Origin of the sequence: Janthinobacterium sp. (assembly GCF_031995485.1) — a bacterium.
Taxonomy (GTDB): domain Bacteria; phylum Pseudomonadota; class Gammaproteobacteria; order Burkholderiales; family Burkholderiaceae_D; genus Janthinobacterium.
On sequence record NZ_DAMAGB010000012.1, the window covers coordinates 17,859 to 75,529 of the forward strand.

Annotated in this window: 50 protein-coding genes (1 of these 50 only partly in view); 39 read left to right on the plus strand and 11 right to left on the minus strand. The window is 62.7% G+C overall.

All coding sequences use genetic code 11. The features are described from left to right. From RTQ46_RS09940 to RTQ46_RS09950, 3 genes are all read right to left on the minus strand, one after another. Positions 1–1,712 (minus strand): methyl-accepting chemotaxis protein (locus tag RTQ46_RS09940; protein ID WP_312436264.1); only part of this gene is annotated, 1,712 nt, incomplete at its 3' end. A 197-nt stretch (positions 1,713–1,909) separates the two neighbouring features. Next, entirely contained in the window at positions 1,910–2,344 is a 435-nt protein-coding gene (locus RTQ46_RS09945) for a hypothetical protein (protein ID WP_312436266.1), read from the minus strand. A 278-nt stretch (positions 2,345–2,622) separates the two neighbouring features. After that, a complete protein-coding gene (locus RTQ46_RS09950) occupies positions 2,623–2,856 on the minus strand; it encodes a DUF3563 family protein (RefSeq protein ID WP_409518314.1) in 234 nt (77 codons plus the stop codon). 305 nt (positions 2,857–3,161) lie between these two features. Between RTQ46_RS09950 and fucP the strand changes: the two genes are divergently transcribed. Continuing rightward, positions 3,162–4,469 (plus strand): L-fucose:H+ symporter permease, encoded by a 1,308-nt coding sequence (gene fucP, locus RTQ46_RS09955; RefSeq protein WP_312436267.1) that lies wholly within the window; start codon positions 3,162–3,164, stop codon positions 4,467–4,469. A gap of 86 nt (positions 4,470–4,555) precedes the next feature. Here fucP and RTQ46_RS09960 read toward each other — a convergent pair whose 3' ends face one another. Beyond that, the gene (locus RTQ46_RS09960; protein ID WP_312436269.1) at positions 4,556–5,449 is read right to left on the minus strand and encodes a LysR substrate-binding domain-containing protein; all 894 of its coding nucleotides are present in this window, start codon (positions 5,447–5,449) and stop codon (positions 4,556–4,558) included. Between the two features lie 150 nt (positions 5,450–5,599). On the opposite strand from RTQ46_RS09960, the gene RTQ46_RS09965 reads away from it, so the two are divergent. After that, on the plus strand, positions 5,600–7,093 hold the full coding sequence (locus tag RTQ46_RS09965; protein ID WP_312436270.1) for a succinate CoA transferase: 1,494 nt from the start codon (positions 5,600–5,602) through the stop codon (positions 7,091–7,093). A gap of 11 nt (positions 7,094–7,104) precedes the next feature. Here RTQ46_RS09965 and RTQ46_RS09970 read toward each other — a convergent pair whose 3' ends face one another. After that, the gene (locus RTQ46_RS09970; RefSeq protein ID WP_312436271.1) at positions 7,105–7,761 is read right to left on the minus strand and encodes a WHG domain-containing protein; all 657 of its coding nucleotides are present in this window, start codon (positions 7,759–7,761) and stop codon (positions 7,105–7,107) included. A 323-nt stretch (positions 7,762–8,084) separates the two neighbouring features. Between RTQ46_RS09970 and RTQ46_RS09975 the strand changes: the two genes are divergently transcribed. Together RTQ46_RS09975 and RTQ46_RS09980 are read left to right on the plus strand one after the other, a co-directional pair. Further along, positions 8,085–9,206: a M14-type cytosolic carboxypeptidase gene (locus RTQ46_RS09975; RefSeq protein ID WP_312436272.1), complete on the plus strand. Its 1,122-nt coding sequence runs from the start codon at positions 8,085–8,087 to the stop codon at positions 9,204–9,206. A gap of 12 nt (positions 9,207–9,218) precedes the next feature. Further along, a complete protein-coding gene (locus RTQ46_RS09980; RefSeq protein WP_312436274.1) occupies positions 9,219–9,683 on the plus strand; it encodes a CYTH domain-containing protein in 465 nt (154 codons plus the stop codon). A 313-nt stretch (positions 9,684–9,996) separates the two neighbouring features. On the opposite strand, the gene RTQ46_RS09985 is transcribed toward RTQ46_RS09980, so the two are convergent. The 5 genes from RTQ46_RS09985 to RTQ46_RS10005 form a co-directional block, all read right to left on the minus strand. Then, positions 9,997–11,250 (minus strand): DUF2863 family protein, encoded by a 1,254-nt coding sequence (locus RTQ46_RS09985; RefSeq protein ID WP_312436275.1) that lies wholly within the window; start codon positions 11,248–11,250, stop codon positions 9,997–9,999. 218 nt (positions 11,251–11,468) lie between these two features. Next, on the minus strand, positions 11,469–14,189 hold the full coding sequence (acnA, locus tag RTQ46_RS09990; protein ID WP_312436276.1) for an aconitate hydratase AcnA: 2,721 nt from the start codon (positions 14,187–14,189) through the stop codon (positions 11,469–11,471). An 89-nt stretch (positions 14,190–14,278) separates the two neighbouring features. After that, positions 14,279–14,824, minus strand: a complete 546-nt coding sequence (locus RTQ46_RS09995; protein ID WP_312436277.1) for a hypothetical protein — start codon at positions 14,822–14,824, stop codon at positions 14,279–14,281. A 13-nt stretch (positions 14,825–14,837) separates the two neighbouring features. After that, complete coding sequence (locus RTQ46_RS10000; RefSeq protein ID WP_312436278.1) at positions 14,838–15,836, minus strand: HpcH/HpaI aldolase/citrate lyase family protein; 999 nt, start codon at positions 15,834–15,836, stop codon at positions 14,838–14,840. Positions 15,837–15,950: 114 nt separating this feature from the next. Beyond that, positions 15,951–16,940, minus strand: coding sequence for a malate dehydrogenase (locus tag RTQ46_RS10005; protein ID WP_312436279.1), 990 nt, complete (start codon positions 16,938–16,940; stop codon positions 15,951–15,953). Between the two features lie 305 nt (positions 16,941–17,245). Between RTQ46_RS10005 and RTQ46_RS10010 the strand changes: the two genes are divergently transcribed. The 26 genes from RTQ46_RS10010 (at position 17,246) to RTQ46_RS10135 (ending at position 47,294) form a co-directional block, all read left to right on the plus strand. After that, entirely contained in the window at positions 17,246–18,139 is an 894-nt protein-coding gene (locus tag RTQ46_RS10010) for a GntR family transcriptional regulator (protein ID WP_312436280.1), read from the plus strand. Between the two features lie 296 nt (positions 18,140–18,435). Beyond that, entirely contained in the window at positions 18,436–18,858 is a 423-nt protein-coding gene (gene sdhC / locus RTQ46_RS10015) for a succinate dehydrogenase, cytochrome b556 subunit (protein WP_312436281.1), read from the plus strand. A gap of 2 nt (positions 18,859–18,860) precedes the next feature. Next, on the plus strand, positions 18,861–19,226 hold the full coding sequence (gene sdhD / locus RTQ46_RS10020) for a succinate dehydrogenase, hydrophobic membrane anchor protein (RefSeq protein ID WP_312436282.1): 366 nt from the start codon (positions 18,861–18,863) through the stop codon (positions 19,224–19,226). A gap of 2 nt (positions 19,227–19,228) precedes the next feature. After that, positions 19,229–21,010 carry a succinate dehydrogenase flavoprotein subunit gene (gene sdhA / locus RTQ46_RS10025; protein ID WP_312436283.1) on the plus strand — a complete coding sequence of 594 codons (1,782 nt, stop codon included), beginning with the start codon at positions 19,229–19,231 and terminating at the stop codon, positions 21,008–21,010. A 9-nt stretch (positions 21,011–21,019) separates the two neighbouring features. After that, positions 21,020–21,730, plus strand: coding sequence for a succinate dehydrogenase iron-sulfur subunit (locus tag RTQ46_RS10030; RefSeq protein WP_312436284.1), 711 nt, complete (start codon positions 21,020–21,022; stop codon positions 21,728–21,730). Positions 21,731–21,857: 127 nt separating this feature from the next. Next, complete coding sequence (locus tag RTQ46_RS10035) at positions 21,858–22,139, plus strand: succinate dehydrogenase assembly factor 2 (protein WP_034752073.1); 282 nt, start codon at positions 21,858–21,860, stop codon at positions 22,137–22,139. A gap of 121 nt (positions 22,140–22,260) precedes the next feature. Next, entirely contained in the window at positions 22,261–23,565 is a 1,305-nt protein-coding gene (gene gltA, locus RTQ46_RS10040; protein WP_312436285.1) for a citrate synthase, read from the plus strand. Between the two features lie 143 nt (positions 23,566–23,708). Continuing rightward, on the plus strand, positions 23,709–24,050 hold the full coding sequence (locus tag RTQ46_RS10045; RefSeq protein WP_312436286.1) for a helix-turn-helix domain-containing protein: 342 nt from the start codon (positions 23,709–23,711) through the stop codon (positions 24,048–24,050). A 226-nt stretch (positions 24,051–24,276) separates the two neighbouring features. Next, positions 24,277–24,816 carry an NAD(P)H-dependent oxidoreductase gene (locus RTQ46_RS10050; RefSeq protein ID WP_312436287.1) on the plus strand — a complete coding sequence of 180 codons (540 nt, stop codon included), beginning with the start codon at positions 24,277–24,279 and terminating at the stop codon, positions 24,814–24,816. Between the two features lie 283 nt (positions 24,817–25,099). After that, positions 25,100–27,952 (plus strand): 2-oxoglutarate dehydrogenase E1 component, encoded by a 2,853-nt coding sequence (locus tag RTQ46_RS10055; RefSeq protein WP_312436288.1) that lies wholly within the window; start codon positions 25,100–25,102, stop codon positions 27,950–27,952. 68 nt (positions 27,953–28,020) lie between these two features. Then, positions 28,021–29,286, plus strand: a complete 1,266-nt coding sequence (odhB, locus tag RTQ46_RS10060) for a 2-oxoglutarate dehydrogenase complex dihydrolipoyllysine-residue succinyltransferase (RefSeq protein ID WP_312436289.1) — start codon at positions 28,021–28,023, stop codon at positions 29,284–29,286. A 103-nt stretch (positions 29,287–29,389) separates the two neighbouring features. After that, entirely contained in the window at positions 29,390–29,758 is a 369-nt protein-coding gene (locus RTQ46_RS10065; protein WP_312436290.1) for a PspC domain-containing protein, read from the plus strand. Beyond that, the gene (gene lpdA, locus RTQ46_RS10070; RefSeq protein WP_312436291.1) at positions 29,748–31,178 is read left to right on the plus strand and encodes a dihydrolipoyl dehydrogenase; all 1,431 of its coding nucleotides are present in this window, start codon (positions 29,748–29,750) and stop codon (positions 31,176–31,178) included. The genes RTQ46_RS10065 and lpdA overlap by 11 nt, the downstream gene beginning before the upstream one ends. Before the next feature lie 69 nt (positions 31,179–31,247). Further along, positions 31,248–32,345, plus strand: a complete 1,098-nt coding sequence (zapE, locus tag RTQ46_RS10075) for a cell division protein ZapE (RefSeq protein WP_312436292.1) — start codon at positions 31,248–31,250, stop codon at positions 32,343–32,345. Between the two features lie 24 nt (positions 32,346–32,369). Further along, complete coding sequence (locus RTQ46_RS10080) at positions 32,370–33,071, plus strand: hypothetical protein (protein ID WP_312436293.1); 702 nt, start codon at positions 32,370–32,372, stop codon at positions 33,069–33,071. A 159-nt stretch (positions 33,072–33,230) separates the two neighbouring features. Next, on the plus strand, positions 33,231–33,431 hold the full coding sequence (locus RTQ46_RS10085; protein ID WP_065310554.1) for a YdcH family protein: 201 nt from the start codon (positions 33,231–33,233) through the stop codon (positions 33,429–33,431). Positions 33,432–33,508: 77 nt separating this feature from the next. Continuing rightward, positions 33,509–35,509, plus strand: a complete 2,001-nt coding sequence (locus RTQ46_RS10090) for an ATP-dependent DNA helicase (protein ID WP_312436294.1) — start codon at positions 33,509–33,511, stop codon at positions 35,507–35,509. A 267-nt stretch (positions 35,510–35,776) separates the two neighbouring features. Next, positions 35,777–36,382: a toll/interleukin-1 receptor domain-containing protein gene (locus RTQ46_RS10095; RefSeq protein WP_312436295.1), complete on the plus strand. Its 606-nt coding sequence runs from the start codon at positions 35,777–35,779 to the stop codon at positions 36,380–36,382. Positions 36,383–36,393: 11 nt separating this feature from the next. After that, the gene (locus RTQ46_RS10100; protein WP_312436296.1) at positions 36,394–38,709 is read left to right on the plus strand and encodes a tetratricopeptide repeat protein; all 2,316 of its coding nucleotides are present in this window, start codon (positions 36,394–36,396) and stop codon (positions 38,707–38,709) included. Between the two features lie 82 nt (positions 38,710–38,791). Next, the gene (gene surE / locus RTQ46_RS10105) at positions 38,792–39,529 is read left to right on the plus strand and encodes a 5'/3'-nucleotidase SurE (RefSeq protein ID WP_312436297.1); all 738 of its coding nucleotides are present in this window, start codon (positions 38,792–38,794) and stop codon (positions 39,527–39,529) included. Then, complete coding sequence (locus tag RTQ46_RS10110) at positions 39,526–40,416, plus strand: protein-L-isoaspartate(D-aspartate) O-methyltransferase (RefSeq protein ID WP_312436298.1); 891 nt, start codon at positions 39,526–39,528, stop codon at positions 40,414–40,416. Before surE ends, RTQ46_RS10110 begins: the two co-directional genes overlap by 4 nt. A 42-nt stretch (positions 40,417–40,458) precedes the next feature. After that, positions 40,459–41,397 carry a peptidoglycan DD-metalloendopeptidase family protein gene (locus RTQ46_RS10115; protein WP_312436342.1) on the plus strand — a complete coding sequence of 313 codons (939 nt, stop codon included), beginning with the start codon at positions 40,459–40,461 and terminating at the stop codon, positions 41,395–41,397. Between the two features lie 8 nt (positions 41,398–41,405). After that, entirely contained in the window at positions 41,406–42,428 is a 1,023-nt protein-coding gene (gene rpoS, locus RTQ46_RS10120; protein ID WP_312436299.1) for an RNA polymerase sigma factor RpoS, read from the plus strand. 132 nt (positions 42,429–42,560) lie between these two features. Continuing rightward, positions 42,561–43,904, plus strand: a complete 1,344-nt coding sequence (gene rlmD, locus RTQ46_RS10125; RefSeq protein ID WP_312436300.1) for a 23S rRNA (uracil(1939)-C(5))-methyltransferase RlmD — start codon at positions 42,561–42,563, stop codon at positions 43,902–43,904. Positions 43,905–44,234: 330 nt separating this feature from the next. Continuing rightward, positions 44,235–46,196 (plus strand): glycosyl hydrolase family 18 protein, encoded by a 1,962-nt coding sequence (locus tag RTQ46_RS10130; protein ID WP_312436302.1) that lies wholly within the window; start codon positions 44,235–44,237, stop codon positions 46,194–46,196. A 63-nt stretch (positions 46,197–46,259) separates the two neighbouring features. Beyond that, the gene (locus RTQ46_RS10135; RefSeq protein ID WP_312436303.1) at positions 46,260–47,294 is read left to right on the plus strand and encodes a cupin-like domain-containing protein; all 1,035 of its coding nucleotides are present in this window, start codon (positions 46,260–46,262) and stop codon (positions 47,292–47,294) included. A 127-nt stretch (positions 47,295–47,421) separates the two neighbouring features. On the opposite strand, the gene RTQ46_RS10140 is transcribed toward RTQ46_RS10135, so the two are convergent. Next, positions 47,422–48,108, minus strand: a complete 687-nt coding sequence (locus RTQ46_RS10140; RefSeq protein WP_312436305.1) for a Bax inhibitor-1/YccA family protein — start codon at positions 48,106–48,108, stop codon at positions 47,422–47,424. A 220-nt stretch (positions 48,109–48,328) separates the two neighbouring features. Here RTQ46_RS10140 and ndk point away from each other — a divergent pair, with 220 nt between their 5' ends. From ndk to der, 9 genes are all read left to right on the plus strand, one after another. Then, complete coding sequence (gene ndk, locus RTQ46_RS10145) at positions 48,329–48,745, plus strand: nucleoside-diphosphate kinase (RefSeq protein WP_065310563.1); 417 nt, start codon at positions 48,329–48,331, stop codon at positions 48,743–48,745. Between the two features lie 117 nt (positions 48,746–48,862). Beyond that, the gene (gene rlmN, locus RTQ46_RS10150; RefSeq protein ID WP_312436306.1) at positions 48,863–50,038 is read left to right on the plus strand and encodes a 23S rRNA (adenine(2503)-C(2))-methyltransferase RlmN; all 1,176 of its coding nucleotides are present in this window, start codon (positions 48,863–48,865) and stop codon (positions 50,036–50,038) included. 11 nt (positions 50,039–50,049) lie between these two features. Then, entirely contained in the window at positions 50,050–50,823 is a 774-nt protein-coding gene (pilW, locus tag RTQ46_RS10155; protein WP_312436307.1) for a type IV pilus biogenesis/stability protein PilW, read from the plus strand. Between the two features lie 64 nt (positions 50,824–50,887). Then, complete coding sequence (locus RTQ46_RS10160; RefSeq protein ID WP_312436308.1) at positions 50,888–51,793, plus strand: helix-turn-helix domain-containing protein; 906 nt, start codon at positions 50,888–50,890, stop codon at positions 51,791–51,793. A 52-nt stretch (positions 51,794–51,845) separates the two neighbouring features. Continuing rightward, positions 51,846–53,111, plus strand: a complete 1,266-nt coding sequence (gene ispG / locus RTQ46_RS10165) for a flavodoxin-dependent (E)-4-hydroxy-3-methylbut-2-enyl-diphosphate synthase (RefSeq protein WP_312436309.1) — start codon at positions 51,846–51,848, stop codon at positions 53,109–53,111. Between the two features lie 85 nt (positions 53,112–53,196). Next, positions 53,197–54,558, plus strand: a complete 1,362-nt coding sequence (hisS, locus tag RTQ46_RS10170) for a histidine--tRNA ligase (protein WP_312436310.1) — start codon at positions 53,197–53,199, stop codon at positions 54,556–54,558. 75 nt (positions 54,559–54,633) lie between these two features. Continuing rightward, positions 54,634–55,302, plus strand: a complete 669-nt coding sequence (locus RTQ46_RS10175) for a tetratricopeptide repeat protein (protein WP_312436311.1) — start codon at positions 54,634–54,636, stop codon at positions 55,300–55,302. A gap of 73 nt (positions 55,303–55,375) precedes the next feature. After that, entirely contained in the window at positions 55,376–56,521 is a 1,146-nt protein-coding gene (gene bamB / locus RTQ46_RS10180) for an outer membrane protein assembly factor BamB (RefSeq protein ID WP_312436313.1), read from the plus strand. Between the two features lie 5 nt (positions 56,522–56,526). Continuing rightward, positions 56,527–57,671, plus strand: partial view of a ribosome biogenesis GTPase Der gene (gene der, locus RTQ46_RS10185; protein WP_094441271.1) — the 5' portion only. The gene runs 202 nt beyond the window's last position; only the first 1,145 of its 1,347 coding nucleotides appear in the window; the start codon lies at positions 56,527–56,529; its stop codon lies beyond the right edge, outside the window.

Genomic DNA, 57,671 nt, shown 5'->3' on the forward strand with positions numbered 1-57,671 from the left:
CGCACGCTGTCGACCACCTGCTCCATGGTGGCGCCCGCTTCATCGACGAGCTTGCTGCCAGCGGCTACCTTGTCGACCGAATCGTCGATCAGCAGCTTGATTTCCTTGGCCGCCGCCGCGGAACGTTGCGCCAGGCTGCGCACCTCGGTAGCCACCACCGCAAAACCACGGCCCTGTTCGCCGGCGCGCGCCGCTTCCACGGCGGCATTCAATGCCAGGATATTGGTCTGGAACGCGATGCCGTCGATCACGCTGATGATATCGACGATCTTGTTCGACGAGTCGTTAATCGAAGTCATCGTTTCGATCACGCGGCCCACCACGGCGCCGCTCTTTTGCGCCACGTCGGAGGCCGAGGCGGCCAGCTGGTTGGCCTGGCGCGCATGGTCGGCGTTTTCCCTGACGGTGCCGGTCAGCTCCTCCACCGAGGCGGCGGTTTCCTCGAGCGAGCTGGCCTGCTGTTCGGTGCGCGCCGACAGGTCGTTGTTGCCCTGCGCGATTTCGGCGCTGGAACGGGCCACGTTGTCGGCGCTGGCCTGCACCTGCAGCAGCACCGCGTGGATTTTTTCGACAAACTGATTGAAGCCCTTGCCGATCACGGCCAGCTCGTCGGTACCCTTGACATCGAGCTTGACGCGCAGGTCGGCGTCGCCGCTGGACAGCTCCGTCATGGCCGCGCCCAGCGTGCGCAACGGCCGCGTCAGGCGGTAGACCACCAGCACCAGGATGCCGGCCGTGGCCGCCGCGCACAGCAGCGCCACCAGCAGGGTATAGGTCAGCAGCTCGCGCGCCGGCGCGGTGGCCACGCGTTTCGGAAAGCTCAGCTCGACGCTCCACGGCGCGATCTCGGGATGCACCAGCAACGGCTGCAGCAGGTGAATATTGCCCTGGCCATCTTCGTATTCGTAAGGCTGGCCCTGGCGCACCTTGTCCAGGCCAGCGGCCGGCACATCGCTGGCCGGCTTGCCCAGCAGAGCGGCTGACGGATGGCTGGCATACAGGCCGCCATGGGAAATGAGCGCCAGCTTGCCGCCTTCGATCACTTTCAGGCCGGCCAGGATGGTCGTCAGGCGCGTAAGCATGAAGTCGGCGCTGGCCGCGCCCCTGAAGCTGCCGTCGATCATGATCGGCGACACCAGGGAGGCCATCAGCACGCTCTTGCCATCGACCGGATACAGATACGGCTCCGTGAAGACAGGCTTGCCGGTGCGTTTCGGCACGTCATACCAGTCGTTGGCGCCCGGCTTGGGGTCGAACACGATCGGCTCGGCCTGCATCTTGCCGCCGGCGCCGCGCGTCCAGTACGGCATGTAGCGTCCGCTCGCGTCGTACAGCGGCGCCTGGCCGGCGAACTCGGCATCCTTGCCGTCGAGCGCATTCGGTTCCCAGGTGACCGTTACCCCCAGCAGGTCTTCCGAACTGCCCAGCGTCGCCTGGCTCAATTGGCTGATCTGCTCGCGCTGCAGGGCCAGGTTGGCGCCACGCGTGCCGCGCATGGCGCCGGCCAGGCTGGTAATGCTCGACAGATTGCTGCTGATACGCGCCTGCAGCGTGCTGGCCACTTCGCGCGAGGCCGTGCGCGCCAGGTTCATGGACGCGGCTTCGGCGTTGGCGCTGCTTTTGAAGCCGATCACGGCGGCCGTGATGCCCAGGCTGAGGACGGCGAGCGCCGTGGCGGCGACGCAGATCTTGCTGTTTAAAGAGAGTTGCATGATGACTGTTCCTTGGCAACGGCGGGCGTGCCGGAGAGGGATTGATGGCGGCTGCTGACAGGAACAGACTGGTGGCCGCAAGGCCCATCGTCTGGCCAGGTGAATTCTCACCAAACGTAACTGAAAGGATAGAGGCGGCGACTAGTACAAGTCAATTACGTTGTGGTATTGGTGACCACAATTGTTGTTTAGCGGCACTATACCGAGGCGGTCGCAGCGGTAATTGGTGGCGCGCCGCGCACCGCCGCCGCCTGCAGCGCCGCCAGCAGGGCAGGCAAGGCCGCGAGCAGCGCCGGCATGGAAGCATCCATCGGCACGGCCTGCGCTTCGCGGTGTCCCGAGGGCTGCCCCCAGCGAACACCGGCGTCGAGCCGTGCCGCATCGTCCAGTCCTGACAGTGTCACCAGCAGCAATAGTTCGTATGGCTGGTCATCCTGCGCCTGATCGAACAGGCAAGAAATGCCGAAGCGGTATTCGAGAAAGCTGTCCTGTGTGCCGGTGGAAAACGCAAATACGGAAGCGAGCACCTGCGGCGCGGCCTGGGCCAGCGAGGGCAGCGCTGCCTGGAACAGCGGCAGCAGTTCGGCTTCCATGTGCAGGACGAACGGGTGATGGTGCTTGAGAACAGTCATGTCGGCCGGCTTTGCGTCTAAGTAGAATCTCGTAGTAAAACTAGCAAAGATTCGACTTTGCAGCGATAAATGCCATGATGCGTCGCAACATTGCAGGTGTTGCAATATTGTGCGACCTTGCCTTTCTTTGCCCGGTATAGCCCATCCTGTGCTCAAGCCGGAGGCGAGCAGGATGGTGCTATCGGCAGTGTCGCGGCGCGCAGGGCGTGGACATGGGTAGTGCTGACTTTGTTGCAGATACAGGTACAACGATGTGCTGCGTGTTGCTGCGATACGGCTTAGCGGCCCAGGCCACTCATCCAGCTAGGCTGTGGATGGGCGCGCGACAGTTCACGCATGCGGTATTCCAGGTCATAGCGGTCGGTCGATTCGGCCAGGTAGGCTTCTTCGTAAGCGCGTTCGCGGTGATCGGGACCTTGGGTCAGGAAGGCGCTGATGGCTTTGACGACGCTGCTCAGGGTGGCAACGATATTGTTCGATGGGGTGCTGTGATACATGAAAGTGGTCGACATGGCAGGCTCCAGTTAGTTGGGGTGTAGCAACTGCTGCACCGCAACATAAGTATAGTCTTTTCAAGTTATAAGTACACTTTCGATTTCAAATGTCAGCTATTCAATTATCAGATAATGGGTGCGAAAGCTGCGCAATCCGGGGCTTTCGGGCATAATGCGCCCATCCGTAAGTAGTATTACTACGACACTCGATGGCTTGCAGATGTTGTTTTCAGACCTCGACCCTGCATGCACTGTTTAACGGTGCATGACAGATATAAGGCAACTGCAGAACGCATCATTTGGAACTGAAAAATGGAGAAGGTATGGAATACGTAAAGCAAGGCCCGGGCGCATCGCGCGCGCCGGCCGGCACGCAAAACAATACGGGCGCCCTGATCATTGTCACGGTGCTGTTTTTCATGTGGGGACTGCTGACATCGCTGAATGATGTGCTGATTCCCCACCTGCGCTCGATCTACACGCTGACCTATGTACAGGCGATGCTGGTGCAGTTTTGCTTCTTTGGCGCCTACGCCATCGTCTCGATGCCGGCCGGCGCGCTGATCAAGCGCATCGGCTACCAGCGCGGCGTGGTTGCCGGCCTGCTGATCGCGGCCGCCGGCTGCGCCATGTTCTACCCGGCCTCGACCGGCAGCTACGCGCTGTTCCTGCTGGCCTTTTTCATTCTGGCGGCCGGCATCACGGTGCTGCAGGTGGCGGCCAATCCGTACGTGACGGAACTGGGCGACCCGCAGACGGCATCGAGCCGTTTGACACTGACACAGGCGTTCAACTCGCTGGGCACCACCGTGGCGCCGACCTTGGGCGGCATCCTGATCCTGTCGGGCACCGTGCTGACGGTACAGCAGTTCGACCTGCTGCCGGCCGCCGAGCAACTGGCTTACCGCGCCAAGGAAGCGGCCGCCGTGCAGGGCCCCTACCTGGCGCTGGCCGCTACCCTGGTGGTGCTGGCCGTGCTGTTCGCGCTGGCCAAGCTGCCGGCGATTTCGCATGCGGATGACGAAGCCAAGCTGGACCGCGACGGCCACAAGGTCTCGATCTGGTCGCACCGCCACCTGGTGCTGGGCGCGCTGGCCATCTTCCTGTACGTGGGCGGCGAAGTGAGCATCGGCAGCTTCCTGATCAACTTCCTGGGCGAGAGCCATATCGCGGCCCTGACGCCGGCCGATGCGGCGCACTTTGTCAGCTACTACTGGGGTGGCGCCATGCTGGGCCGCTTTATCGGTTTCGGCGTGATGCGTTACGTCAGTCCGGGCAAGACGCTGGCCTTCAATGCCGCCATCGTGATCGCGCTGATCCTGGTGGCCGTGTTCGGCACCGGTCATACCGCCATGTGGGCACTGATCGCCGTCGGCCTGTTCAACTCCATCATGTTCCCGACCATTTTCAGCATGGCGCTCAACAAGCTCGGTGCGCAAACGGGCCAGGGCTCGGGCATCCTGTGCATGGCGATTGTCGGCGGCGCCATCGTGCCGTTCATCCAGGGTTTCCTGGCCGACCAGGTCAACCTGCAGCTGTCGTTCATCGTGCCGGCCCTGTGCTACACGTTTATCCTGTACTTCGGCCTGAAATACGCCGGCATGTACAACAGCGATGCGGCTGTGAAATAAGCCCGCAGGTCGGATTAGGCCCTTCGGGCCGTAATCCGACATCACTACTTGATGAAAAAAGGTGGCCCCGGCCACCTTTTTTGCATTCAGGGTTCGAACCGCGTGCCCAGCACGTCCTGGCATACCTCCAGCCAGGCGCGCGCCGCATGCGACAGGTAGCGGCCGTTCCAGATATGCGCCACCTGCCATGCCAGCTCCGGCTCGACGATGCGCACCGCCGCCAAAGGCTCGCCGGCCAGCCGGTGGATAAACGGTTCGGGCAGCAGCGCCACCCCCAGGCCGGCCGAGGCCATCGCCACCAGCCAGTCCCACTGGCCGCTCTGGGCGGCGATGCGCGGCTCGAAGCCGGCCTGTGCAAAGTGCTGGCGCAGGCTGCGCGTCAATGCAAAATCATCCTTCAGCAGCACCAGCGGCAGCTTGGCCAGCGCCTTGAAGGGCAGTGTCGTGCGCTGCGGCTGGAACGTGCCCGGCTCGGCCAGCGCCCAGATCGGGTAGCTGGCGATCTGCACCGTCACCAGTTCCAGTTCGGGGTCTGCCGGCAGCACCGTCATGCCGATTTCCAGTTCGCCGGCCGCCACCTTGCGCTCGATCTGCTGGCCCGTGTCTTCCTGCAGGGTCAGCTTGACCTGCGGATGGCGCGCGCGGAATGCCTTCAACACCGGCGTGAACAAGACATTGATCATCGGCGGAATGCCGACCGCCAGGCTGCCGCGCTGCAGCGCCTGGGTGTCGCGCACCTCCAGGGTCAGCTGGCGCATGCTGGCCAGCATTTCCTGGCCGTGCTGGTAGACGATGCGGCCGGTGTCGGTCAGGGTCAGCTTGCGCCCGTCGCGCACCAGCAGCTGGGCACCCACCTCGTCTTCGAGCTGGCGCACCATCTTGCTGATGGTCGACTGGGTCAGGTGCAGCGCTTCGGCCGCCTGCGTAAAGCTCGACAGGCGCACGGTTTCCACGAAGTAGCGCAGGGAACGGATATCCACGATCGGCATCGCCTCATCAAAACATGAAAATAGCGACTGGATATGTCGCAATTAATTCATGCCATGCATGCAGTCCGGATTTTATACTGAATCACATATGGGGCTGCTGCATGACAGCCATCTGTTTCAAGAATAATCAGGAGTCTTTCGATGTACCAGGATCGTATCCGCCACCCGGGCTTGCTCGATAAAGTCATGAGCGCCGATCAGGCAGCCAAATTGTTCCATAACGGCATGCGTGTCGGCATGAGCGGCTTTACCCGCGCCGGCGACGCCAAGGCGCTGCCGCGCGCGCTGGCCGAGCGTGCCTTGCACGAGCCGCTGGCCCTGACGCTGATCACGGGCGCGTCGCTGGGCAATGGCAGCGACGGCCTGATGGCCGAAGCGGGCGTGCTGGCGCGCCGCATGCCGTTCCAGGTCGACCCCGTGTTGCGCGCCAAGATCAACCGTGGCGAAGTGATGTTCATCGACCAGCATCTGTCGGAAACAGCTGAACAGCTGCGCTCGGGCAACCTGGCGGCCGTCGATATCGCCGTGATCGAAGCGACGGCCATTACGGCCGCCGGCGCCATTATCCCCACCATGTCGGTGGGGAACTCGGCCGCGTTCGCGCAGCAGGCCGCGCAGGTGATCATCGAGATCAACCTGTCCACGCCGCTGGCGCTGGAAGGCTTGCACGACATCTACATTCCGCAAACCTTGCCGGGCCGCGAACCGATCCCGCTCACGCGCGTCGACCAGCGCCTGGGCGGCACGGCGATCGCCATCGATCCGGCGCGCATCGCCGCCATCGTCATCACCGACAGCCCCGACAGCCCGTCGAACGCCTTGCCGCCCGATGCGGAAACGCAGGCGATCGCCGGCCATGTGATCGCCTTTTTGCAGGGCGAAGTGGCGGCAGGGCGCATGGGGCCGGAACTGCTGCCGCTGCAGGCCGGCATCGGCACGATTGCCAACGCGGTGCTGCACGGCCTGATCGGCTCGCCTTTCCGCAACATGACCATGTATTCGGAAGTGCTGCAGGACAGCGCCATCGAGCTGCTCGACTCGGGCCAGCTGGCGTTTGCCTCGGCCTCGTCGATCACCCTGTCCGCGCCCGTGCACCGCAAGCTGATGGACAATATCGATCACTACCGTTCAAAGATCGTGCTGCGCCCGCAGGAGATCAGCAACCATCCGGAGATCGTGCGCCGGCTCGGCATCATCGCGCTCAATACAGCGCTGGAATTCGATATCTACGGCAACGTCAACTCCACCCATGTGTGCGGCACGCACATGATGAACGGCATCGGCGGCTCGGGCGACTTCGCCCGCAACGGCCAGGTATCGATGTTTGTCAGCAAGTCGGCGGCCAAGGGCGGCAAGGTGTCGAGCGTGGTGCCGATGGTCTCGCATGTCGACCATACGGAGCACGATGTCGATGTACTGGTGACGGAATGGGGCTATGCCGATTTGCGCGGCCTGGCGCCGCGCGAGCGGGCGCCCTTGATCATCGAGCGCTGCACCCATCCCGCTTACCGCGCGCAATTGCGCGCCTATTACGAGGCGGCCTGCCAGCGCGGCGGCCATACGCCGCATATCCTGGCGCAGGCGCTGGCCTGGCATGCGCGCTACCAGGAAACGGGCAGCATGCTGGAAGGGTAAAACCGGCAGGGCTAGGGCTGGAAGCGCAGCCGTATGCCTTCCGTCACCACCGCCAGCAGGTCTTCCAGGTGGCCCGCCGGCTCCGGGTGCGGCGTCCACGGGTCGCCTTCGTCCATCACGATGCGCAGCGATACCAGCCCGTGCAGCGACTGCCAGAAGATCTGCGTCATTGCGTGCAGCGCGGTTTCGCCGCCGCGCACCTGGCCGCCTTGCGCCAGTTCGCCGAACAGGTGCAGCGCGTAGGCGTACGGGTCCTGTTCGATATTGCCGTGCTCGACTTCAACCGTGCTGATGCCCGCATGCGGACGCAGTTCCATGAACAGCAGCGCATATTCGTCGCGGTGCTGGAAGCCGTACTGCACATAGGCACGGCCCATCAGCATGATGCGCTCCCAGGCAGTGGTTCCCGCTTCGCTGGCGCTGCGCATGGCGTGCACCAGCGCCAGCAGATCCTTGTCCATCGCCTGCGCGATCAGCGTGGCCTTGTCGCGGAACAGGGCGTAGACGACCGTGGTGGAAAAGCCGGCCGTTTCGGCGACCTTGCGGATCGAGACGGCGCGCGCGCCGCCCTTTTTGATGAGGTCCTTGACGACCGTAATGATGTGTTCACGGCGTGCCTGCGCCTCGCGCAATTTTCTTTCCTGGATGTTGCTTAACTTCTTGTCCACACTCTTTCCTGATTGCTCACTCAAAAGAAAGAATTATAGGGTGCAACAGTGTGCTGGAATGTTTCAAAGGCTGTTACAAATCAAATTTTTACACGGCTTTTACGATAGCGTGCCATCTTTTAACTGGGTGCACCAGAAAATTTCCGGCGATGCCCCGGATTGGTGCAAAAAAGTCGCCGCCGGCCTTTGCGAGTTGTCCCAAAGGGCGGAAAATAGCGGAATCGCTTACACTGCGGTTTGACGTTGCCTGCTCTTCCAGCAGAGGGTGGAGCAACAAAAAAAACGCTTTCAATTCCTATACGGACAACCCACGGGATCGCTACATGACCATTAAAATCAGCCAGAATTTCGACTCCGGCGCCATCGAGGTAGTCAGCGCCACCAGCGCCGGCGCCATCGACCTGAAACTGCGCAAGGACAGCCACGCCGACATCCACCAGTGGTTCCATTTCCGCCTGCAGGGCGCGCGCGACCAGGCCTGCACCATGCGCTTCCTGAACGCCGGCCAAGCCACCTATCCGGCCGGCTACGAGGGCTACCAGGCCGTGGCCAGCTACGACAGCGAAAACTGGTTCCGCGTGCCGACCTCGTTCGACGGCCAGGTGATGACGATTTCACATACGCCTGAACTCGACAGCGTCTACTACGCCTACTTCGAGCCGTACTCGTGGGAACGCCATCTGCGCCTGCTCGGCGAAGTGGCCGAGCATCCTTTGGCGCGCGTGTCGGATCTCGGCAGTACCGTCGACGGCCGCGACATGAACCTGGTGACCATCGGCAACCCTGACGCGGAAAAGAAAATCTGGATCATCGCGCGCCAGCATCCGGGCGAGTCGATGGCCGAATGGTTTGTCGAAGGCCTGATCGATTCCCTGCTGGACCCTGCCAACCCGATCGCGCGCAAGCTGCTGCAGCGGGCCGTGTTCCATATCGTGCCGAACATGAATCCGGACGGCTCGATCCGCGGCAACCTGCGCACCAATGCGGCTGGCGCCAACCTGAACCGTGAATGGATGACGCCGTCGCTGGCCTCCAGCCCCGAAGTGCTGTGCGTGAAAAACAAGATCCACGAAACGGGCGTCGACATGTTCTTCGACATCCACGGCGACGAAGCGCTGCCGTACAACTTTGTGGCAGGTAACGAGATGCTGGAAAACTTCACGCCCGAGCAGGCCGCGCACCAGAAGGCCTTCATCGAGCGGTACAAGCAGGCCAGCCCCGACTTCCAGGACAAGTTCGGCTATGCCGCCAGCAAGTACAAGTCGGACATGCTGACGCTGGCGTCGAAATACATCGGCCACCACTTCGGCTGCCTGGCGCTGACGCTGGAAATGCCGTTCAAGGAAAACGCGGATTTGCCGGACCCAAGCGTGGGCTGGAACGGCGCGCGCAGCGCGGCGCTGGGCGCGGCCATGCTGCAGCCTGTCCTGCTGTCGCTGGACTGACCGAGGCATACCATGGGCGTCGAAATCGAACGTAAATTCCTGCTGGCCAGCGACGACTGGCGCGAGCTGGCCGACCCGGTGCTGCTGCGCCAGGGTTACCTGTCGTCCACCCGCGAGCGCGTGGTGCGCGTGCGCATCGAGGGCCATCACGCGATGCTGACCATCAAGGGCGCCAATGTCGGTACCAGCAGGGGAGAGTGGGAATACCCGATCCCGCTGGCCGACGCCACCGAACTGCTCGACGGGCTGTGCGAGCAGCCGCTGATCGAAAAATACCGGCGCCGCATCATGTACGCGGGCATGGTATGGGAAGTCGACGAGTTCCTCGGCGCCAACGCCGGCCTGGTGGTGGCCGAGATCGAGCTGCACTCGGCAGACCAGCCGTTCGAGAAGCCGGACTGGATCGGCGTGGAAGTGTCGGACGATGCGCGCTATTACAATGCGAACCTGATACGGCAGCCGTTTTCGCAGTGGTGAGGCGGGGTTGAAATGCAAAAAGGCAGAACTTTGGTTCTGCCTTTTTTTTGTTACGCGCTGACGGTGTTGTCGGATTACGCTGCGCTAATCCGACCTACGGCTGGATATGCGCTGGTGGTGTTGTCGGATTACGGCCTGCGGCCTGCGGCCTGCGGCCTGCGGCCTGCGGCCTGATCCGACCTGCGGCTGGACATGCGCTGGTGGTGTTGTCGGATTATGCTGCGCTAATCCGACCCACACGACCTGCGTGAGGATGGTAGGTCGGATTAGCGCGCAGCGCGTAATCCGACAACATCGTCGGCCCCTGCCAACATCAATGAAAATGCTCGGTCCCTTGCGGGGTATCTTCGGGCATCTCCGCATGCGCCAGTTCGCCGACCGGATCGGCAAACAGCGGCGCGCCGCAATCGTCGCAGTATTCGCCCACATAGCGTTCGGCATGGCGCTTGATCTGCGTGATGCCGGCCGCGTTCAGGTGCTCGATGATTTCATCGACGGGCGTCTTCTGCTTGTCGAGCGCGGCGATGCCGACCTGGATCAGGCCTTCGATCGGCGTGCCATCCTCGTCTTCCTGGCCGTACAGCGGCCAGACGATGCCGTAGATGACTTCCGGCGCCTGGCGCAGCGTGAACGCGATGCGGTATTCGTCGACCTGGCCATCGGCCGACTCTTCGCCGAAGCCGGCGATCACGGCGCGCAGTTCGGATGGCTCGATGGCCAGCGTATGGGTCAGATAGTGCACCGCGGCGCGCACCGAGACCGGACGGATCAGCTTGTCCGCTTCGCGGCAGGCCACGTAATACGCTTCCGGCAGCAGCAGTTCCAGGCCGCAGCCGGGCAGCAGGCGCGCGATCGTCGGCGTGGCCTGCACGCGCCACTGGTCGAGCGCCGCGCTGCGCTCGACGATGAAGTCGTTCTGCACGGCCGGCATCTGCCAGCGGAACAGGGGCGCGCCGCTTGGTGCCACCACCGCCACCAGCAGGTAGCGCGTGTCGGCCAGGAATGGCGCCGTTTCCGGCTCCTTGGCGGACGGCTTGAGGCTGGAGCCTTTCAGCGCCGCCTGCGCCAGCTTTTGCGTCTTGGCATAGGTTTCGACATGGCTGCGCGGCAACTGATCGATCGAGTACAGCGTGGGCGCCATCGCCATTCTGGTGCCGTCGGCCAGCAGGTGGGCGGCAAAGTGCGTCGACAGCACGCCGTGCGCGTCGGCCGCGATGCTGCCGGAGGCGATCGAAAAGCGCGTCCATGCGAGGATCGGCACGGCGACCAGCAGCGCGTCGTAGCGCACGTCTTCATGGACGATGACGGTCGATTCGCTGACCGCTTCGACGCCATCCATCAGCACGTCGTAGGCGTTCAGGTCTTCCTTGAACAGGCTGCCCAAGGTGTTGTCGATGGTGTCCTGGTGACCGGTTTTGAGTAATTTCTGGAGCTGCGTGTCCAGGCTGTGTTCCCAGGACCGCTCTTCGAGACGGCTCGCTGCCTGGACGATCGCCTGGGCAAAGGTGACCAGGCGCTGGCTGTCGGCAGTCAGTTTATGGGATGAATCTTTGGAAGGACGACGCATAGCGGGATAAGAGTCTCGGAAAGTGGAAAAAATGGATCAGTCAAACAATGATAACCCTTATGACCGTATTGTAGAGGATAAGCCCACGCAGGTGACAAGCTGACTGCAGATCATGGCGTTTGGCTCAATTTCAAGACTGGCCGGGAAAATCGGCGCCAAAAAAAACGCCGGTCGAAACCGGCGTTTGGTGCATGGCGCTACAGCGGCGCGCTGGCTGGTTACTCGGCCAGCAGCTGGCGCAGCACGAATGGCAGGATGCCGCCGTGCTTGTAGTAATCGACTTCGATCGGGGTGTCGATACGCAGCAGCACGGCCACTTCCTGCGAGCTGCCGTCGGCGCGGTGGATCACCAGCGTTGCCAGCTGCTGTGGCTTGATCTCGCCTTCCAGGCCCTTCAGGTCGAACGTTTCATTGCCGGTGATGCCCAGCGTCTGCACGCTGTCGTCGCCGATGAATTGCAGCGGCAACACGCCCATGCCGACCAGGTTCGAGCGGTGGATGCGTTCGAACGAACGGGTGATCACGGCTTTCACGCCCAGCAGCTGGGTGCCTTTGGCCGCCCAGTCGCGCGACGAGCCGGTGCCGTACTCTTCGCCGCCGAACACCATCGTCGGCGTGCCTTCGGCCACATACTTCATGGCCGCGTCGTAGATCGACATCTGTTCGCCGGACGGCTGGTGGATCGTGATGCCGCCTTCGACTGCCGAGCCGTCTGCCTTGGCCGGGATCATGCGGTTCTTGATGCGCACGTTGGCAAAGGTGCCGCGCATCATGATTTCATGGTTGCCGCGGCGCGAGCCGTAGGAGTTGAAGTCCGCTTTCAGGACGCCGTTTTCCTTCAGCCATTTGCCGGCAGGACCGTTTTCCTGGATCGAGCCGGCTGGCGAGATGTGGTCGGTGGTGATCGAGTCGCCGAACACGCCCAGTGCGCGCGCGCCTTCGATGCCGGTGGCCACCGCTGCCGGCGTCATCGAGAAGTTGTCGAAGAACGGCGGCTCCGCGATATAGGTCGATTTCGGCCAGTTGTAGACCTGACCGGAGACGGTCGTCACTTTTTCCCACAGCTTGCCCGGTGCGCCCTTGACGTCGGCGTAGTTATCCTTGAACACCTTGGCGTTCATGGCGAACTTCATCATCGCCGATACTTCTGCCGAGGTTGGCCAGATGTCGCCCAGGTAGATGTCCTTGCCGCCCTTGCCCTTGCCGACCGGTTCGGTCATCAGGTCGCGTGTCATGTTGCCGGCGATGGCGTAGGCCACCACCAGCGGCGGCGAAGCGAGGAAGTTCGAACGGATGTTCGGGTGGATGCGCGCTTCGAAGTTGCGGTTGCCCGACAGGACGGCCGAGGCGACGATGTCGTGCGTGGCGATCGCGGCGTTCAGTTCCGGCGTCAGGTCGCCGGCATTGCCGATACAGGTGGTGCAGCCGTAGGCGGTCACGCCGAAGCCCAGTTTTTCCAGGTACGGCAGCAGGCCGGCGGCGGTCAGGTATTCGGTCACGACGCGCGAGCCGGGCGCCAGCGAGGTCTTGATGTGCGGCGCCACTTTCAGGCCCGCTTCGACGGCTTTTTTGGCCAGCAGGCCGGCGGCCAGCATCACGCTCGGGTTCGAAGTGTTGGTGCACGAGGTGATCGCGGCGATCAGCACGTCGCCGTTCGACACTTTCACGCCGTTCGTCGTTTCGTACACGGCAGCGAGGTCGGCCGGGTTCTTGTTGAAGCCGTTTTCGGTGGTCGGCTTGGCGAACAGTTCGGCGAAGTTCGCTTTCACGTTGCCGATTTCGATGCGGTCCTGCGGACGTTTCGGGCCAGCCAGCGATGGCGCCACGGAACCGAGGTCCAGCGCGACCACGCGGGTGTAGTCGATGTCGCCGTCTTTCGGCACGCCGAACAGGTTCTGCGCCTTGAAGTAGCCTTCGAACGCGGCGATCTCGGCCTTGCTGCGGCCGGTGCCCTTGAAGTAGTCGATGGTCGCTTCGTCGACCGGGAAGAAGCCCATGGTGGCGCCGTATTCCGGGGCCATGTTGGCGATGGTGGCGCGGTCGGTCAGGGTCAGCGACTCGGTGCCTTCGCCGAAGAACTCGACGAACTTGCCGACGACTTTCTCTTTGCGCAGCAGTTCGGTAATCGTCAGCACCAGGTCGGTGGCGGTGCAGCCTTCGCGCAGCGCGCCGGTCAGGTTCACGCCGATCACGTCAGGGGTCAGGAAGTAGACGGGCTGGCCCAGCATGCCGGCTTCCGCCTCGATGCCGCCCACGCCCCAGCCGACCACGCCGATGCCGTTGATCATGGTGGTGTGCGAGTCGGTGCCGACCAGGGTGTCAGGGTAGTACACGTCGCCGGCTTTCTTGCCCGAGTGGTGCACGCCGCGCGCCAGGTATTCCAGGTTGACCTGGTGCACGATGCCGAAGCCCGGTGGCACCACGCCGAAGGTGTCGAAGGCCTGCATGCCCCATTTCATGAACTGGTAGCGCTCGTTATTGCGCGAAAATTCCAGTTTCATGTTCAGGTCCAGCGCCTTCTTTTCGCGGTAGTGATCGATGGTGACCGAGTGGTCGACCACCAGGTCGACCGGCACCAGCGGCTCGATCTTCTTGGCGTCGATACCCATCTTGGCGGCCACGTTGCGCATCGCGGCCAGGTCGGCCAGCAGCGGCACGCCCGTGAAGTCCTGCAGCACCACGCGCGCCACCACGAACGGAATCTCGTCGGTGCGGTCGGCGGTCGGGCCCCAGCTCGCCAATTGCTTGACGTGTTCTTCGGTGACTTTCTTGCCGTCGCAGTTGCGCAGCACCGATTCCAGGACGATGCGGATCGAGACCGGCAGGCGGGAGACATTTATGCCCAGGCTTTTTTCCAGCGCAGGCAGGGAGTACAGCTTGCCCTTCTTGCTGTCTGAAATATTAAAATCCTTGAGCGTGTTCAAAGTGTTGCGGGACATGACCTCTCCTTGTTGGGTATCGTCTACTTATTGATTATTCAGGGTGAAACATGACGCATCCCCGGGGCAGGGGATCCTTGCTGCTTGCATCAGCCGCCAGCAGGCGGTACCACGCCCAGCGACGCTGGCGCTTCGACCAGCACTGCCGGTTTGGCCTGCTGCGCATCCTTGCATTCATTGGCCAACTGGCGGTTCTGCTTGGAATCGAGCAGCATGCCTTTGGCCGGGATGCCGATCCAGATCAGTCCGTACAAGCGGTTTTCGAAGCGGTGGGCGCCGGTGGTGGTGCCGACACGGCTCAGGCGGTGCAGGCGCTTCTGCCAACGCAGGGCGATGTGCGAATCATCCTTTTCATTGCTGTAGATGGTGATTTTGTTGCCCAGTTCGCAATTGAATTCGGTGGTGGCCGAACCCGTGGTGTCGGGCTCGTCGGCTTCTTCATTCGGCTCGGCCGGCATGGCGACCGGTTTCGCCGCAGCCTTGGCCGGCGCTTTCGCCTTGGCCTTGGTGGTTTTGGCGGCCTTGGCTTTCGCCGGGGTCTTGGTGTCGGTGGCGGCGTAGCTGGCCGGCGCCAGGGCGAGGGTCATGGCACCCAGGGCGACGCTGCAGGCCAGGGCTAGTTTGGAGAGGGACATCGTGAAATTCCTGTCAGTTTTCGGTGGTGCTGGTCAATGGCGGGTTCAGTAATGCAGCCGCTGCTTCGGGCAGGCCCAGGCCCGCCAGCTTGGCGCGCTGCAAAACGGTCCAATAATATCGGTAGCTGGCGCGGTCATGCAAGCGGCCATTCTGGGCGATCGGTCCCCAGTCCGCGCGCAACGCTTCGTTCAGGATATTGCTGGCCTCATTGACCTCGGACAGGCGAGGCGTAAACGCCTTGATGATGGGCTTGATCTGATCCGGGTGAATGCTCCACATGCGCGTGTAGCCGAATTCAGCCGTCGCACGCTGGGCGTCATTGGCCACCACGGCCGAATCGCGCACATCGGTGGTCACATTGTGCGATGGCACCTTGCCGTGCGCGTGGCAGGCGGCGGCCACTTCGAGCTTGGCGCGCACCACCAGCGGATGCGTGAACTGGCCCGGCGTGCGCATGGCGGCGGCCGGCACGGCGCCGTAGTGGGCCGAGACGAAATCCATGATGCCGAACGACAGGCATTCGACTTGCGGCAGGGCGGCGATCGCATACGCGTCGCGCAGCGCGCCATGGGTCTCGATCAGGATATGCACGGGCAGGTTGTCGCGGCCGGCGCGGCGCGCATGCAGGTTGATCAGGTCGATCGCCAGCATCGCGTCCTGCACGCCGTTCACTTTCGGCACGGCGATATACGCGATGCGCTGGGCGGCGGTACAGACGATCTCCACGTCGCGCGCGAAAAACGGGCTGTCGACGTCGTGCACGCGCACGCCGATGCGGTTGAACTGGTTGCCGTCGCTGGCCAGCAGGCTGGCGACCAGGTGCGCATGGGCTTCTTCGTTGCCGGCGCTGGCGCCGTCTTCGCAGTCGAACGTGATGTCGAACAGGGGACCAAGCTCTTGTTGCAAAGCAATCGATTTACGCATCAGCTTTTCGGAGCCGGCGTAGTGGTCGCAAGCGGCGAGCAACAGCGGCTGGCGTTTGCCCTGGAATAAAACCTCGGAAGGGTGCATGCTTTAAGACATCTTTGCAGATAAGAACACATTACTGAAACGGCCGCGCCGCGACGAGCGCGGTGCGGCCTTGATGGTGGTCGGCGCAAGGTGATTGCGCCGCCGCTGCCCAGCTTACGCCAGCAGGTGTTTCACGCCTTCGCGCTCTTCGGTCAGCTCTTTCAGGGTCAGGTTGATGCGCTCTTGCGAGAATGCATCGATTTCCAGGCCTTGAACGATGGTGTATTCGCCATTCTCGGTGGTGACCGGGAAGCCGAACACGGTGCCTTCAGGAATGCCGTACGAACCGTCCGATGGCACACCCATGGTGGTCCACTTGCCGGCGGTGCCAAGGATCCAGTCATGGATGTGGTCGATGGCGGCGTTCGCTGCCGATGCTGCCGACGACAGGCCGCGCGCTTCGATGATCGCCGCGCCGCGCTTGCCGACGGTTGGCAGGAAGGTGTTGGCGTTCCATTCCTGGTCGTTGATCAGATCCTTGACAGCCTTGCCGTTGACGGTGGCGAAACGGTAGTCAGCATACATGGTTGGCGAGTGATTGCCCCACACGGTCAGCTTTTCGATGTCTTTCACGGCGGTGCCGGTCTTGGCAGCGACTTGCGACAGTGCGCGGTTGTGGTCCAGGCGCAGCATGGCGGTGAAGTTTTTCGCTGGCAGCGATGGCGCCGATTTCATGGCGATGTAGGCGTTGGTGTTGGCAGGGTTGCCGACCACCAGCACTTTGACATTGCGCGAAGCGACGGCGTCGAGCGCCTTGCCTTGCACCGTGAAGATCTGTGCGTTCGCTTCGAGCAGGTCCTTGCGTTCCATGCCCGGGCCGCGTGGACGTGCGCCCACCAGGACGGCCACGTCGGCGTCCTTGAATGCGGTCATCGGGTCGCCGTGCGCGGTCATTTCGGTCAGCAGCGGGAAGGCGCAATCGTCGATTTCCATCATCACGCCCTTGAGCGCTTTCTGGGCTTTTTCGTCCGGGATTTCAAGCAATTGCAAGATGACAGGCTGGTCCTTGCCGAGCATGTCGCCATTGGCGATGCGGAACAACAGGGCGTAGCCGATCTGGCCGGCGGCGCCGGTCACTGCAACACGCATTGGGGTTTTTGCCATGATGAATCTCCAAAAATGGGAAAGAAAACGGGCTTGAAGCTGGGCTTACGCTTATCCGGAAAAACTGTAATGATACCAAACCCGGCTCGCGCCACCGATTTGCCGGTGAGTGCTGCCGTCGCGCGTGTGCTGATACTGGTCAGAGTGGCTGGCCAACAACACAAAACACTGGTACACCAGTTTTATCGGGGGCAGTTTAGGCCTCCGATTCCTATCTGTCAATCATATCTTATGTCTTATATAAGACAGATAACTCCAGGGTTTTTACTGGACGCGCGCAGTGATTTGTGTTGAAATGTCGGACTATGAATTCCGCCTCGTCCAATCTGACCAACAATGCCACTGCTGCAAGCGGGGCGGTCAGTCCGACCGCGGGCACCCCGGCAACGCCAACCCCGCCAGCAGCTGCCACCGCAGCGCCGGCGCCTGCCAATCCGGCTGCTCCTGCGCCTGCCGCTCCGGCCGCATCCGCCGCTGCCGCGTCGCCCACCTTCAGTCCGCTGTACCAGCAGATCAAGGCGCTGATCACGCAGAGCCTGCAGTCGGGCGAATGGAAGCCGGGCGAACTGATTCCCAGCGAAGTCGAGCTGGCCGGCCGCTTCAAGGTCAGCCAGGGCACGGTGCGCAAGGCGATCGACGAACTGGCGGCCGAAAACCTCGTCATGCGCCGCCAGGGCAAGGGCACGTTCGTGTCGACCCATCACGAGGCGCGCGCGCATTTCCGCTTCCTGCGCCTGGTGCCGGACGAAGGCGTGCCGCATTACCCCGAAAGCAAGTTCATCGAAGTCAAGCGCGTGCGCGCGCCGGCCGACGTGGCGCGCCTGATGGAATTGAAGTCCGGCGACGCCGTCATCTTCATCAAGCGGGTCCAGTATTTCGACGGCGTGCCGACCATCATCGAAGAGCTGTGGCTGCCCGGCCTGATCTTCAAGGGCCTGACGGCCGAGCGCCTGGTGGAATACAAGGGGCCGATGTATGGCCTGTTCGAAACCGAATTCGGCACGCGCATGATACGCGCGTCCGAACAGATCCGCGCCGTGTGCGCCGACGAGGGCGCAGCCCAGTTGCTGGGCATTGCGCCCGGCACGCCGATGCTCAGTTCCGAGCGCGTGTCGTTTACCTATGGCGACAAGCCGGTCGAGCTGCGCCGCGGCCTGTACCTGACCACGCGCCACCATTATCAGAATGAACTCAGCTGAAGCCGCGGGGCGCCTGGCGCCCGAACAAGCGGACAGGCTGAAGTCCATCGTTTGAAAAGGGCCGGCCGCAAGGCCGGTTCTGGAGACAGCAGAGATTGCAGGCAAAGCGTGCGCCATGCTGGCGTTTTGCCTGCGTTTCTGTAATTAAATTACGTGAACTACGGAAAGTAGCGCGGGATTGTGTAGTAAAAAACCATTTTGGTTATATGTAACAATAGATAGTGGTATGGCCTGCGAAAATCGGCGAAAATCGCGGCTTCCAATATTTAGTTCAGTTCAAAGGGGAGGTTTTTGTTATGTCTGAAGCCGTAAAAGAAGTACCAAAAAAAGAACGGCCGCAATTCCGTAACATTCATGTTACCGAATTGTCGAACTACCGCATGGCGGTTGGCGCCATCGTCTCGATCCTGCACCGTATCAGCGGATTCATCATTTTCGCCCTGCTGCCGTGCATCCTGTACATGCTGGAACTGAGCCTGCGTTCCGAAATGTCCTACGCTTACTTCCAGGGCATCGCCTCGCACTGGTTCGTCAAGCTGATCACGCTGGGCCTGGTCTGGGCTTTCCTGCACCATTTCTGCGCCGGTATCCGCCACCTGTTCATGGATGTGCACGTCGCGATTGAAAAACAATCGGCACGCAAGACCGCCTCGTCCGTGCTGGTCGTCAGCCTGGTGCTGACCGCATTGGTCGCTTTGAAACTGTTTGGAGTATTTTAAACATGGCAGACAATAACATCGGACCGAAACGCCTCGTCGTCGGTGCCCACTACGGCTTGCGCGACTGGCTGGCGCAACGCGTCACCGCCATCGTCATGGTGGCCTATGTCGCCATCCTGCTGGTCTCGTTCCTGACCGGACAAAACTTCAGCTATGAAGGCTGGGCTGGTCTGTTCGCTCAGCAATGGTTCAAATTATTCAGCCTGGTAACGTTCCTGGCGCTGTTTTACCACGCATGGGTCGGCGTACGCGACATCTGGATGGACTACGTGAAAAGCGCTGGCCTCCGTCTGACCCTGCAAATTGCCACCATGCTGTGGTTGATCGCTTGTGCCGGCTGGACGGTACAGATACTCTGGAGTGTGTAATCGTGGCAGCATATAAATCTGCAATTCCTACCCGCCGCTTTGATGCGGTGATCGTTGGCGCCGGCGGTTCCGGCATGCGCGCGTCGTTGCAGCTGGCTGAAGCCGGCCTGAACGTCGCTGTACTGTCGAAAGTTTTCCCGACCCGCTCGCACACCGTGGCAGCGCAGGGCGGTATCGGCGCCTCGCTCGGCAACATGGCCGAAGACAACTGGTTCTGGCACATGTTCGACACCGTCAAGGGTGGCGACTATCTGGGCGACCAGGATGCCATCGAATTCATGTGCCGCGAAGCACCAAAAGTCGTATACGAGCTGGAACACTTCGGCATGCCGTTCGACCGCAATCCTGACGGCACCATCTACCAGCGTCCGTTCGGCGGCCACACGGCCCACTTCGGCGAAAAGCCGGTGCAGCGCGCCTGCGCGGCAGCCGACCGTACCGGTCACGCCCTGCTGCACACGCTGTACCAGCGCAATGTGCGCGCCCGTACCCACTTCTTCGTCGAATGGATGGCGCTGGACCTGATCCGCGACGCCGACGGCGACGTGATCGGTGTCGTGGCGCTGGAAATGGAAACCGGCGAATGCATGATCCTGGAAGCCAAGACCACCGTCATGGCCACCGGCGGTGCGGGCCGTATCTTTGCCGCCTCGACCAACGCCTTCATTAACACCGGCGACGGCATGGGCATGGCGGCACGCGCCGGCCTGCCGCTGCAGGACATGGAATTCTGGCAGTTCCACCCGACCGGCGTGGCCGGCGCGGGCGTGTTGATCACCGAAGGCGTGCGCGGCGAAGGCGGCATCCTGATCAACTCGGAAGGCGAACGCTTCATGGAACGCTACGCGCCGACCCTGAAGGATCTGGCGCCGCGCGACTTCGTGTCGCGTTCGATGGACCAGGAAATCAAGGAAGGCCGCGGCTGCGGTCCGAACAAGGATCACGTGATGCTGGACCTGCGCCATATCGGCGCCGACACCATCGCCAAGCGCCTGCCGTCGATCCTGGAAATCGGCCACAAGTTCGCCAACGTCGACGCCACCAAGGAACCGATTCCTGTCGTGCCGACGATTCACTACCAGATGGGCGGCATCCCGACCAATATCCATGGCCAGGTCGTCACCCCGACCGGCCCGGACAAGTCGGCTCAGGTCGTCAATGGCCTGTACGCGATCGGCGAATGCGCCTGCGTCTCGGTGCACGGCGCCAACCGCCTGGGCACCAACTCGCTGCTCGACCTGGTGGTGTTCGGCCGCGCGGCCGGCAACCATATCGTCAACAGCGGCCTGAAAGGCAAGGAAAACAAGCCATTGCCAGCCGACGCAGCCGATTTTGCGATGGGCCGCCTGGCGCGCCTGGAAAACTCGACCGGCACGGAAACCGTGCAGGGCGTGGCGAACGACATTCGCGCCACCATGCAGAAGTACTGCGGCGTGTTCCGTACCGACGAGATGCTGAACAAGGGCGTCGAAGAAATCATGAAGCTCGACGAGCGCCGCAAGCACGTCTCCTTCAAGGACAAGTCGATGGTGTTCAACACTGCCCGCGTGGAAGCGCTGGAACTGGACAACCTGATCGAAACGGCGAAAGCGACCATCGTTTCGGCAGCGGCGCGCAAGGAATCGCGCGGCGCGCACGCCCAGGACGATCACCCGACCCGCGACGACGACAACTGGATGAAGCACACTCTGTGGTATTCGGAAGGCAACCGCCTGGACTACAAGCCAGTCGTGACCAAGCCACTGACGGTAGATACCTTCAAACCGAAACCACGTACTTTCTAAGGCTATACCATGGCACGTACTCTCAAATTCAAAATCTACCGCTACGATCCCGACCAGGACGCCAAGCCGTACATGCAGGACCTGACGGTCGAACTGAAAGACACCGACAAGATGCTGCTCGACGCACTGCAGCGCATCAAGTCGGACGTCGATGACTCGCTGGCCCTGCGCCGCTCGTGCCGCGAAGGCGTGTGCGGTTCGGACGCGATGAATATCAACGGCAAGAACGGCCTGGCCTGCACCACCAACCTGAACGAGCTGACCGAGCCTATCGTGCTGCGTCCGCTGCCAGGCCTGCCGGTGATCCGCGACCTGATCGTCGACATGACGCAATTCTTCAAGCAGTACGATTCGATCAAGCCGTTCCTGATCAACGAATCGATCCCGCCTGAAAAAGAGCGCCTGCAGACGCCGGAACAGCGCGAAGAGCTCGATGGCCTGTACGAGTGCATCCTGTGCGCATGCTGCTCCACGTCGTGCCCGTCGTTCTGGTGGAATCCGGACAAGTTCGTCGGTCCGGCCGGCCTGCTGCAAGCCTACCGTTTCATCGCCGATTCGCGCGATGAAGCCACCGGCGCGCGCCTGGACAACCTGGAAGATCCGTACCGTCTGTTCCGCTGCCATTCGATCATGAACTGTGTCGACGTTTGCCCGAAAGGGCTGAACCCGAACAAGGCGATCGGCAAGATCAAGGAATTGATGGTACGCCGCGCGATCTGACCGTTCAGAACGTATCCCGCCGGCGGCGCTGGCAGGGCAGGGGAGTGGCCCTTGCCCTGTTTGCGGTGCCGGCAAAAGCAGTACCGTGCCGTTTTTTTTGACGGCACGCGCAAGATGGTAAAACCCAATGACAGAATCAATTTTGTCCTCGCATCAGGCCGACCCGGCCAACCGCGCCCGCCTGCGCTGGCGCTCGCGCCGTGGCCTGCTGGAAAACGACATCATCCTGACCCGTTTTCTCGATGCGTATGAAACCGAATTGACCGACGAGGAAGTCGACGCGCTGACGCGTTTGCTCGATTTGTCGGACAATGCGTTAATGGATCTGGTACTGGCCCGTAAAGAGCCGGAAGGCGAAGTCGATCTGCCGCATGTGCGCGCACTGCTGCAACGACTGCGCATTGCCTAGACGCCTGGGCGATATATTGCAAACGGTGCGAGTGGCGCGCTGTAGCTTCGCACGATGCGAGGCGAATTGCAGCCAGAATTTTTGATTTTAATTTCGACTCACTCCCGAGAAGGAAGAGCCCATGAATACCTCTGACACAAAAGCTACCCTGTCGTTCTCCGATGGCAGCCCATCGCTTGAATTTCCGATCTACAAAGGCACCGTCGGCCCGGACGTCATCGACATCCGCAAGCTGTACGCCGGTAGCGGCAAGTTCACCTACGACCCAGGCTTTATGTCGACCGCCTCGTGCAACTCGTCGATCACCTACATCGACGGCGACAAGGGCGAACTGCTGTACCGCGGTTACCCGATCGAACAGCTGGCCGTCAACGCCGACTTCATGGAATCGTGCTACCTGCTGCTGAACGGCGAATTGCCGAACGCGGAGCAGAAAGCCAAGTTCGTCGACACCGTGACCAAGCACACGATGGTGCACGAGCAGATGCAATTTTTCTTCCGCGGCTTCCGCCGCGACGCGCACCCGATGTCGATCCTGGTCGGCACCGTCGGCGCGCTGGCATCGTTCTACCATGATTCGCTCGACATCAACGACCCGCGCCACCGCGAAGTGTCGGCCATCCGCCTGATCGCCAAGATGCCGACCTTGGTCGCCATGACCTACAAGTACTCGATCGGCCAGCCGTTCACGTACCCGCGCAATGACCTGTCGTACAGCGCCAACTTCATGCACATGATGTTTGCCAACCCGTGCGAAGAGTACAAGGTCAACGACGTGCTGGTGCGCGCGCTGGACCGCATCCTGATCCTGCACGCGGATCACGAGCAGAACGCTTCGACGTCGACCGTCCGCCTGGCCGGTTCGTCGGGCGCCAACCCGTTCGCCTGTATCGCTGCCGGCATCGCCTGCCTGTGGGGCCCTGCCCACGGCGGCGCCAACGAAGCGGCACTGAACATGCTGAAGGAAATCGGCACCGTCGAGAACATCCCTGCCTTCATCGAACAGGTCAAGGACAAGAACTCGGGCGTCAAGCTGATGGGCTTTGGCCACCGCGTGTACAAGAACTTCGACCCGCGCGCCAAGCTGATGCGCGAAACCTGCTACGAAGTGCTGGCCGAACTGGGCCTGCAGGACGATCCGCTGTTCAAGCTGGCGATGGAGCTGGAAAAGATTGCACTGAACGACGAATACTTCGTCTCGCGCAAACTGTACCCGAACGTCGACTTCTACTCGGGCATCGTGCAGTCCGCACTGGGCATCCCGGTATCGCTGTTCACCGGTATCTTCGCCATGGCCCGTACGATCGGCTGGATCGCGCAGTGGAACGAAATGATCGCCGATCCGGAACAGAAAATCGGCCGTCCGCGCCAGTTGTTCGTCGGTTCGACCACGCGTGAAGTACTGCCACTGGACAAGCGCGCTTAAGTTACGGCGCCATGTTCCTGCCGGGCCTGCGCGCCCGGCGCAAAAAAACGAGCCTGGTGGCTCGTTTTTTTTATGCGCCCAAATCCTGGCTGGCAGGCGCCAGGCTGGTATGCTCACCGAGGATCAACAGCAAGCGGAACGTGATGAACGAAGAAACCTGCGCCCCCGGCGGCGTGGCACTGGGCGAGACGGGCTTTGGCCACACCTTGTCGCTGATCGGCGGCAAGTACAAGATGCTGATCCTGTATGCGCTGGCGGAAAACAAGGTGCTGCGGCATAACGAGCTCAAGCGCCATCTCGGGGGCATCGCCTTCAAGACCCTGAGCGTGGTCCTGAAGGAACTGGAAGCCGATGCGCTGATCGTCCGCAAGGAATACCCGCAAGTCCCGCCCAAGGTTGAATATTTCCTCTCAAGCAAAGGGGTATCGCTGATCCCCGTGCTCAACACGCTGTGCGAGTGGGGCGAGCGGCACAGGGCCACCTAGCGGCGACGGACAATCGCAGGGCAGGAAGGCTGGCTGCGCACAAGTTACTTACTTTTCTTACTGTATGAGCATTGAATGTGCGTACTTGTGAAAAGTACTCGCCAGCGCTATGCTGTTTTTGCCTCTGCGGGCGTGACTCCGTACCACGGGGCAGGGTGCCGGCTTGCCTGCTTTTCCGGGGGTGAAGCCTGGTGCCCACCGATTCCCTTCTCATGAAAGCAGCAATATGAAAACCCTGGTTCTCGTTTTTCATCCCTCGATCGGCACCTCGGTCGCCAACCGGCGCTGGCTGCAGGAAGTGGCGCTGCAGCCGCAGCGCTACACCATCCACGATGTGCAGCAGGCGTACCCTGACGGCCAGATCGACGTGGCGCGGGAGCAGGCGCTGGTCGAGGCGCACGGCAGCGTGGTGCTGCAGTTCCCCGTGTACTGGTTCAATTGCCCGCCGCTGCTCAAGAAGTGGCTCGACGAGGTGCTGGCACATGGCTGGGCCTACGGCGCCGGCGGCAACGCCTTCCGCGGCCGCAAGGTGGCGCTGGCCGTCACGGCCGGCATACGCGAGCAGGACTTCGCGCTGCAAGGCAAGTGGCGCACAACCCTGGCGCAGCTGCTGGCGCCGTTCGACGTGACCCTGGCGTATATCGGCGCCGAGAAGCGCCCGTTCTTTGCCTTCTACGGCGCCGAGGACGGTCCGTCGGAGCAGGGCTATGCCGAGCGGCTGGGGCGCAGTGCGCAGGACTACGTGCGCTTCCTGTCCGGACTCTGAGCCGCTTGCGGCAGGACGGTGCGGCGCGCCATTCGCATCAGCGCAACAATCAGGCGCGCACGCCCCGCAAAGCTTACATTTGCTTGCCAAATAAAAGTCAGGCGGCGGTTGTTGCGTTACAATACCGCGTGCTATTCTAAATGACGCTATGCAGAATGCTGGTGCAATAAACAAGCCCTTCCCCACAACTTGATGTGCAATCCGCTAACCGGTCAGGCCGTGTCGCGGAAGGTTAGATTAACCCGCTAATTCCTCGCGAAGCGCGAAGAGAGGTGAGCAATATATGCAACAATTAACGACCAACTCCTACCTGTTCGGTGGGAATGCTCCGTACGTGGAAGACCTGTACGAAGCGTATCTGAACAATCCCGGCTCGGTACCTGACAACTGGCGCGCGTACTTCGACGCGATGCAGCACGTGCCTGCCGTCGACGGTTCCAACAAGCCTGACGTCGCCCACGCCTCCGTGGTCGCCTCGTTCGCCGAGCGCGCCAAGGCCGGTCCGATCCGCACCGTCACCGCCTCGTTCGACGCCGAAATGGGCCGCAAGCGCGTCGCCGCCACGCAGCTGATCGCCGCCTACCGCTACCTCGGTTCGCACTGGGCCAACCTGGACCCGCTGCAGCGCCAGGAACGTCCGATGATCCCGGAACTGGAACCGAGCTTCTACGGTTTCAACGATGCCGACATGGACACCGTGTTCAACATCAGCAATACCTATTTCGGCCCTGAGACCGCGACCCTGCGCGACCTGCTGAACTACCTGCGCGACACCTACACGCGCTCGATCGGCGCCGAGTTCATGTACATCTCCGACCCGGCCGAAAAGCGCTGGCTGCAGGAGAAACTCGAATCGATCCGCTCCACCCCGAATTTCAGCGCAGAGAAAAAAGTCCACATCCTCGATCGCCTGACCGCGGCCGAAGGCCTGGAACGCTATCTGCACACGCGCTACGTCGGCCAGAAGCGCTTCTCGCTCGAAGGCGGCGAAACCTTTATCGCCTCGATGGATGAAACCATCCAGCGCGCCGGCGAAAAAGGCGTGCAGGAAATCGTCATCGGCATGGCCCACCGCGGCCGCCTGAACGTGCTGGTCAACACCCTGGGCAAGGCACCGCAGGAGCTGTTCGAAGAATTCGAAGGCAAGCACGGCGACGACCTGCCGGCCGGCGACGTGAAATACCACCAGGGCTTCTCGTCCGACATCGCTACCGCAGGCGGCCCGGTCCACCTGTCGCTGGCGTTCAACCCGTCGCACCTGGAGATCGTCAACCCGGTGGTCGAAGGTTCCGTCAAGGCCCGCATGGACCGCCGCGGCGACGCGCAGGGCGCGCAAGTGCTGCCGATCCTGGTGCACGGCGATGCCGCTTTCGCCGGCCAGGGCGTGGTCATGGAAACGCTGAATCTGGCGCAGACGCGCGGCTACCACACCGGCGGCACCGTGCACATCGTCATCAACAACCAGATCGGTTTCACCACCTCGGATCCGCGCGATGCGCGTTCGACCCTGTACTGCTCGGACGTCGTGAAAATGATCGAAGCGCCGGTACTGCACATCAATGCCGACGATCCTGAGGCGGTGGTGCTGGCGACGCAGATCGCGCTCGACTACCGCATGGAATTCAAGAAGGACATCGTCCTCGACATCATCTGCTACCGCAAACTGGGCCACAACGAGCAGGATACGCCTGCATTGACCCAGCCTCTGATGTACAAGAAGATCGGCCAGCATCCGGGCACCCGCAAGCTGTACGCGGACAAGCTGGTGGCCCAGGGCGTGATTCCTGCCGATGGCGGCGACAAGATGGTGGCCGCTTTCCGCGACGCCATGGACGCCGGCAAGCACACGGTCGACCCGGTCATCTCGAACTTCAAGAACAAGTACGCGGTCGACTGGCTGCCGTTCCTGAACAAAAAATGGACCGATTCGGCCGACACCGCCGTGCCGATGACCGAACTGAAACGCCTGGCCACGCGCATTACCACCGTGCCGGAAGACTTCAAGGTCCACTCGCTGGTTGAAAAAGTACTGGGCGACCGCGGCACCATGGGCCGTGGCGAAATGAACCTGGACTGGGGCATGGGCGAACACCTGGCCTACGCTTCGCTGGTATCGTCCGGCTACGCGATCCGCCTGACGGGCCAGGACGCCGGCCGCGGCACTTTTGTTCACCGCCACGCCGTGCTGCACGACCAGAACCGCGAGCGCTGGGATGCCGGTACCTACATTCCGCTGCAAAACGTGTCCGACAGCCAGGCGCCGTTCACCGTGATCGACTCGGTCCTGTCCGAAGAAGCCGTACTGGCCTTCGAATACGGCTACTCGACCGCCGAGCCGAACACGCTGACGATCTGGGAAGCCCAGTTCGGCGACTTCGCCAACGGCGCGCAAGTGGTGATCGACCAGTTCATCAGCTCCGGCGAAGTGAAATGGGGCCGCGCTTCGGGCCTGGTCATGATGCTGCCGCACGGCTACGAAGGCCAGGGTCCGGAGCACTCGTCGGCACGTCCCGAGCGTTTCCTGCAGCTGTGCGCAGACAACAACATGCAAGTGGTGCAGCCAACCACGGCTTCGCAGATCTTCCACCTGCTGCGCCGCCAGATGGTGCGCCAGTTCCGCAAGCCTTTGGTGATCATGACGCCGAAGTCGCTGCTGCGTAACAAGGACGCCGGCTCGCCGCTGACCGACCTGGCCAAAGGCAGCTTCCAGACCGTGATCGGCGAAGTGGACGACAAGATCGACGCCAAGAAAGTCAAGCGCGTGATTGCCTGCTCGGGCAAGGTCTACTACGACCTGGTCAACGCACGCAAGACCCGCGGCCAGACCGACACGGCCATCGTGCGCCTGGAACAGCTGTATCCGTTCCCGCACAAGTCGTTCGCTGCAGAACTGAAAAAGTTCCCGAACCTGGTCGAAGTCGTGTGGACCCAGGACGAGCCACAGAACCAGGGCGCCTGGTTCCAGATCCAGCACAACATCTTCGAAGGCCTGGAAGCCGGCCAGCGCCTGGCTTACGCTGGCCGTCCTGCTTCGGCGTCGCCTGCTGTCGGTTACTATGACAAGCACTACGCACAGCAAAAAGACCTGCTGGAAACGGCATTCTCGAAGCTGAAGGGCTTTATTCTCACGAAGTAATCGATGACGGAGCGCCGCAGCTGCTACGCAGCCGCGGCGCCGCAATAACAAAATAAACGGAGTTTTACATGGCACAAATCGAAGTCAAAGTACCCCAGTTGTCGGAATCGGTTGCGGAAGCAACCCTGTTGGCATGGCATAAAAAAGTCGGCGAGCCGGTTGCGCGCGACGAAAACATGATCGATATCGAAACCGACAAGGTGGTACTGGAATTGCCGGCACCAGCCGCCGGCGTGATCGTGCAGATCATCAAGGACAACGGCGCCACCGTGGTGGCTGGCGAAGTCATCGCCATCATCGATACCGATGGTCCTGCCAAAGTGAGCCCGCTGGAAGTGTCGGCGATCCCTGCGCCAGCCCTGGCTGCCGCTGCTGAAGCGTCGTCGTCGGCCTCGGCTCCTGCCGCTGCCGCTGCCGCCACCAAGGGCGACGTGGCCATGCCTGCCGCCGCCAAGATCCTGTCCGAAAAAGGCCTGGCTGCCGGCGACGTCGCCGGTTCCGGCAAAGACGGCCGCGTGACCAAGGGCGATGCCCTGGCCGCTTCCGCCAAGCCAGCCGCCGCCGCGCCTGCACCAGTGGCCGCCAAGCCGGCGCTGCAGCAAGTGGCCACCCCGGGCGCCGCCAGCCTGGGCGACCGTCCGGAAGAGCGCGTGCCGATGAGCCGCCTGCGCGCCCGTATCGCCGAGCGCCTGCTGCAATCGCAATCGACCAACGCCATCCTGACCACGTTCAATGAAGTGAACATGCAGCCGGTGATCGACCTGCGCAACAAGTACAAGGACAAGTTCGAGAAAGAGCACGGCGTCAAGCTGGGCTTCATGTCGTTCTTCGTCAAGGCCGCTGTCGCCGCCCTGAAAAAGTATCCGATCATCAATGCATCGGTTGACGGCAACGACATCGTCTACCACGGCTACTTCGACATCGGCATCGCTGTCGGTTCGCCGCGCGGCCTGGTGGTGCCGATCATCCGCAACGCGGACCAGCTGTCGATCGCCGACATCGAGAAAAAAATCGGTGAATTCGGCGCGAAAGCCAAGGAAGGCAAGCTGACGCTGGACGACCTGACCGGCGGTACCTTCTCGATCTCGAACGGCGGCACCTTCGGCTCGATGCTGTCGACCCCGATCATCAACCCGCCACAATCGGCCATCCTGGGCGTGCATGCGACCAAGGACCGTGCAGTCGTGGAAAACGGCCAGATCGTGGTGCGTCCGATGAACTACCTGGCGATGTCGTACGATCACCGCATCATCGACGGCCGCGAAGCCGTGCTGGGCCTGGTCGCGATGAAGGAAGCGCTGGAAGATCCGGCCCGCCTGTTGCTGGACCTGTAATACCACGCCTGCCCCGGCGCAGCCGCCGGGGCAGTGCAGGCAGCACCGTTGTACCCGTGCCAGAAGACGCAGCTGGCTGATCTCAACTCAAAGAGGATTCCCTATGAACGTCTCTGAAGAAATCAAGCGTCTGCATGAGTTGCACCTGGCTGGCGCATTGAGCGACAGCGAATTTGCGCAAGCGAAGGCCAGGCTTTTGGGCGGCATCAACCCGGACAATACCGCCACCTATGGTGACGGTCCCGCGAACGACCTGGTACAGGAGTTCAGCCGATTGCGGCGCTCGCGCGGCGACCGCTGGCTGGGCGGCGTATGTGGCGGCCTGGGCCGCGCTTCCGGCATGGAAGCGTGGATCTGGCGCCTGGTGTTCGTGCTGTTTACGCTGACCTTCGGCTTCGGCGTGGTGATTTACCTTCTATTGTGGATTTTCGTCCCGGACGAAGAGATTGGAATAACAAAACATGAGTACTAAACAATTTGACGTAGTCGTCATCGGTGCGGGCCCTGGCGGCTACATCGCCGCCATCCGCGCCGCCCAGCTGGGCTTTACCGTTGCCTGCGTCGACGAATGGTCGAACGCCAAGGGCGGCGCCGCTCCTGGCGGTACCTGCACCAACGTCGGCTGCATCCCGTCGAAAGCGCTGCTGCAGTCGTCCGAGCACTTCGAACACGCTGGCCACAGCTTTGCCGAGCACGGCATCGATGTCGCCGGCCTGTCGCTGAACCTGGGCCAGATGCTCAAGCGCAAGGACACCGTCGTCAAGCAGAACAACGACGGCATCCTGTACCTGTTCAAGAAAAACAAGATCGCCTTCTTCCACGGCCGCGCCTCGTTTGCCGGCGCCGCTGGCGAAGGCTATGAAATCAGCGTCGCTGGCGCCGCCAATGAAACGTTGACGACCAAGCACGTCATCATCGCCACCGGTTCGAACGCACGCGAACTGCCGGGCGCGCTATTCGACGAGAAAGTCATCCTGTCGAACACCGGCGCACTGGCGATCGACGCCGTACCGGCCAAGCTGGGCGTGATCGGCGCCGGCGTGATCGGCCTGGAAATGGGCAGCGTCTGGCGCCGCCTCGGTGCCGACGTGACCATCCTCGAAGGCCTGCCAGTGTTGCTGGGCGCGGTCGACGAGCAGATCGCCAAGGAAGCGGGCAAGCTGTTTGCCAAGCAGGGCCTGAAGATCAGCCTGGGCTGCAAGATCGGCACCATCACGCCGGGCGCGGACAATGTCTCCGTCGAGTACGTCGATGCCAAGGGCGAAGCCGTCACCGCCGTGTTCGACAAGCTGATCATCTCGATCGGCCGCACGCCGAACACCAACGGCCTGGCCGCCGATAAAGTCGGCCTGCAGCTCGACGAGCGCGGCTTCATCGCCGTCGACGGCGACTGCAAGACCAACCTGCCGAACGTGTGGGCAGTGGGCGACGTCGTGCGCGGCCCGATGCTGGCGCACAAGGCCGAAGAAGAAGGCGTTGCCGTGGCCGAGCGTATCGCCGGCCAGCATGGCCACACCAACTTCAACACGATTCCGTGGGTGATCTACACCTCGCCGGAAATCGCGTGGGTCGGCAAGACCGAGCAGACGCTGAAAGCCGAAGGCATCGCCTACAAGGCCGGCACCTTCCCGTTCCTGGCCAACGGCCGCGCACGCGCGCTGGGCGACACATCCGGCATGGTCAAGTTCCTGGCTGACGCGACCACCGATGAAATCCTCGGCGTGCACATCGTCGGCCCGATGGCGTCCGAACTGATTTCGGAAGCCGTGGTGGCGATGGAGTTCAAGGCCTCGGCCGAAGACATCGCGCGCATCTGCCACGCTCACCCGTCCCTGTCGGAAGCGACCAAGGAAGCGGCGCTGGCGGTTGACAAGCGTACGCTGAACTTTTAATCGTAGTTAGTCTTACAGGGGCGCTCGCGGCTTTGGCCGCCAGCGCCCCTGCGCGTTGAATCGAGCCCCATGAACGTAGAAGAGTTTTACCAGAACGCGTTGCAGCAGCGCGATTTCAAGGCCGACGCGGCACAGCGCCGCGCCGTCGACCGCCTGCAACGGTGCTATGACGAATGGGTGGCCTACAAGAGCCAGCGCTCGAGCACCTTCAAGCGCCTGATCAACCGCCCGAGCGTGCCGAAAGGCGTGTACATGTGGGGCGGGGTAGGGCGCGGCAAGTCCTTTTTGATGGACAGTTTCTATTCGGTGGTGCCACTGGTGCGCAAGACGCGCCTGCACTTCCATGAGTTCATGCGCGGCGTGCACCAGCAGCTCGATGAACTGAAAGGCGTGGCCGATCCGCTCGACGAGGTCGCCAAGCGCATTGCCAAGAAATACCGGTTGATCTGTTTCGATGAGTTCCACGTGTCGGACATCGCCGACGCGATGATCCTGTACAACCTGCTGTCGGCCCTGTTCGACAACGGCGTGTCGTTCATCATGACCTCGAATTACGATCCCGACCTGCTGTATCCGGACGGCCTGCACCGCGACCGCATGCTGCCGACCATCGCGCTGTTGAAAGAGAAACTCGACGTGATGAATGTCGACGCCGGCGTCGACTATCGCGGCCGCGCGCTGGAACAGGTGGAAAGTTACTACACGCCGCTGGGCGCCGCCACCGACAAGGCGCTGCGCGACGCGTATGCGCGCATTGCCGAGACGGCCGACGAAGACGCGCGCATCCGCATCGAGAACCGCGAGATCCACTGCCTGCGCCGCGCCGGCGGCATCATCTGGTTCGATTTCGCCACGCTGTGCGGCGGGCCCCGCTCGCAAAATGATTACCTTGAAATCGCCAGCCGCTTTCATACAGTGATATTGTCGGCGATACCGGCCATGTCGGCCGCGCAGTCGTCCGAGGCGCGCCGTTTTACCTGGCTGATCGACGTGTTTTACGACCAGAAGGTCAAGCTGGTGATGTCGGCCGAAGTGCCGCCCGAGCAGTTGTATACCAACGGCATGCTGGCCAATGAATTTCACCGCACGGTATCGCGCATTATTGAAATGCAATCGCGCGAATACATGGAAAAAGAACAGCGCGGCGCAGCCGACGCGATCGTTTGAGGCAAGGCAGACACAATGAAAATAATGGCAAGAATGAAGTTCATCATGGCGCTCGGAGGCGCGCTGCTGCTGTCGGCCTGTGCCACGCAGAACCGCGCGCTCGATGAAGTAGGCCAGCCGCAGGTGCCGGCCACCCTGACGATGGCCGAGGCCGACGCCAAACTGGCGCAGGTGTCGAGCGAGCGGGAAGCCGCCGAGAGCACCTACGCGGCCAGGGAACTGGAATGCTACGACAAGTTTTTCGTCAATAACTGCCTGGACAAGGCCAAGGAGGCGCGCCGCCTGATCCTGGTGCGCCTGCGCGCCGTGGAAGCGGAAGCGAGCCATTTCAAGCGGGCCGAATCGGTGCGCCTGCGCGACCTGGACCTGGCGCGCACGCAGCAGGACGCCAGCGATGAACTGGCCGAACGCACAGCCGCCACGCCGAAGACCATGAAGGTGGTGACGCCTGACGCTGTGAAGCCCGTCAAGCCGGCAGGCCCGACCCTGGCCGAGCGCGAAGCGGCGCATGCGGCCGCAGTGCGGCAGCAGGCGGCGCAGGATGCCGCCGAGGCGCCGCGCCGCGCGGCGCGCGAGACCAATCTCGCGCGCAAACAGGCCGAGGCTGTCAAACGCCAGCAGCGCGTGGCCAACCGCCTGGCCGAACGCGAAAAAAACGCCGCCGCCAAGGCTGCCAAAGCCGCTGCAGCCGCGAAGGCGCCGCCACCGCCGATCGGCGATAATTAGATCGCCCGTCTGTCCGGCCGCAAACGCCGTGCTCTGAAATGGCGTGCCGGATTGCGCGCGGCAGGTTAAACTACTGCCTTGCCGGTTCTGCCGGCGCAGATGATTGCCCATGCGCCCGGCGCATGCGCCCACTCCATATTATTGCCTGGAATGCAACACATGAGCGATGCACAGCATATACAGCGGCGCCTGATTGAACTGGACGTGGAACACCGCGACCTGGACGCCGTCATCGAGTTGCTGGTACTCGATGGCCATCATGACGAATTGCAGCTGCGCCGGCTGAAAAAGCGCAAACTGCAATTGAAAGACCATATCACCTTGCTGAAAATGCAATTGGTGCCCGATGTTCCCGCCTGAGCGACGCCCCCTGGCGCCGGGCTTACCATAAGTTTATTTTGACCGATCACCATTTATTGCCTGCCAGCGCAGACGGCATGGCGTCCGAGCCAGCAGAGGCACCGGCTGCCGAACCGGGCAAGCACGATGCCGATATCGAACGCCTGTTCGGCGCCGGTGGCCCGCTGGGCCCGGCCGTGGGCAGCTACAAGCCGCGCCGCTCGCAAACCGAAATGGCCAAGGCGATTGCCAGCGCCATCGACAGCCAGACCACCCTGATCGCCGAGGCGGGCACGGGCACCGGCAAGACCTTCGCCTACCTGGTGCCGGCGCTGATGTGGGGCGGCAAGACAATTGTCTCGACCGGCACCAAGAACTTGCAGGATCAGCTGTTCCTGCGCGATATCCCGACCGTGCGCGCCGCGCTGCAGGCACCGGTTTCGGTGGCCCTGCTCAAGGGCCGCTCGAACTACGTCTGCCATTACCACCTGGAACGCACGCTGCAGAACGGCCGCATGACCTCGCGCGACGATGTCGGCCACTTGCGCGAAATTTCGCGCTTCATCAAGATGACCAGTTCCGGCGACAAGGCCGAATTGGCCAAGGTGCCCGAGAACGCCATGATCTGGAACCTGGTCACGTCCACGCGCGATACCTGCATGGGCGCCGAATGCCAGTATTACCAGGATTGCTTCGTGATGAAGGCGCGCAAGGAAGCCCAGCAGGCCGATGTGGTGGTGGTCAACCACCATCTGTTTTTCGCCGACGTGGCGCTGAAGGACACGGGCGTGGCCGAACTGCTGCCATCGGCCAATACCATTATCTTCGATGAGGCGCACCAGCTGCCTGATACGGCCACGCTATTCTTCGGCAATACGGTGTCGACCTCGCAAATCCTCGAGCTGTGCCGCGACGTGCTGGCCGAAGGCCTGGCGCACGCGCGCGGCATCGACTGGGCGAAAACCGTGACGGTGGTGGAAAAGGCCGCGCGCGACCTGCGCCTGACCTTTCCGCAGGATATCGTGCGCCTGTCGCTGCCGCAGATCGCGCCGTCGAGCGACTTTTTCCCGGCGCTGGACACCCTCAAGGACGAGCTGGACGGCATGGTGGCGGTGCTGGAAACCCAGGCCGAACGGGCCGAAACGCTGGAACAGTGCCGCGTGCGCGGCGTGGAACTGGCGCAGCAGCTCTCCAGCTGGAAGTTCGACCCGAAGGCCAGGATTGCCGCCGGCGAGGAAGCCGTGTTCTGGGTCGAGGCGTTTTCCAGCTCCCTGCAGCTGCACAAGACGCCGCTGTCGATCGCGCCGATCTTCAACAACCAGCGCGAAGGCACGCCGCGCAGCTGGATTTTCACCTCCGCCACCCTGGCCGTGAAAAACGACTTCAAGCATTTTTCCGAACAGATGGGGCTGACGGGCGAACCGTCGCATACGTGGCCGAGTCCGTTCGATTATGGCCAGCAGGGCCTGCTGTTCGTGCCGCAAAACCTGCCGCAGCCCAATTCGCTGGGCTACACGGATGCCGTGATCGACTGCGCCCTGCCGATCATCGAGGCAGCCGGCGGGCGCACGTTTTTCCTGTGCACCACCTTGCGCGCCGTGAAGCGGGCGGCCGAACGGCTGGCCGACGAATTCAGGCAGCGCGGCCTGAACTTCCCGCTGTTCGTGCAGGGCGACCGTGGCCGCACCGAGTTGCTGGACCAGTTCCGCGCGGCAGGCAATGGCGTGCTGATCGGCAGCCAGAGCTTCTGGGAAGGCGTCGACGTGCGCGGCGACGCCCTGTCGCTGGTAATCATCGACAAGCTGCCGTTCGCGCCGCCCGACGACCCGGTGCTGGCGGCCCGCATCGAGGTGATGGAAAAGCAGGGCAAGAATGGTTTCATGCACCATTCGCTGCCGGAAGCCATCATCAACCTGAAGCAGGGCGCCGGCCGCCTGATCCGTGATGAAGGCGACCGCGGCGTGCTGATGATCTGCGATCCACGCCTCATTTCCAAGCCATATGGCAAGCGGATCTGGCAAAGCCTGCCGCCTTTCAAGCGCACGCGCGATACCGCCGAGGTCATCGAGTTTTTCCGCCAGCTACCGGCAAAGTCCTGATGCAATTCCTGGCCGGCGCGCTTGCGCCGGCCATTTTCCCTTTTTAATCAAGTACATGGTCCATGGCCGCGCGGTTTGCCTGCGCGTCTGGCATGCCAAAATCGGGCATGTTTATGCTGATTTCTGGCATGCCTTGCGTTCGAACCCGGCCGTGACAAGGTTTGCGCCAGCACAAACATGGACGTGCTCAGCGGTTTAAAGTGAGTATCAGCCTTGTTGAATCAGGGCGCAGCGATCGTGGCGCTGCACGGGAGACGGGGGGATGCCATGGATATCCGCTACGGCTGTTTCTTGAGCTATGCGCATGGAAATTTTGATTTCATGAACAAGTTCAAGAACGATCTGGTTGACGCCCTTTCTTGCTATTTGGAGCCACACCTGGACCGCGAAGACGCGCTGTTCATCGACAGCGAACAACTGGGCGGCGGCGATGATCTCGACCGCCGCGTGGCGCGCGCCATGTGCGAGAGCGTCTGCATGATCGTGTTGTATACCCCGAAGTACGAGGCGCACGGCTATACCCGGCGCGAGTTTGCCGCGATGCAGCTGATCGAGCAGGAGCGCAGCAAATGGTATGAGCTGCCCAGCCACCTGATCATTCCCATCATCATGACGCGCCACCCGGACGGCCTGCCGGCGCAAATCGCCGCTCCCGGCTTTTACGTGGACTTTTCCGCCTATACCCTGGCCAGCGGCGACCTGAAATCGAATCCGCAATACCTGCCCGATATTGAAAAAATCGTGCAGCGCATCGCCCGCCATTATCACTTGCTCAAACGCTCGACACCGCCCGGCCACGACTGCAGCCGCTTCGTGCTGCCCGACATACCGCCCCAGTGGCGCGCGGTGCCGCCCCCTCATTTCCCACGCTAAAGGTCCTTGCCATGGAATGCCCACGCCTGTCCCTGCCGCCTTTGAGCGCTCCCGGAGAAGTCGTTACCTTTTATTCCTACAAGGGCGGTACTGGCCGCACCATGGCCCTGTCGAACATTGCGGTGCTGCTGGCGCGCCGCGAGAACGCCAGCGTGCCGGTGCTGATGCTGGACTGGGACATGGAAGCGCCGGGACTGCACCATTATTTTGCCCAGCAGGAGGAGTGTCCCGGCGTGCTGGAGTTTTTCGAGGCCTGCCGCGCGCAGCTTGACCGCATCGGCGCGGCGCAGGACGACGCCATGCTGGCGCAGCGCGTGCTTGACGCCATCGACTGGCAGCAATATGTGGTGCGCGTCGACCAGGGCAGTCCCTTGTATCTGATGCGGGCCGGGCGTTTCGACGCCAGCTACAGCGAACGGCTGGCGCAGATGCGCTGGGACCAGCTGTTTACCGCCTGTCCGGCGCTGTTCCGCTGTTTTGCCGATACGCTGGCGCGCCACTTCCGCTATGTGCTGGTCGACTCGCGCACCGGCCGCACCGACAGTGCCGGCATCTGCACCACCTTGCTGCCGAAGAAGCTGGTGGTGGTGTTTACGCCGAACCGGCAGAGCCTGGAAGGCGTCGATGCGCTGGTGACGCGCGCCATCGACTACCGCCGCACCCACGAAGACGAACAGCGCCAGCTGCTGGTGTATCCCTTGCCCTCGCGCATAGAGATGGGCGACGGCGTGCAGCGCGCCGAGTGGCGCCGTGGCGACACGCAAAAAGGCATCGCCGGCTACCAGCCCATGTTCGAGCGCCTGCTGCGCAGCTCGTACGGCTTGCCGCAGATCGCGCTCGACAGCTACTTCGATGAAGTCCAGCTGCAGCAGACCAAGACGTTTGCCTATGGCGAACAGCTGGCCGTGCGCATCGACCAGGGCGGCGACCGTTTTTCGCTGACGCGCACCTTCGAAGCCTTCCTGCAGTGGCTGACGGGCGGCTATTTTCCCTGGCAGTCCAGCCGCGAAATCGGCTTGCTGGCCGCCATCGATGAGGCCAGGCGCACGCTGCAGAGCGAGCCGGGCAGGGCGGTGGGCCTGCCCCTGGCGCGCGACCTGGCGCGTCTGGGCGAACTGTACCGCAAGGATGGCCGGCCGGGGCAGGCGCTGGACGCATTTCGCCAGAGCGTGGAGATCCGCACCCGCCTGCTGGGTGCCGAGCATGTCGATACCCTGGCCGTGAAAAGCGGCATGGCGCGCCTGCTGCGCCAGCTCGATGCGCTGGATGAAGCGCGCGAGCTGGAGCAGGAGGTGGCCGACACGCGCGAACGGCTGCAGGGGCCCGAGCATGCCGACACCCTGGCCGCCAGGGCCTGCCTGGCGCAGACGCTGGCGCGCCAGGGCGATTACGCGGCCGCGCTGTCGCTGCAGGAAGGCGTGCTGGACAGCTATGCGCGGCAACTGGGCGCCGAGCATCCGCTGAGCCTGGGCGCGATGGACTGCCGCGCCGCCACCTTGCTGCACATGGGGCATCACGGGCGGGCGCAGCAAGTATTGGAGACCGTGGTGGCGGCGCGCACGCGCCTGTTTGGCGCCGAGCACGGCGATACCTTGCACAGCAAGCTGGTGCTGGCCCAAGCGCTGGCGCGCCAGGGCGATTTGGACGGCGCCCGATGGCTGCTGGAGGCCGTGCTGCAGGCGCAGGAACGCACGCTGGGCCCCGACCATCCGGCCACGCTGGCCACGCGCGACCACCTGGCCGACATCGTGGCTGGCCTGGGCGACTGGGCCGGTGCGCGCCAGCTGCATGAAAACCAGGTGGCGGCGCGCGAACGCACGCGCGGCCTCGATCATCCGGAAACGCTGATGAGCCAGCGCAAGCTGGCCGAGGCCCTGCTGCGGCGTGGCGAGCTCGAGGCCGCCCGCAGCGTGCAGGAACAGGTGCTGGAAGTGCATGCGCGTCTGCTGGGCGAGCATCATCACGATACCTTGCACAGCCGCCAGCAACTGGCCGGTACCGTGCAGCAGCAGGCCATCCTGGCCAGCCATGCCGATCATGCCGGCCTGGCCGAGGAAAGCGAGGATGAAACGCTGCTGAGCATGATCGCCATGCTGCAGGGCATGGTCGAACGCGAGCAGTTCCGCCAGGCGGGCGAGCTGGCCGATCAGTTGAAATCGTGCCTGCTGCGTCCCGGCGTGCCGGGCAAGCTGCGCAAGCGCGGCATGGCGCAGCTCAAGCGCCTGTACAAACAGCAGGGCGATCTCGACGCCCTGCTGGCCCTGCAGGAAGACGAGGTGCAGGCGCTGGAAGGCGCGCTGTCGGAAGCGCGCATCGAGCAGCGCTGAGCTGGCCTGACGGCAAGTTAAAAAATGCTGTATTGCATCATCACGCGCGCAGGGCAGCGGTTGCTTCGGGTAAAATCTCGGCATGAGAATTCTAATCAGTAACGACGATGGCTACCTTGCGCCAGGCCTGGCCGCCCTGGCCGATGCACTCGCGAGCATCGCCGAGATCGTGGTAGTGGCGCCCGACAGCAACCGCTCGGGCGCGTCCAATTCCCTGTCGCTGGACCGGCCGCTGTCGGTGAACAAGGCGGGCAACGGCTTTTATTATGTCAATGGCACGCCGACCGACTGCGTGCACGTGGCCTTGACGGGCATGATGATGGAGCGGCCCGACCTGGTGGTATCCGGCATCAATAACGGCCCCAACATGGGCGACGACACGCTGTATTCCGGTACGGTGGCGGCCGCCACGGAAGGCTATCTGTTCGGCATCCCGGCGATCGCCTTTTCGCAGGCCGAGTATGGCTGGGTCAATCTCGACGCGGCCGCGCGCGTGGCGCGCGATATCGTCGAGCGCCGCTTTGACGAACTGCACAAGCCGTATCTGCTGAACGTCAATATTCCCGCCCTGCCGTACGAGCAGATGCAGGGCATCACCGCCACCCGGCTGGGCAAGCGCCATTCGGCCGAACCGGTGATCCGCGCGCTCGATCCGCGCGGGCGCGAAATCTTCTGGATCGGCCCGGTGGGCGCCACCCGCGAAGCCGGGCCCGGCACCGACTTTCATGCGGTGGCGCAAGGGCAGGTGTCGATCACGCCGCTGCAGATCGACCTGACCCACGTGACGCAGCTCGAGGCGCTGGCCAAGGGCCTGGCATGAGCGACAAACCGCGCAGCTTTCCCCTGTCGCTCGACGCGCTGGCCGGCAAGCCGTCGCGCCCGGGCGCCGCACCCACGCTGGCCCAATCGCGCATCGCCACGCCGCAAACGGCCACCCAGAACAAGGCGCAGAACGCCGGACGCGCCAGCGTGCCCGTGTATGGCGCGCCCAGCGGCATCACGCCCTCGCGCGCGCAGGCGATTGCCAACGAGCGGGCGCAGCCGGCAACAGCCGCGGCGCCGCGCCAGAATCCGCTGGTGTCCGAAGCCGTGCGGCGCGCCATGGTGGCGCGCATTGTGAAGCAGGGCGTGCAGGACCAGGTGGTGCTCGACGCCATGCTGGCCGTGCCGCGCCATATGTTCATGGACGAGGCGCTGGCGTCGCAGGCGTATATCGACGCTTCCCTGCCGATCGGCCACCAGCAGACCATCTCGCAGCCATATATCGTGGCGCGCATGATCGAAGTGATGCGCAACGGCGGCGCGCTGCAGCGCGTGCTCGAGATCGGCACCGGCTGCGGCTACCAGGCGACTGTCTTGTCGCGCGTGGCGAAGGAGGTGTTTTCGATCGAGCGCATCAAGCCACTGCATGAACTGGCCAAGGCCAATCTGCGGCCGCTGCGCGTGCCGAACCTGCGCTTGCAGTACGGAGATGGTATGCTAGGCTTGCCGCAGGCGGCGCCCTTTGACGGGATCATTCTGGCCGCAGCCGGCCTGGAAGTGCCGCAAGCCCTGTTGGAGCAACTGACGATAGGCGGGCGCCTGGTGGCGCCGGTGGGCGACAAATTGCAGCATTTACAACTCATTACCCGGGCAGGAAAAATGGAGTGGACCAGCGAAAAACTGGAAGCCTGCCACTTCGTGCCGTTGCGCCCGGGCACCATCTGATCCGTGGATCAGTTAGCAAGCAGGACAGACAACTACATGCGAATGATTAAACAAACCAAGGTAATTTTTGGCAGCATCACGCTGGCAGCCATCCTCAGCGCATGCGGCACCACCGGTGTCCAGGCGCCGGTGGTGGAACGCCAGGCGCCCCCGCGCAGCACCGCCGCCAGCGAAGCGCGCGACCGCGATCCCGCTCTGTACACCGTCAAGCGTGGCGACACCCTGCTGCGCATTGCGCTCGAACACGGCCAGAACTACCGCGACCTGGTGGCCTGGAATAATATCGGCGACCCGAACGACATCAAGGTCGACCAGGTGCTGCGCGTGCTGCCGCCAACCGGCGACACGGGCGGCGCCCAGACCTCGGCCATCGTGATGCCGGCCGTGACCGAAGTGCGTCCGGCTGCGCCCGCAGTGCCGAAGAAGAGCGGCCCGCGCGGCGAGAAGCGCGCCTATTCCGATGCAACCCTGGCCGAGCTGCGCAGCGACGCCGGCGTGGTCGAGACGCCGCCGGCGGCGCCCGCCGCCACGCCGGCCAGGCCAGCTGCTGCCGGTTCACTGGCGGTCGCGCCGGCAGTCGCACCGGCCGCCGCCGCACAGGCGAACGGCGATGAAAAGCTCAGCTGGATGTGGCCGTCCGAAGGCAAGGTGATCGGTACGTTTGACGAAGGCAAGAACAAGGGCGTCGATATTGCCGGCAAGGCCGGCCAGCAGGTCGTGGCGGCCGGCGCAGGGAAAGTCATGTACGCTGGCAGCGGCATCCGTGGTTATGGTAATCTTGTTATCGTGAAGCACAGTAACAGTTTATTGTCGGCTTATGCGCATAACCGCAGCATCCTGGTGAAAGAAGGGCAGAGCGTCAACAAAGGCCAGGCGATCGCCGAAATGGGCGATTCCGATGCCGACCGCGTCAAGCTGCACTTTGAAATCCGCCAGCAGGGCAAGCCTGTCGATCCGTCCAAGTTCCTGCCTAACCGTTAGGTAAAGCAATGAAAAACGCGCCGCACGATCCGCATGACGATGAACCGGACCCGCACGACGAAGTGTTGGACGAGGTACTGACCGAAGATGCCGACGGGATCGACGGCGTGGACAGCGCCGAGGCCGGCGAGACGGCCGGCCCCAGCGTGGTGGTCGACAGCGTCGACGAGCTGAAAAAAGTGCTGGCGGCCGAACTGTCGACCGATACCACCCAGCACTACCTGAACCAGATCGGCACGCGCCCGCTGCTGACGGCGCCGCAGGAAGTGCATTACGCCACGCTGGCCAAGCAGGGCAACTTCGAAGCGCGGCAGACCATGATCGAGCACAACCTGCGCCTGGTCGTATCGATCGCCAAGCATTACATCAACCGCGGCGTGGTGCTGCTCGACATGATCGAGGAGGGTAACATCGGCCTGATGCGCGCCATCGACAAGTTCGAGCCCGAGCGCGGTTTCCGTTTTTCCACCTACGCCACCTGGTGGATACGCCAGAGCATCGAGCGCGCCATCATGAACCAGGCGCGCACGGTGCGCCTGCCAGTGCACATGGTGCGCGAACTGAACCAGATCCTGCGCGGCAAATACCACCTGGAAGCGCAGCACCACGACGGCAAGGATGCGTCGGCCGAAGACATCGCCCACCTGGTGGGCCGTCCGGTCGAGGAAGTGCAGGATATCCTGGCGCTGTCGGAACACGCTACCTCGCTCGACGCGCCGCTCGACAACGATCCGCAATCGTCGCTGATGGACATGCTGCCCGGCGCCAGCGAAGACAGCCCCGATGCGCGCGCCGAACACCATGAGATGACGGTGCTGGTGCGCGACTGGCTCAGCAAATTGCCCGACAAGCAGCGCGTGGTGATCATGCGCCGCTTCGGACTCGACAACGACGATCCGGCCACGCTGGAAACGCTGGCCGAGGAAATGGGCGTGACGCGCGAACGCGTGCGCCAGATCCAGCAGGAAGCCTTGATCAAGCTCAAACGCGCGATGGCCGCACGCGGCGTCGTGCGCGATTCGCTGTTGTAGGACACCCGGGCCCGGTTGTTGCGGGCCTGCATCTGCTATCATACGCCCCGCTCGCGGCGCCTGACCTTTCCCTGTTCTCCTTCAAGTTTCAGCGCGGCCCTGCGTCTGGCCCACTCTTACCTATTGATCGCTATGCAAGAAAACATTATCGAAATCAAATCGCTCGACATGGACGCGCGCGGCGTCGGCCACATCGAGAATGAAGACGGCTCGCCGGGCAAGGTCGTGTTTGTCGAAGGCGCCTTGCCGGGCGAACGCGTCAGCTTCGTGACGTTCAAGAAAAAGAAGAACTGGGAAGCGGCCCGCATGACGGCGCTGCACCGCGAGTCGTCGCTGCGCGTGACGCCGAAGTGCAAGCATTTCGATTACTGCGGCGGCTGCTCGATGCAGCACCTGGAGCCATCGGCCCAGGTCGCCATCAAGCAGCGCGTACTGGAAGACAACCTGTGGCATATCGGCAAGGTGCGCGCCGAGAACATCATGCGCCCGATGTATGGCCCGACCTGGGGCTACCGCTACCGCGCGCGCCTGTCGGTGCGCCACGTGAAGAAAAAAGAGACGGTGCTGGTCGGTTTCCATGAAAAGAAATCGGCGTTCGTGGCCGATATCGACAGCTGCGAAATCCTGCCGCCGCATATCTCGGCCATGCTGCTGCCGCTGCGCGCGCTGATCGGTTCGCTGTCGATTTTCGACCAGATGCCGCAGATCGAACTGGCCATCGGCGAGGATGTCACGGCGATGGTGCTGCGCATCATGGCGCCGTTGACAGCGGACGATGAAACGAAGCTCAAAGCGTTTGCCGACGAATACGGCGTGCAATGGTGGCTGCAGGTGAAAGGGCCGGAAACGGCGGTGCCGTTCTACCCGCTCGACAAGCAATTGCATTACCTGCTGCCGGAATTCGGCGTCAAAATGCCGTTCAAGCCGGTCGACTTCACCCAGGTCAATCACCATATCAACCGCGTGCTGGTGTCGAAAGCGCTGCGCCTGCTGGAAGTCCAATCGACCGACCGCGTGGCCGACCTGTTCTGCGGCCTGGGCAACTTCACCTTGCCGCTGGCCACCCAGGGCAGCGAAGTGGTCGGTATCGAAGGCAGCACCACCCTGACCGAGCGCGCACTGGAAAACGCGCTGGCCAACGGCCTGTCGGAAAAAACCTCGTTCTCGACGCGCAACCTGTTTGAAGTAAGCACTGACGACCTGATCGCGCTGGGCAAGTTTGACCGCATCCTGGTCGATCCGCCGCGCGACGGCGCGATGGCGCTGTGCCAGGCGCTGGTCGGCCTGGCGCAGGTGCGCCCGGACATGCTGCCGAAACGCATCGTGTATGTGTCGTGCAGCCCGTCGACGCTGGCACGCGACGCCGGCATCCTGGTGCTGGAAGCGGGCTACCGGCTGTCGAAGGCCGGCGTGGTCAATATGTTCCCGCATACTTCGCACGTGGAGTCGATGGCGGTATTCGATCTGGCGCAATAAATGACTTGCAGGCGGGCGGCCAGGCAGGCGCCCGCCGTGTGACTTATCCCTGACGTAATACCACTTCGCCTGTTGTATCAAATTGGTCCGGTTTTTTTCTCGGCCGGTTTTCCCGCCGTCCTTCCCTCCCGTTTTTTTCATATCTCCAGTAGGAATAGGCGCCGTTTTGCCTCCCCAGAAAGCGCCGCATGTTGAATTGGTATTACCCAGTTTGATGCCACTATAAAACCACTTGACGTGCTGTTTTTTCAATAGCATTCTCTTCTTGCAACTTCAAAAACAGAGTAGCTCATTAACAGAGTGCCCTTTCCGCAACCTGAAGGAGACAGCGTGGAAAATTTAATACTCAGTAAAACGATACGCAACATGATGGCCTGCCTTGCCGGCGGCAGCGTGCTGGCCGCATGTGGCGGTGGTGGCGGCGATGCTGGCGTGACGCCCGGCGCGAGCATGCTGGCGGCCAGCACGGCCGCCTGTACCGCCTGGGAGGAGGGCGGCACCTATAACGCGGGCGCAGTGGTGACTTACCTCGGCGCCAACTATACGGCACTGGTAACGCAGACCGATCACGTCGGCTCCGGCTGGAATCCGGTCGCCACGCCCAGCCTGTGGAGCGCCGGCGGCACCTGCGGCGGCGTCACCACTCCAACGCCAACGCCCACGCCTGTTCCGACACCGACGCCAACGCCGACGCCGGTTACTCCGACACCGACACCGACACCGACGCCGCCGGCCACGGCAGGCAGCTGCGCACTGGCCTGGGTCGCCGGCACCGCCTACAGCGCGGGCGCTACCGTCAGCCTTGGCGGCATCAACTACCGCGCGAATTACTGGACCCAGGGCGACAACCCGTCGACCAACAACGGCGGCGCCGGCACGGGCAAGCCGTGGACCAGCCAGGATGCCTGCAGCGCCACGCCGACCACCACGCCAACCCCGACACCGACGCCGACACCGACGCCGACACCGACACCGACACCGACACCGACTCCGACACCCACCCCAACGCCAACACCAACGCCAACCGGCCGCGAAGTTGGCTCCTATTTTGCCCAGTGGGGCGTGTATGGCCGCGATTACGAAGTGGCCAATGTGCACAGCAGCGGCGTGGCCGACAAGCTGACCTTCATCAACTACGCCTTCGGCAATATCTATGCGAAGAACGGCGGCTATGAATGCGGCATGATCACCAAGGCCGAGCCGGGCGCCACCAATCCGAACGCGCCGGACGCCGGCACGGGCGGCGATGCGGAAGCCGACTATATCCGCACGCCGAAACGCACGGTCGACGGCCAGGCGATACCGTGGGATGCGCCCTTGTCCGGCAACTTCCTGCAGCTGAAAAAGCTCAAGGCCGCCCATCCGAACCTCAAGCTGTTCATTTCGCTGGGCGGCTGGAGCTGGTCGAAGAACTTCTCGGCCGGCTCCGCCACCGATGCGCTGCGCAAGCAGATGGTCAGTTCCTGCATCGACCTGTATATCAAGGGCAACCTGCCGCTGTCGCAGGGACGCGGCGGGGTCGGCTCGGCGGCCAATATCTTCGACGGCATCGATATCGACTGGGAATATCCGGTCGGCGGCGGCCAGCCGTACAACACCGTCAGCCCGAACGACAAGCGCAATTTCACCTTGCTGATGGCGGAATTTCGCAGCCAGCTCGATGCGCTGGGTGCGGCCAACGGCAAGCGCTACCTGCTGACGGCGGCGGTCGGCGCCGGCAAGGACAAGATCGACAACACGGAGCCGGCCCTGTACTCGCAGTACATGGACTGGATCAACCTGATGACGTACGACTTCCACGGCGGCTGGGAAAGCAGCACCAACTTCAACGCCCAGCTGTTTGCCGATCCGGCCGATCCGTCGACCGGCATGGCGCGCGAGTATGTGGCGGACAAGGCAGTGCAGTACATGATTGCCGCCGGCGTGCCGCGCAACAAGCTGTTGCTGGGCATTCCGTTCTATGGCCGCGGCTGGACCGGCGTGGCGCCGGGGCCGAATGGCGACGGCCTGTACCAGAGCGCCAGCGGCATGGCGCCCGGCACCTACGAGGCGGGCATCGACGACTACAAAGTCCTGGTCGCCAAGTCCGGTACGCGCTACTACCATCCGGTCACCCGGCAGCTGTATCTGTACACGGAGGCGGGCGGCCAATGGTGGAGCTATGACGATCCGACGGTGATCGGCACCAAGGTGCAATACGTCAAGGACCAGGGCCTGCGCGGCGCCTTCTCGTGGGAGCTCGATGGCGATGCGAATGGCGTGCTGGCCACCGAGGTGTGGAAGGTCAGGTAAGCAACAACGGCCGGGCGGCGCAAGCAGCCCGGTCTTTTTTTATACCAGGAACAGGAGGCGGCGATGGCGGCGGTGTCGAACTTGGCAAGCAGGAAGGAAACGGAAGAATTGAGCCGTGAATGGCGCAGCTGGATCGCGGAAAACCTGATGCTGGGCAGCCATCCGGCCAGCTTGCTGCCGGTGCTGCAACAGGCAGGCATCGGGGAGGCGCTGGCGCGGCGCGAAGTGGAGCTGGCGCTGCACAGCCCCTACCTGGCCGGCGCCGCAAGGCTGTCGAACCGGCTGGCCAAGCGCGACTGGGTGATCGATATCGGGCGCAAGCTGAACCGGCTGCGCGCGCCCGACATTGCGCGCTGTCACCGGCTGAGCGGTCAGCAATTTTTGCAGGACTATTATTGCACCAGCCAGCCCGTGATCATCACCGGCATGCTGGACGACTGGCCGGCGCGGCGGCTCTGGAGCCCCGCTTATTTTCGCGAGCATTATGGGCAGCGCGAAGTGGAAGTGCAGTTCGGCCGCGAGGCCGACTCCCAGTACGAGATGAACAGCATCGCGCACAAGCGCAGCATGGCCTTTGGCGACTACGCCAGCCTGGTCGACAGCAGTGGCATCACCAATGATTTCTACATGACGGCCAATAACAATTCACGCAACCGGCAGGCGCTGCGCGAGCTGTGGGACGATATCGGCCAGCTGCCCGAGTACCTGCGCCAGGATGGGGAGAGAGCGGGCTTTTTGTGGTTCGGTCCGGCCGGCACCATCACGCCATTTCACCACGACCTGACCAACAACTTCATGGCCCAGGTGGCGGGGCGCAAGCGCGTGCGCATCATGGCCGCTTGCGAAGTGGCGCGCGTGTACAACCAGCGCCATTGCTTCACGCCCGTCGACGGGCGCGAGATCGACCTGCAGCGCTATCCGCTGATGCGGGACGTGCAGGTGCGCGAGTGCGTGCTGGAGCCGGGCGAAATCCTGTTCCTGCCGGTCGGCTGCTGGCACTTCGTGGAGGCGCTGGACATTTCGCTGACGGTGGCGTTTACCAATTTCAGGTGGGACAATGATTTTTACAGCAGCTACCCGCCGAACCACGATTTTTAAGGCGGCAGACGTAAAAAAACCGGCCGAGGCCGGTTTTTTGTTGCTACATCATTCTAATGCAAGCGCATTTCAAAAACGTTCAGGGCAAGGCGCCGCAACGCAGCCATGGGCGTTTTTGTAACGGCGCTTAGTCGCGGCTGCCGCCAGCGAAGCCCAGCAGGGACAGCAGGCTGGTGAAGATGTTGTACACATCGAGGTAGATGCGCAGGGTCGCCGAGATATAGTTGGTCTCGCCGCCGTTGATGATCTGCTGCACGTCATACAGGATGTAAGCCGAGAAGATCGCGATGGCCACCACCGAGATCACGATCGACAGTGCCGACAGGCCCAGGAAGATGTTGGCCACCGATGCCAGGATCAGCACGATCACGCCGGCGAACAGCCACTTGCCCATCGCCGAGAAATCGCGCTTCGAGACCGTGGCAATGGTCGCCATCACGGCCAGGATGGTGGCCGTGCCGCCAAAGGCCGTCATGATCAGCATGCCGCCGTTCGAGTAGCCCAGGGTGCGGGTCAGGATAGGCGTGAGCATCAGGCCCATGAAGAAGGTAAAGCCCAGCAGCACGGCCACGCCGAGGCCCGAGTTCTTGGTTTTTTCAATGGCGTACATGAAGCCGAAGGCGACCGCCATGAAGATGATGAAGCCCATGCCGCCGGTCAGCATCGGCAGGTGCATCTGCACGCCGATAAAAGCGCCCAGCACGGTCGGTATCATGGACAGCGCCAGCAGCCAGTAAGTATTGCGCAAGACCTGGTGGCGTACTTGTTGCATGCCTCCCGACAGGTCAAAGGTGCGTTGCAGGTTCTGATTCATAAAGCCTCCGTGTTGTCAAATTCGATTTACTTCTTTGTGCAAGGATAGCATGGCCCCGCTTTTTTGCAAAAAAACCAGCTTAAGATTCCATTAAACGCATCTGGCTTGCAAGATCGTGGCTGTCGCTCTGGGTGACATGGAGTGTAGTATGGTAAAATCAAAGGTTGATTGAACTATCAATTATTGTTTTAAACCTTTCTTTTTATTGGAGTTTTCACACATGGCAATCGAACGCACCCTGTCGATCATCAAACCAGACGCAGTTGCAAAAAACGTAATCGGCCAAATCTACAGCCGTTTCGAAAACGCTGGCCTGAAAATCGTTGCAGCCCGCATGACCCAGCTGACGCGCGAACAAGCTGAAGGCTTCTACGCAGCGCACAAAGAACGCGGCTTCTTCAAAGACCTGGTCGACTTCATGGTTTCCGGTCCAGTCATGATTCAAGCGCTGGAAGGCGAAAACGCCGTTCTGGCCCACCGTGACCTGATGGGCGCGACGGATCCGAAAAAAGCGGAAAAAGGCACGATCCGCGCCGATTTCGCCGATTCGATCGATGCCAACGCCGTTCACGGTTCGGACGCTGTCGAAGCTGGCCAAGTGGAAATCGCTTACTTCTTCCCAGAACTGAAGGCCTGATAGCCTTGGATAACGTTATTTCCTGGCGTTATCTGTGAAATAACTTTATCCCCCCTGTTCCCGCTGCGCCGGATTGTTCTGTGCGCGCGGGGACGGATTTTTAGAATAGGTACCATCATGACAACGACAACACTCACCAACTTGCTGGACCTCGATCCCGCGCAACTCATCGCCTACTGCGCCGAGTTGGGAGAGAAACCGTTTCGTGCGAAACAACTGCAACGCTGGATCCACCAGTTTGGCGCCTCCGACTTCGATGCCATGACCGATCTGGCCAAGTCGCTGCGCGACAAGCTGGCCACGCGCGCCGAAGTGCGCGCGCCGGCCATCATCAGCGACCATACCTCCACCGACGGCACGCGCAAGTGGCTGGTCGACGTGGGCAATGGCAATGCCGTGGAAACCGTGTTCATTCCGGAAGATAACCGCGGCACCCTGTGCATCTCGACCCAGGCCGGCTGCGCCGTCAACTGCCGTTTCTGCTCGACCGGCAAGCAGGGCTTCAACCGCAACCTGACGGTGGGCGAAATCATCGGCCAGCTGTGGATGGCCGAATTCGAACTGCGCCGCACCAAGGGCATCGAGCCGGGCCCGAAAGGCGAGCGCCAGATCACCAACGTGGTGATGATGGGCATGGGCGAGCCGCTGCTGAACTTCGAGCCGACCGTCACCGCGCTGAAACTGATGCTCGACGATAACGCCTACGGCCTGTCGCGCCGCCGCGTTACCCTGTCGACCTCGGGCGTGGTGCCGATGATGGACAAGCTGTCGCAGGAAGTGCCGGTGGCCCTGGCCGTCTCGCTGCACGCCTCGAACGACACCTTGCGCGACGGCCTGATCCCGCTGAACAAGAAATACCCGCTGAAGGAACTGATGGCGGCCTGCAAACGCTATCTGGAGTTCGCGCCGCGCGACTTCATCACCTTTGAATACTGCATGCTCGACGGCGTCAACGACAGCGACGAGCATGCGCGCGAACTGCTGGCGCTGGTGCAGGACCGCGAGTTTGGCGTGAACTGCAAGTTCAACCTGATTCCGTTCAACCCGTTCCCCGAGTCGGGCCTGTTCCGCTCGAAAAACCCGCGCATCAAGGCGTTTGCCCAGGTGCTGATGGATGGCGGCATCATCACCACCGTGCGCAAGACGCGCGGCGACGATATCGATGCGGCCTGCGGCCAGCTGGCCGGCGAAGTAAAGGACCGTACGCGGGTGCAGGAACGCATGGAAAAAATGACCGAGTACCAGCAGAAGTTTGGCGCCAATTTCGGCAAGATCGTCGAGATCCGCTCCTGATGCGGGGAGGCATGGCTTACCCTCGCACGCTTGCCCTGGCTGCTGTCAGCCTGGGCGTGCTGCTGGCCGGCTGTGTTTCCACCATCGGCAAGGACCAGGCCGCGACGGCACAGCGCGCCGCGCTGCGCCTGCAGCTGGCCAGCGCCTATTACGAACAAGGCCAGTTGGCCATCGCGCTGGACGAGGCGCAGCAGGCGCTGCAGCTGGCGCCGGGCGACGCCCAGGCGCACGGCATGCGCGCCCTGATCCTGGCCGCGCTGCGCCAGCCGGCGCCCGCTGAAAAAGATTTTCTTTACGCATTGCGCCTTGCGCCCCACAATCCCGAGTTGAGCAATAATTATGGCCAGTTCCTGTGCCAGACCGGGCGCGCGGCGCAGTCGCTGGCGTATTTCGACGCCGCGCTGCAGGATGCCGCATACGCGACGCCGGAAAAGGCACTGCATAATGCGGGCGCCTGCAGCCTGGCCCTGAAAGATTACCCGCGCGCCGCCGCCTACTGGCACCAGGCGGAGCGCATCGCACCGGGCGCGGCAGGCACGTATGCCGGCCTGGTGCGCGCGTATTACGAACAGCAGGACTACCGGCAGGCGGCGCTGTACCTGGCGCGTCTCGGTACGGTAGCGACGATGGAGAGCCAGACGGCCGATGTGCTGTGGCTCGGGATCAAGGTGCAGCATAAGCTCGGGGATGCGGGCGCGGAAGCTGGCCTGGTGACGCAATTGCGCCGCCAGCATTCCGGCTCGCCCGAATATGCTGCTTATCAAAGTGGGGCGTTTGATGAGTGAGACAGGGATACCAATGAATTCAGAGCGGGCAGAAACACCTCAGCAGCCCCAGGGCAATCTTGCGTTGGCAGGCGCACAACTGAAGGCGCAGCGCGAAGCGCTGGGCTGGCCGGTGGAGCAGGTGGCCGAGCAGCTCAAGCTGGCGCCGCGCCAGGTCGTGGCGCTGGAAGAGGGCGACGTGGCGGCCTTGCCGAACCTGGCCGTGGTGCGCGGTTTCGTGCGCGCCTATGCCAAGGTGGTCAGGCTCGACGCGGCGCCGCTGGTGGCGATGATCGAAGTCCATCCGCCGACGCCGGTGCAGGAGCATCATGCCGCGCCGGCGCGCCGCGACATTTCAGCGACGTTTTCGGAGTCGCGCTTTCCGTCGATGACGCAGCGTTCGTCCAATTCGACGGTGTGGATCGCCGGCGCCGTGGTTGTGGTGGCGGCGGTTGCCTTCGGCGCCTGGAAGATGGGCTATATGCCGGCAACCCTGTTTGCGCATGCCGACAAGGAAGCCGTGCATACCAGCGTGGTCAGCCCGGTGGAAACGACGCTGGTCAAGCCGGGCCAGGAGTTGTCGCCGGTGCAGACGCCGTCGGTGCCATTGATTTCCGTGCCGCCGCCGGCCGGCAGCAGCACCGATGCACCGGCTTCGGCTCCGGTGACGGCGGCCGCTGCGGTTACCGCGCCTGCCGCTCCCGTGCCGGCTGCCGAGGCGCCAGCGGCTGTTACTGCCCCGGCCGCCGTGGGCGCCAATGCGCTGGTATTGAAAGTGGAGCAGGATTCATGGGTTGAAATTCGCCGTCCGGGCACGACGCCGCTGATTTCGCGCATGGTCAAGGCGGGCAGCACGGAAACCTTCGAGATCACCGGCCCGGCCGTGCTGGTGGTCGGCAAGCCGGGCGTGGTGCAAGCGACCCTGCGCGGCGCGAAGCTGGACCTGCCGACGATTTCGGGCGGCACCATTGCCCGCGTGAATATCAAGTAATAGCGTCAAATAACCGCGTCAAGTAACAAGTTAAACAAGACAAGATAATATTATGGCTACCTCGAATACAGCGATCGGCTCCGGCCCGTCCGGCCGGCGCGACAGCCGCAAGGTGCTCGTTGCACATGGCCAGCGCCAGATCTGGGTGGGCGGCGACGCCCCCGTGGTGGTGCAGTCGATGACCAATACGGATACGGCCGATGCGATCGGCACGGCGATCCAGATCAAGGAGCTGGCGCGCGCCGGCTCCGAACTGGTGCGCCTGACGGTGGACCGTCCGGAAAGCGCGATGGCGGTGCCGTATATCCGCGACCAGCTCGACAAGATGGGCATCGACGTGCCGCTGGTGGGCGACTTCCACTACAACGGCCATACGCTGCTGAACGACTTTCCCGATTGCGCGCGTGCGCTGTCGAAATACCGCATCAATCCGGGCAATGTGGGCAAGGGCGCCAAGCGCGACACGCAATACGCACAGATGATCGAAGCGGCCTGCCGCTACGACAAGCCGGTGCGCATCGGCGTCAACTGGGGCAGCCTGGACCAGGCCTTGCTGGCGCGCATCATGGACGAGAACGCGGGCCGCGCCGAACCGTGGCCGGCGCAAGCCGTGATGTACGAAGCACTGGTGACCTCGGCCATCGAAAACGCCGTGCGCGCCGAAGAGCTGGGCCTGGCGCGCGACAAGATCATCCTGTCGTGCAAAGTGTCGGGCGTGCAGGACCTGATTGCCGTCTACCGCGAACTGGCCAAACGCTGCGACTATCCGCTGCACCTGGGCCTGACCGAAGCGGGCATGGGCAGCAAGGGCATCGTGGCCTCGACGGCGGCGCTGGCGGTGCTGCTGCAGGAAGGCATCGGCGACACCATCCGCATTTCGCTCACGCCCGAACCGGGCGGCGACCGCACGCGCGAAGTGATCGTCGGCCAGGAGATTTTGCAGACCATGGGCCTGCGCAAGTTCGCGCCGATGGTGATCGCCTGCCCCGGCTGCGGGCGCACCACATCGACCACCTTCCAGGAACTGGCCGACAATATCCAGACCTACCTGCGCGAGCAGATGCCGGAATGGAAGAAATTGTATCCGGGCGTGGAAGCGATGAACGTGGCCGTGATGGGCTGCATCGTCAACGGTCCCGGCGAATCGAAGCACGCCAATATCGGCATCAGCCTGCCCGGCACCGGCGAATCGCCCGCCGCGCCCGTATTTGTCGACGGCGAAAAAGTGGTCACCCTGCGCGGCGAGCGCATCGTCGAGGAATTCCAGGACATCGTCCTGAACTATGTAAAAAGCCACTACGGCACGGTAGCAGCGTAGCTCGGGTAGGTTGGTAGGTCGGATTAGCCCTCCGGGCGTAATCCGACAACTTAGGTAAAGCAAAAAGTAAAGAAGAAGAACACAAATGTCCGAAATTAAAAAAGCCGATAAAATCACCGCCGTCAAAGGCATGAACGACGTCCTGCCCGCCGACGCACCGCTATGGGAGCTGTTTGAAAACACCGCCCAGTCGGTGCTGCAGAGCTATGGCTTCCAGCAGATCCGCACGCCGATCGTGGAAGAGACGAAACTGTTTGCGCGCGCCATCGGCGCCGTGACCGATATCGTCGAAAAGGAAATGTATTCGTTTACCGATTCGATGAACGGCGACAACCTGACCCTGCGTCCCGAAGGCACGGCCGGCGTGGTGCGCGCCGTGGTTGAACACAACCTGGTCTACGAAGGCCCGAAACGCCTGTGGTACAAGGGCCAGATGTTCCGCCACGAGCGCCCGCAGAAAGGCCGTTATCGCCAGTTCCACCAGTTCGGCGTGGAAGCGATCGGCTTTACGGGCCCCGATATCGATGCCGAGCTGATCATGCTGTCGCGCCGCCTGTGGGATGACCTGGGCCTGGAAGGCATCCGCCTGGAACTGAACTCGATCGGCGACGCGGCCGAGCGCCTGCGCCACCGTGCCGACCTGATCGCCTACCTGGAAAGCCACAGCGAGTTGCTCGACGAAGAAGCCAGGCGCCGCCTGCACAGCAATCCGCTGCGCATCCTGGACACCAAGAACCCTGCCATGCAGGACCTGGTGAACGGCGCGCCGAAGCTGCTGGAATACCTGGGCGAGGAGTCGCTGGCCCACTTCCACGGCCTGCAGAAGATTTTGAACCATAACAATATTCCGTTCACCATCAATCCACGCCTGGTGCGCGGCCTTGATTACTACAACCGCACGGTGTTCGAGTGGGTCAGCGACAAGCTGGGCGCGCAAGGCACCGTCTGCGCCGGCGGCCGCTACGACGGCATGGTCGAAATGTTCGGTGGCAAGTCCACGCCGGCGGTCGGCTTCGGCATGGGCGTCGAACGCCTGATTTTGCTGATGAAGGATGCGGCCGAGCCGGAAGCGCCCGCCCAGTGCGACGTCTACCTGGTGCACCAGGGCGAACAGGCCGGCCTGCAGGCATTCGTGCTGGCCGAGCGCATCCGCGACGCGGGCCTGGACGTGGTATTGCACTGCGCGGCCAGCAATGGCGGCGGCAGCTTCAAGACGCAGATGAAAAAGGCCGATGCCAGCGGCGCAGCGTTTGCCGTGATCCTCGGTGACGATGAGATCGCCAACAACGTTGCCACCGTCAAAGCGCTGCGCGACGCCGAAGGCGCCGCCCAGCAGAACACGGTGCCGTTCGACGATGTGGTCGACTATGTGGTCGACCAGATCATCGGCGAGCACGACTGCGGCCATGACCACGGTCCTGGCGGCCATGTGCATCACCACCACTGATACCTGTACACGTTGCCGCATGATTGTGGCAACATGGTTCCACCCTCGATCCACTACTCATTACACTGACGACTCATGGCATACGATCACGAAGAGCAAGAACAACTGGCATCCCTCTCGGCATGGTGGAAGCGCTACGGCAACCTGACCTCCTGGGTCCTGATCGTCGCGCTGGCAGGCTACAGCGGTTGGGCCGGCTGGCAGTACTACCAGCGCACGCAGGCGGCGCAGGCCGGCCAGCTGTACGATGAGCTGCAGGGCGCCATCGCGGCCAAGGATGCGGCCAGGATCCAGCGCGCAGCCGGCGACATGCAGTCGCGCTTCGGCGGCACGGCATATGCACAGATGAGCGGCCTGGCCGCGGCCAAGGCGGCGTTCGACGCGAAGGACCTGAAAACCGCCAAGGCCCAGCTGCAATGGGTGCTTGAGCATGGCAGCGAAGAGTACAAGGCGATCGCCAAACTGCGTCTGGCCGGCGTGCTGCTGGACGAAAAAGCCTACGACGACGCCTTGAAGGCTTTGTCCGGCGACAGCGTGCCGCAATTTGCCGGCGCCATCGCCGACCGCAAGGGCGATATCCTGGTCGCGCAGAACAAGCTGGCCGACGCCCGCACGGCCTACCTGGCCGCGTTTACCGCCACCAGCAAGAACAACCCGGGCCGCCAGCTGATCCAGGTGAAACTGGAAGCCATCGGCGGCAGCGTGCCGGAAGAGAAGGCCAAGGCTGCTCCGGCGGCTGCCTGATCGCCATCGCTTCTGCTGCGCGGCACGCTTGCCGCGCACTTTACAAGTACAAGAAAAAGGTTGGATAACATTTATGCGTCTCACTGAAAAGCTGGTAGCGGCAAGCCTGATGGTCTTGATGGCGGGTTGCTCGTCGTGGAACCCGTTTGCCAAGAAAGATCCGAAAACCGAGCCGGCCAAGCTGGTCGAGTTAAAATCGAGCATGGCCGTACGCGATGCCTGGAAATACTCGATCGGCAAGTCGGGCGTGTATGCATTCACTCCGGCGCTGTCCGGCAGCAGCCTGTACGTGGTCAACGCCGACGGTGCGCTGGCGCGCCTCGATGCGGCCACCGGCCGTGAAACCTGGCGCATCAAGGCCGGCACCGACATCACGTCAAGCCCGGGCACCGATGGCAATGTGGTAGTGGTCGGCGGCGTCAAGGGCGTGGTGCTGGCGTTCGATGCGGACGGCAAGGAACTGTGGAAGGCACAGGCGTCCAGCGAAGTGCTGACCGCGCCGGTAGTCGGCCAGGGCATGGTGGTGGTGCGCAGCGTCGACAACCGCATCTTCGGTTTCGACGCGAAAACGGGCGAACGCAAATGGGTGGTGCAGCGCACGACGCCGGCACTGACCTTGCGCAATGCGCCGGGCATGGTGCTGGGCGGCGCCAACGTCTACGTGGCCCAGCCGGGCGGCAAGCTGGTGGCGCTGACGGCAGCCACCGGTGTGGTACGCTGGGAGGTCGTGGTGAGCGAACCGCGCGGCGCGACCGAACTGGAGCGCGTCTCCGATATCGCCGGCACGCCGGTGGTGTTCGAAGCCGACGTCTGCGCCGTCACGTACCAGGGCAAGGCCGGTTGTTTCGACGCCGCCACGGGCATGCCGCGCTGGACCAAGCCGATCTCGTCCGATGTGGGCGTGGCGGTCGACCAGCGTTTCGTGTTTGCCGCCGACGACCAGGGTTCGGTGGTGGCGTTCGCCCGCGATGGCGGGCAGGGCGCCTGGAAGAATGACGCGCTGGCGCGCCGCCGCCTGTCGACGCCAGCGTCGTACGGCCGCAGCGTGGCCGTTGGCGACTATCAAGGTTACATCCACTTCCTGTCACGGGAAGATGGTGCATTAATAGGTCGGATCAGTACCGACGGCAGCCCGATTGTTTCGGTTCCTGTCGTTGCCGGTTCGAATTTGATTTTTCAAACCCAATCAGGGACAGTGACCGCTCTCGCGGTCGAGTAATACAAATGAAGCCGGTAATTGCACTAGTAGGTCGACCCAATGTTGGGAAATCGACTTTATTCAATCGTCTGACCCGCTCGCGCGATGCGCTGGTGGCGGATTTGCCTGGGTTGACGCGCGATCGTCACTATGGCGAAGGCCGTGTCGGCGAACGTCCCTTCCTGGTCATCGATACGGGTGGTTTCGAACCCGTCGCCAAGGAAGGCATCATGCACCAGATGGCACTGCAGACCAAGCAGGCCGTGGCCGAGGCCGACGTGGTGGTATTCATCGTGGACGGCCGCCAGGGCCTGACCCCGCATGACAAGACCATCGTCGACTTCCTGCGCAAGAGCGGCCGCCCGGTCCTGCTGGTGGTCAACAAGAGCGAAGGCATGCGCTATACGGCCGTGGTGTCCGAATTCTATGAATTGGGCATGGGCGATCCGTATGCGATCTCGTCGGCACACGGCGACGGCGTCAACGACCTGGTCGAAGTGATGCTGGACCTGGCGTTTGCGCAGCGTCCGGACGAGCCGGAAGAGCTGGAAAAAACCGACCGCGGCATCAAGATCGCCCTGGTCGGCCGTCCGAACGTGGGCAAGTCGACCTTGATCAACACCCTGCTGGGCGAAGAGCGCGTGATCGCCTTCGACATGCCGGGCACGACGCGCGACTCGATCGAGATTCCGTTCGAGCGCGATGGCCAGCAGTACACGCTGATCGACACGGCCGGTATCCGCCGCCGCGGCAAGGTGTTCGAAGCGATCGAGAAATTCTCGGTCGTCAAGACCCTGCAGTCGATTTCGGAAGCCAACGTGGTGGTGCTGATGCTCGACGCACAGCAGGATATCTCGGAGCAGGACGCGCATATTGCCGGCTTTATCCTGGAGTCGGGCCGCGCGCTGGTGGTGGCCGTCAACAAGTGGGATGGCCTGCAATCGCATGAACGCGACGAGATCAAGATCGACATCGACCGCAAGCTCGACTTCCTGTCGTTCGCGCAGATGCATTTCATTTCGGCGCTGAAGGGCACCAACATCGGTCCCCTGATGAAGTCGCTCAACGCTGCTTATGCGGCCGCCATGTGCGACCTGTCGACGCCGAAGCTGACGCGCGCCCTGATCGAGGCCGTGGAGAAGCAGGAGCCGCGCCGCAAGGGTTCGATCCG

What these genes read in the sequence shown, in the direction of transcription:
- RTQ46_RS09945 (WP_312436266.1), bottom strand. Translation starts at nt 2,344, where the DNA reads ATGACTGTTCTCAAGCACCATCACCCGTTCGTCCTGCACATGGAAGCC.
- RTQ46_RS09950 (WP_409518314.1), bottom strand. Translation starts at nt 2,856, where the DNA reads ATGTCGACCACTTTCATGTATCACAGCACCCCATCGAACAATATCGTT.
- fucP (WP_312436267.1), top strand. Translation starts at nt 3,162, where the DNA reads ATGGAATACGTAAAGCAAGGCCCGGGCGCATCGCGCGCGCCGGCCGGC.
- RTQ46_RS09965 (WP_312436270.1), top strand. Translation starts at nt 5,600, where the DNA reads ATGTACCAGGATCGTATCCGCCACCCGGGCTTGCTCGATAAAGTCATG.
- RTQ46_RS09975 (WP_312436272.1), top strand. Translation starts at nt 8,085, where the DNA reads ATGACCATTAAAATCAGCCAGAATTTCGACTCCGGCGCCATCGAGGTA.
- RTQ46_RS09980 (WP_312436274.1), top strand. Translation starts at nt 9,219, where the DNA reads ATGGGCGTCGAAATCGAACGTAAATTCCTGCTGGCCAGCGACGACTGG.
- RTQ46_RS09985 (WP_312436275.1), bottom strand. Translation starts at nt 11,250, where the DNA reads ATGCGTCGTCCTTCCAAAGATTCATCCCATAAACTGACTGCCGACAGC.
- acnA (WP_312436276.1), bottom strand. Translation starts at nt 14,189, where the DNA reads ATGTCCCGCAACACTTTGAACACGCTCAAGGATTTTAATATTTCAGAC.
- RTQ46_RS09995 (WP_312436277.1), bottom strand. Translation starts at nt 14,824, where the DNA reads ATGTCCCTCTCCAAACTAGCCCTGGCCTGCAGCGTCGCCCTGGGTGCC.
- RTQ46_RS10000 (WP_312436278.1), bottom strand. Translation starts at nt 15,836, where the DNA reads ATGCACCCTTCCGAGGTTTTATTCCAGGGCAAACGCCAGCCGCTGTTG.
- RTQ46_RS10005 (WP_312436279.1), bottom strand. Translation starts at nt 16,940, where the DNA reads ATGGCAAAAACCCCAATGCGTGTTGCAGTGACCGGCGCCGCCGGCCAG.
- RTQ46_RS10010 (WP_312436280.1), top strand. Translation starts at nt 17,246, where the DNA reads ATGAATTCCGCCTCGTCCAATCTGACCAACAATGCCACTGCTGCAAGC.
- sdhC (WP_312436281.1), top strand. Translation starts at nt 18,436, where the DNA reads ATGTCTGAAGCCGTAAAAGAAGTACCAAAAAAAGAACGGCCGCAATTC.
- sdhD (WP_312436282.1), top strand. Translation starts at nt 18,861, where the DNA reads ATGGCAGACAATAACATCGGACCGAAACGCCTCGTCGTCGGTGCCCAC.
- RTQ46_RS10030 (WP_312436284.1), top strand. Translation starts at nt 21,020, where the DNA reads ATGGCACGTACTCTCAAATTCAAAATCTACCGCTACGATCCCGACCAG.
- RTQ46_RS10035 (WP_034752073.1), top strand. Translation starts at nt 21,858, where the DNA reads ATGACAGAATCAATTTTGTCCTCGCATCAGGCCGACCCGGCCAACCGC.
- gltA (WP_312436285.1), top strand. Translation starts at nt 22,261, where the DNA reads ATGAATACCTCTGACACAAAAGCTACCCTGTCGTTCTCCGATGGCAGC.
- RTQ46_RS10045 (WP_312436286.1), top strand. Translation starts at nt 23,709, where the DNA reads ATGAACGAAGAAACCTGCGCCCCCGGCGGCGTGGCACTGGGCGAGACG.
- RTQ46_RS10050 (WP_312436287.1), top strand. Translation starts at nt 24,277, where the DNA reads ATGAAAACCCTGGTTCTCGTTTTTCATCCCTCGATCGGCACCTCGGTC.
- RTQ46_RS10055 (WP_312436288.1), top strand. Translation starts at nt 25,100, where the DNA reads ATGCAACAATTAACGACCAACTCCTACCTGTTCGGTGGGAATGCTCCG.
- odhB (WP_312436289.1), top strand. Translation starts at nt 28,021, where the DNA reads ATGGCACAAATCGAAGTCAAAGTACCCCAGTTGTCGGAATCGGTTGCG.
- RTQ46_RS10065 (WP_312436290.1), top strand. Translation starts at nt 29,390, where the DNA reads ATGAACGTCTCTGAAGAAATCAAGCGTCTGCATGAGTTGCACCTGGCT.
- lpdA (WP_312436291.1), top strand. Translation starts at nt 29,748, where the DNA reads ATGAGTACTAAACAATTTGACGTAGTCGTCATCGGTGCGGGCCCTGGC.
- zapE (WP_312436292.1), top strand. Translation starts at nt 31,248, where the DNA reads ATGAACGTAGAAGAGTTTTACCAGAACGCGTTGCAGCAGCGCGATTTC.
- RTQ46_RS10080 (WP_312436293.1), top strand. Translation starts at nt 32,370, where the DNA reads ATGGCAAGAATGAAGTTCATCATGGCGCTCGGAGGCGCGCTGCTGCTG.
- RTQ46_RS10085 (WP_065310554.1), top strand. Translation starts at nt 33,231, where the DNA reads ATGAGCGATGCACAGCATATACAGCGGCGCCTGATTGAACTGGACGTG.
- RTQ46_RS10090 (WP_312436294.1), top strand. Translation starts at nt 33,509, where the DNA reads ATGGCGTCCGAGCCAGCAGAGGCACCGGCTGCCGAACCGGGCAAGCAC.
- RTQ46_RS10095 (WP_312436295.1), top strand. Translation starts at nt 35,777, where the DNA reads ATGGATATCCGCTACGGCTGTTTCTTGAGCTATGCGCATGGAAATTTT.
- RTQ46_RS10100 (WP_312436296.1), top strand. Translation starts at nt 36,394, where the DNA reads ATGGAATGCCCACGCCTGTCCCTGCCGCCTTTGAGCGCTCCCGGAGAA.
- surE (WP_312436297.1), top strand. Translation starts at nt 38,792, where the DNA reads ATGAGAATTCTAATCAGTAACGACGATGGCTACCTTGCGCCAGGCCTG.
- RTQ46_RS10110 (WP_312436298.1), top strand. Translation starts at nt 39,526, where the DNA reads ATGAGCGACAAACCGCGCAGCTTTCCCCTGTCGCTCGACGCGCTGGCC.
- RTQ46_RS10115 (WP_312436342.1), top strand. Translation starts at nt 40,459, where the DNA reads ATGATTAAACAAACCAAGGTAATTTTTGGCAGCATCACGCTGGCAGCC.
- rpoS (WP_312436299.1), top strand. Translation starts at nt 41,406, where the DNA reads ATGAAAAACGCGCCGCACGATCCGCATGACGATGAACCGGACCCGCAC.
- rlmD (WP_312436300.1), top strand. Translation starts at nt 42,561, where the DNA reads ATGCAAGAAAACATTATCGAAATCAAATCGCTCGACATGGACGCGCGC.
- RTQ46_RS10135 (WP_312436303.1), top strand. Translation starts at nt 46,260, where the DNA reads ATGGCGGCGGTGTCGAACTTGGCAAGCAGGAAGGAAACGGAAGAATTG.
- RTQ46_RS10140 (WP_312436305.1), bottom strand. Translation starts at nt 48,108, where the DNA reads ATGAATCAGAACCTGCAACGCACCTTTGACCTGTCGGGAGGCATGCAA.
- ndk (WP_065310563.1), top strand. Translation starts at nt 48,329, where the DNA reads ATGGCAATCGAACGCACCCTGTCGATCATCAAACCAGACGCAGTTGCA.
- rlmN (WP_312436306.1), top strand. Translation starts at nt 48,863, where the DNA reads ATGACAACGACAACACTCACCAACTTGCTGGACCTCGATCCCGCGCAA.
- pilW (WP_312436307.1), top strand. Translation starts at nt 50,050, where the DNA reads ATGGCTTACCCTCGCACGCTTGCCCTGGCTGCTGTCAGCCTGGGCGTG.
- ispG (WP_312436309.1), top strand. Translation starts at nt 51,846, where the DNA reads ATGGCTACCTCGAATACAGCGATCGGCTCCGGCCCGTCCGGCCGGCGC.
- hisS (WP_312436310.1), top strand. Translation starts at nt 53,197, where the DNA reads ATGTCCGAAATTAAAAAAGCCGATAAAATCACCGCCGTCAAAGGCATG.
- RTQ46_RS10175 (WP_312436311.1), top strand. Translation starts at nt 54,634, where the DNA reads ATGGCATACGATCACGAAGAGCAAGAACAACTGGCATCCCTCTCGGCA.
- bamB (WP_312436313.1), top strand. Translation starts at nt 55,376, where the DNA reads ATGCGTCTCACTGAAAAGCTGGTAGCGGCAAGCCTGATGGTCTTGATG.